The sequence below is a fragment of the Pseudomonas canadensis genome, from assembly GCF_030980095.1.
In the GTDB taxonomy this organism is placed as follows: Bacteria; Pseudomonadota; Gammaproteobacteria; order Pseudomonadales; family Pseudomonadaceae; genus Aquipseudomonas; species Aquipseudomonas canadensis.
Map to the genome: position 1 here is coordinate 5,712,672 of NZ_CP133298.1, position 57,671 is coordinate 5,770,342.

Annotated in this window: 53 protein-coding genes (2 of these 53 cut by a window edge); 28 read left to right on the forward strand and 25 right to left on the reverse strand. The window is 61.0% G+C overall.

Features of this window, described 5'->3' with window-relative positions; genetic code table 11:
* From RB216_RS26660 to pqqE, 8 genes are all read left to right on the forward strand, one after another.
* On the forward strand, positions 1-1,654 hold the 3' portion of the coding sequence (locus RB216_RS26660) for a flavin monoamine oxidase family protein (protein WP_308908064.1). It extends 50 nt beyond the left edge of the window; 1,654 of the gene's 1,704 nt are visible here — the last part of the coding sequence; its start codon lies off the left edge, out of view; its stop codon occupies positions 1,652-1,654.
* 10 nt (positions 1,655-1,664) lie between these two features.
* Positions 1,665-2,459 carry a carbon-nitrogen hydrolase family protein gene (locus tag RB216_RS26665; RefSeq protein ID WP_099493048.1) on the forward strand — a complete coding sequence of 265 codons (795 nt, stop codon included), beginning with the start codon at positions 1,665-1,667 and terminating at the stop codon, positions 2,457-2,459.
* Positions 2,460-2,507: 48 nt separating this feature from the next.
* On the forward strand, positions 2,508-4,850 hold the full coding sequence (pqqF, locus tag RB216_RS26670) for a pyrroloquinoline quinone biosynthesis protein PqqF (RefSeq protein ID WP_308908065.1): 2,343 nt from the start codon (positions 2,508-2,510) through the stop codon (positions 4,848-4,850).
* A 159-nt stretch (positions 4,851-5,009) separates the two neighbouring features.
* A complete protein-coding gene (gene pqqA / locus RB216_RS26675) occupies positions 5,010-5,084 on the forward strand; it encodes a pyrroloquinoline quinone precursor peptide PqqA (RefSeq protein WP_003194766.1) in 75 nt (24 codons plus the stop codon).
* Positions 5,085-5,150: 66 nt separating this feature from the next.
* Positions 5,151-6,062: a pyrroloquinoline quinone biosynthesis protein PqqB gene (gene pqqB / locus RB216_RS26680; RefSeq protein ID WP_308908066.1), complete on the forward strand. Its 912-nt coding sequence runs from the start codon at positions 5,151-5,153 to the stop codon at positions 6,060-6,062.
* Positions 6,063-6,073: 11 nt separating this feature from the next.
* The gene (pqqC, locus tag RB216_RS26685) at positions 6,074-6,826 is read left to right on the forward strand and encodes a pyrroloquinoline-quinone synthase PqqC (protein ID WP_308908067.1); all 753 of its coding nucleotides are present in this window, start codon (positions 6,074-6,076) and stop codon (positions 6,824-6,826) included.
* On the forward strand, positions 6,823-7,098 hold the full coding sequence (gene pqqD, locus RB216_RS26690; protein ID WP_068936301.1) for a pyrroloquinoline quinone biosynthesis peptide chaperone PqqD: 276 nt from the start codon (positions 6,823-6,825) through the stop codon (positions 7,096-7,098). Before pqqC ends, pqqD begins: the two co-directional genes overlap by 4 nt.
* The gene (pqqE, locus tag RB216_RS26695) at positions 7,091-8,221 is read left to right on the forward strand and encodes a pyrroloquinoline quinone biosynthesis protein PqqE (RefSeq protein ID WP_050587907.1); all 1,131 of its coding nucleotides are present in this window, start codon (positions 7,091-7,093) and stop codon (positions 8,219-8,221) included. The genes pqqD and pqqE overlap by 8 nt, the downstream gene beginning before the upstream one ends.
* 5 nt (positions 8,222-8,226) lie before the next feature.
* On the opposite strand, the gene RB216_RS26700 is transcribed toward pqqE, so the two are convergent.
* The 4 genes from RB216_RS26700 to RB216_RS26715 form a co-directional block, all read right to left on the reverse strand.
* Positions 8,227-8,385 carry a YqaE/Pmp3 family membrane protein gene (locus tag RB216_RS26700; protein ID WP_010207008.1) on the reverse strand — a complete coding sequence of 53 codons (159 nt, stop codon included), beginning with the start codon at positions 8,383-8,385 and terminating at the stop codon, positions 8,227-8,229.
* A gap of 94 nt (positions 8,386-8,479) precedes the next feature.
* Entirely contained in the window at positions 8,480-8,800 is a 321-nt protein-coding gene (locus RB216_RS26705; RefSeq protein ID WP_028618183.1) for a helix-turn-helix domain-containing protein, read from the reverse strand.
* A complete protein-coding gene (locus RB216_RS26710; protein WP_028618184.1) occupies positions 8,784-9,149 on the reverse strand; it encodes a type II toxin-antitoxin system RelE/ParE family toxin in 366 nt (121 codons plus the stop codon). The genes RB216_RS26705 and RB216_RS26710 overlap by 17 nt, the downstream gene beginning before the upstream one ends.
* 226 nt (positions 9,150-9,375) lie before the next feature.
* Positions 9,376-10,638 (reverse strand): aspartate aminotransferase family protein, encoded by a 1,263-nt coding sequence (locus RB216_RS26715; RefSeq protein ID WP_308908068.1) that lies wholly within the window; start codon positions 10,636-10,638, stop codon positions 9,376-9,378.
* Between the two features lie 209 nt (positions 10,639-10,847).
* Between RB216_RS26715 and RB216_RS26720 the strand changes: the two genes are divergently transcribed.
* A complete protein-coding gene (locus RB216_RS26720) occupies positions 10,848-11,747 on the forward strand; it encodes a LysR family transcriptional regulator (protein ID WP_028618186.1) in 900 nt (299 codons plus the stop codon).
* A 241-nt stretch (positions 11,748-11,988) separates the two neighbouring features.
* Here the strand turns inward: RB216_RS26720 and RB216_RS26725 are convergent, their stop codons facing one another.
* The 10 genes from RB216_RS26725 to bioB form a co-directional block, all read right to left on the reverse strand.
* On the reverse strand, positions 11,989-13,767 hold the full coding sequence (locus RB216_RS26725; RefSeq protein ID WP_028618187.1) for an acyl-CoA dehydrogenase C-terminal domain-containing protein: 1,779 nt from the start codon (positions 13,765-13,767) through the stop codon (positions 11,989-11,991).
* A 123-nt stretch (positions 13,768-13,890) separates the two neighbouring features.
* Positions 13,891-15,660: an acyl-CoA dehydrogenase C-terminal domain-containing protein gene (locus RB216_RS26730; protein WP_308908069.1), complete on the reverse strand. Its 1,770-nt coding sequence runs from the start codon at positions 15,658-15,660 to the stop codon at positions 13,891-13,893.
* Positions 15,661-15,750: 90 nt separating this feature from the next.
* On the reverse strand, positions 15,751-17,040 hold the full coding sequence (locus RB216_RS26735) for a GGDEF domain-containing protein (RefSeq protein WP_068936293.1): 1,290 nt from the start codon (positions 17,038-17,040) through the stop codon (positions 15,751-15,753).
* A 308-nt stretch (positions 17,041-17,348) separates the two neighbouring features.
* Positions 17,349-19,154, reverse strand: a complete 1,806-nt coding sequence (locus tag RB216_RS26740; protein WP_016977848.1) for a phenylacyl-CoA dehydrogenase — start codon at positions 19,152-19,154, stop codon at positions 17,349-17,351.
* 343 nt (positions 19,155-19,497) lie between these two features.
* Positions 19,498-19,779: a hypothetical protein gene (locus RB216_RS26745; RefSeq protein ID WP_016977847.1), complete on the reverse strand. Its 282-nt coding sequence runs from the start codon at positions 19,777-19,779 to the stop codon at positions 19,498-19,500.
* A 106-nt stretch (positions 19,780-19,885) separates the two neighbouring features.
* Entirely contained in the window at positions 19,886-20,566 is a 681-nt protein-coding gene (gene bioD / locus RB216_RS26750; RefSeq protein WP_068936292.1) for a dethiobiotin synthase, read from the reverse strand.
* Positions 20,563-21,375, reverse strand: coding sequence for a malonyl-ACP O-methyltransferase BioC (bioC, locus tag RB216_RS26755; protein WP_028618191.1), 813 nt, complete (start codon positions 21,373-21,375; stop codon positions 20,563-20,565). Before bioC ends, bioD begins: the two co-directional genes overlap by 4 nt.
* Positions 21,368-22,099, reverse strand: a complete 732-nt coding sequence (locus RB216_RS26760) for an alpha/beta fold hydrolase (protein ID WP_028618192.1) — start codon at positions 22,097-22,099, stop codon at positions 21,368-21,370. The genes bioC and RB216_RS26760 overlap by 8 nt, the downstream gene beginning before the upstream one ends.
* Positions 22,092-23,273: an 8-amino-7-oxononanoate synthase gene (gene bioF, locus RB216_RS26765; RefSeq protein WP_308908070.1), complete on the reverse strand. Its 1,182-nt coding sequence runs from the start codon at positions 23,271-23,273 to the stop codon at positions 22,092-22,094. The genes RB216_RS26760 and bioF overlap by 8 nt, the downstream gene beginning before the upstream one ends.
* A 3-nt stretch (positions 23,274-23,276) precedes the next feature.
* Entirely contained in the window at positions 23,277-24,332 is a 1,056-nt protein-coding gene (gene bioB, locus RB216_RS26770; protein ID WP_308908071.1) for a biotin synthase BioB, read from the reverse strand.
* 92 nt (positions 24,333-24,424) lie between these two features.
* Here bioB and RB216_RS26775 point away from each other — a divergent pair, with 92 nt between their 5' ends.
* The 5 genes from RB216_RS26775 (at position 24,425) to rarD (ending at position 30,158) form a co-directional block, all read left to right on the forward strand.
* A complete protein-coding gene (locus RB216_RS26775) occupies positions 24,425-25,162 on the forward strand; it encodes a ComFC family protein (RefSeq protein ID WP_308908072.1) in 738 nt (245 codons plus the stop codon).
* Between the two features lie 58 nt (positions 25,163-25,220).
* Positions 25,221-25,985 (forward strand): TOBE domain-containing protein, encoded by a 765-nt coding sequence (locus tag RB216_RS26780; protein ID WP_308908073.1) that lies wholly within the window; start codon positions 25,221-25,223, stop codon positions 25,983-25,985.
* Between the two features lie 78 nt (positions 25,986-26,063).
* Positions 26,064-27,962 carry a PhoX family protein gene (locus RB216_RS26785; protein WP_028618197.1) on the forward strand — a complete coding sequence of 633 codons (1,899 nt, stop codon included), beginning with the start codon at positions 26,064-26,066 and terminating at the stop codon, positions 27,960-27,962.
* Positions 27,963-28,127: 165 nt separating this feature from the next.
* Positions 28,128-29,102 carry a serine/threonine protein kinase gene (locus RB216_RS26795; protein WP_010207031.1) on the forward strand — a complete coding sequence of 325 codons (975 nt, stop codon included), beginning with the start codon at positions 28,128-28,130 and terminating at the stop codon, positions 29,100-29,102.
* A gap of 171 nt (positions 29,103-29,273) precedes the next feature.
* Positions 29,274-30,158 carry an EamA family transporter RarD gene (gene rarD / locus RB216_RS26800; protein ID WP_016977837.1) on the forward strand — a complete coding sequence of 295 codons (885 nt, stop codon included), beginning with the start codon at positions 29,274-29,276 and terminating at the stop codon, positions 30,156-30,158.
* A 223-nt stretch (positions 30,159-30,381) separates the two neighbouring features.
* Here the strand turns inward: rarD and RB216_RS26805 are convergent, their stop codons facing one another.
* Positions 30,382-30,894: a glycine cleavage system transcriptional repressor gene (locus RB216_RS26805; RefSeq protein WP_028618199.1), complete on the reverse strand. Its 513-nt coding sequence runs from the start codon at positions 30,892-30,894 to the stop codon at positions 30,382-30,384.
* Between the two features lie 266 nt (positions 30,895-31,160).
* Here RB216_RS26805 and RB216_RS26810 point away from each other — a divergent pair, with 266 nt between their 5' ends.
* On the forward strand, positions 31,161-33,338 hold the full coding sequence (locus RB216_RS26810) for a malate synthase G (protein ID WP_305383167.1): 2,178 nt from the start codon (positions 31,161-31,163) through the stop codon (positions 33,336-33,338).
* Between the two features lie 50 nt (positions 33,339-33,388).
* On the opposite strand, the gene RB216_RS26815 is transcribed toward RB216_RS26810, so the two are convergent.
* Positions 33,389-33,835: a response regulator gene (locus tag RB216_RS26815; protein WP_068936282.1), complete on the reverse strand. Its 447-nt coding sequence runs from the start codon at positions 33,833-33,835 to the stop codon at positions 33,389-33,391.
* A 246-nt stretch (positions 33,836-34,081) separates the two neighbouring features.
* Here RB216_RS26815 and RB216_RS26820 point away from each other — a divergent pair, with 246 nt between their 5' ends.
* The 9 genes from RB216_RS26820 to RB216_RS26860 all read left to right on the forward strand — a co-directional run bounded on the left by RB216_RS26820 (position 34,082) and on the right by RB216_RS26860 (position 46,065).
* On the forward strand, positions 34,082-36,004 hold the full coding sequence (locus tag RB216_RS26820; protein ID WP_032864437.1) for a putative nucleotidyltransferase substrate binding domain-containing protein: 1,923 nt from the start codon (positions 34,082-34,084) through the stop codon (positions 36,002-36,004).
* Positions 36,001-36,708, forward strand: a complete 708-nt coding sequence (locus tag RB216_RS26825; protein WP_028618203.1) for a 3'-5' exonuclease — start codon at positions 36,001-36,003, stop codon at positions 36,706-36,708. Before RB216_RS26820 ends, RB216_RS26825 begins: the two co-directional genes overlap by 4 nt.
* A gap of 275 nt (positions 36,709-36,983) precedes the next feature.
* On the forward strand, positions 36,984-37,502 hold the full coding sequence (locus RB216_RS26830; protein WP_068936278.1) for an RNA polymerase sigma factor: 519 nt from the start codon (positions 36,984-36,986) through the stop codon (positions 37,500-37,502).
* On the forward strand, positions 37,499-38,491 hold the full coding sequence (locus tag RB216_RS26835) for a FecR domain-containing protein (protein ID WP_308908075.1): 993 nt from the start codon (positions 37,499-37,501) through the stop codon (positions 38,489-38,491). The genes RB216_RS26830 and RB216_RS26835 overlap by 4 nt, the downstream gene beginning before the upstream one ends.
* 180 nt (positions 38,492-38,671) lie before the next feature.
* Positions 38,672-41,485 (forward strand): acyltransferase domain-containing protein, encoded by a 2,814-nt coding sequence (locus tag RB216_RS26840; protein WP_308908076.1) that lies wholly within the window; start codon positions 38,672-38,674, stop codon positions 41,483-41,485.
* A gap of 146 nt (positions 41,486-41,631) precedes the next feature.
* Positions 41,632-44,061: a TonB-dependent siderophore receptor gene (locus RB216_RS26845; protein WP_236318472.1), complete on the forward strand. Its 2,430-nt coding sequence runs from the start codon at positions 41,632-41,634 to the stop codon at positions 44,059-44,061.
* Positions 44,062-44,123: 62 nt separating this feature from the next.
* A complete protein-coding gene (locus RB216_RS26850; RefSeq protein ID WP_028618208.1) occupies positions 44,124-45,227 on the forward strand; it encodes a PepSY-associated TM helix domain-containing protein in 1,104 nt (367 codons plus the stop codon).
* Positions 45,224-45,400: a hypothetical protein gene (locus RB216_RS26855; protein WP_162834926.1), complete on the forward strand. Its 177-nt coding sequence runs from the start codon at positions 45,224-45,226 to the stop codon at positions 45,398-45,400. Before RB216_RS26850 ends, RB216_RS26855 begins: the two co-directional genes overlap by 4 nt.
* Before the next feature lie 35 nt (positions 45,401-45,435).
* Positions 45,436-46,065, forward strand: coding sequence for a glutathione S-transferase N-terminal domain-containing protein (locus tag RB216_RS26860; protein ID WP_028618209.1), 630 nt, complete (start codon positions 45,436-45,438; stop codon positions 46,063-46,065).
* Positions 46,066-46,239: 174 nt separating this feature from the next.
* Here the strand turns inward: RB216_RS26860 and creD are convergent, their stop codons facing one another.
* Genes creD through rloA2 form a run of 4 tightly spaced genes read right to left on the reverse strand, consistent with a single transcriptional unit; the run spans position 46,240 to position 50,282 of the window.
* On the reverse strand, positions 46,240-47,613 hold the full coding sequence (gene creD, locus RB216_RS26865) for a cell envelope integrity protein CreD (protein ID WP_308908077.1): 1,374 nt from the start codon (positions 47,611-47,613) through the stop codon (positions 46,240-46,242).
* 51 nt (positions 47,614-47,664) lie between these two features.
* Positions 47,665-49,104 (reverse strand): two-component system sensor histidine kinase CreC, encoded by a 1,440-nt coding sequence (creC, locus tag RB216_RS26870; RefSeq protein ID WP_028618211.1) that lies wholly within the window; start codon positions 49,102-49,104, stop codon positions 47,665-47,667.
* On the reverse strand, positions 49,104-49,772 hold the full coding sequence (gene creB / locus RB216_RS26875) for a two-component system response regulator CreB (protein WP_028618212.1): 669 nt from the start codon (positions 49,770-49,772) through the stop codon (positions 49,104-49,106). The genes creC and creB overlap by 1 nt, the downstream gene beginning before the upstream one ends.
* Before the next feature lie 9 nt (positions 49,773-49,781).
* On the reverse strand, positions 49,782-50,282 hold the full coding sequence (gene rloA2 / locus RB216_RS26880) for a retropepsin-like aspartic peptidase RloA2 (RefSeq protein WP_068936265.1): 501 nt from the start codon (positions 50,280-50,282) through the stop codon (positions 49,782-49,784).
* Positions 50,283-50,455: 173 nt separating this feature from the next.
* Between rloA2 and yihG the strand changes: the two genes are divergently transcribed.
* Positions 50,456-51,340, forward strand: a complete 885-nt coding sequence (gene yihG, locus RB216_RS26885) for a 1-acylglycerol-3-phosphate O-acyltransferase, YihG family (RefSeq protein ID WP_028618214.1) — start codon at positions 50,456-50,458, stop codon at positions 51,338-51,340.
* Here yihG and RB216_RS26890 read toward each other — a convergent pair whose 3' ends face one another.
* Positions 51,341-51,913 carry a DUF2780 domain-containing protein gene (locus RB216_RS26890; protein ID WP_122686841.1) on the reverse strand — a complete coding sequence of 191 codons (573 nt, stop codon included), beginning with the start codon at positions 51,911-51,913 and terminating at the stop codon, positions 51,341-51,343.
* Positions 51,914-52,050: 137 nt separating this feature from the next.
* Between RB216_RS26890 and RB216_RS26895 the strand changes: the two genes are divergently transcribed.
* The 3 genes from RB216_RS26895 to RB216_RS26905 all read left to right on the forward strand — a co-directional run bounded on the left by RB216_RS26895 (position 52,051) and on the right by RB216_RS26905 (position 53,594).
* Entirely contained in the window at positions 52,051-52,509 is a 459-nt protein-coding gene (locus RB216_RS26895; RefSeq protein WP_028618216.1) for an anti-sigma factor, read from the forward strand.
* 136 nt (positions 52,510-52,645) lie between these two features.
* Positions 52,646-53,047 (forward strand): DUF3757 domain-containing protein, encoded by a 402-nt coding sequence (locus RB216_RS26900; protein ID WP_050587908.1) that lies wholly within the window; start codon positions 52,646-52,648, stop codon positions 53,045-53,047.
* Positions 53,048-53,207: 160 nt separating this feature from the next.
* Complete coding sequence (locus tag RB216_RS26905; protein WP_308908078.1) at positions 53,208-53,594, forward strand: hypothetical protein; 387 nt, start codon at positions 53,208-53,210, stop codon at positions 53,592-53,594.
* 50 nt (positions 53,595-53,644) lie between these two features.
* On the opposite strand, the gene fdhA is transcribed toward RB216_RS26905, so the two are convergent.
* From fdhA to RB216_RS26925, 4 genes are all read right to left on the reverse strand, one after another.
* A complete protein-coding gene (gene fdhA / locus RB216_RS26910) occupies positions 53,645-54,844 on the reverse strand; it encodes a formaldehyde dehydrogenase, glutathione-independent (RefSeq protein WP_016977809.1) in 1,200 nt (399 codons plus the stop codon).
* A gap of 188 nt (positions 54,845-55,032) precedes the next feature.
* Positions 55,033-55,890, reverse strand: a complete 858-nt coding sequence (gene purU, locus RB216_RS26915; protein WP_016977808.1) for a formyltetrahydrofolate deformylase — start codon at positions 55,888-55,890, stop codon at positions 55,033-55,035.
* A gap of 10 nt (positions 55,891-55,900) precedes the next feature.
* Complete coding sequence (locus tag RB216_RS26920; protein ID WP_028618218.1) at positions 55,901-56,533, reverse strand: sarcosine oxidase subunit gamma; 633 nt, start codon at positions 56,531-56,533, stop codon at positions 55,901-55,903.
* Positions 56,534-56,654: 121 nt separating this feature from the next.
* Positions 56,655-57,671 carry the 3' portion of a sarcosine oxidase subunit alpha gene (locus tag RB216_RS26925; protein WP_308908079.1) on the reverse strand. It continues 2,001 nt past the right edge of the window, so the window shows 1,017 of its 3,018 coding nt (coding positions 2,002-3,018); the start codon falls outside the window, past its right edge — the gene reads right to left on this strand; it ends in the stop codon at positions 56,655-56,657.

Genomic DNA, 57,671 nt, shown 5'->3' on the forward strand with positions numbered 1-57,671 from the left:
CGGTAAGAAGCCCATCACCATCTTTGGCCCGGACTTCCCGTTCGCCTTCGATGACTGGATTGAACACCCGGCCGGCCTGGGTAGTATTCCTGCGGCCAACCACGGTGCCGAAGTGGCGATCGTCGGCGCCGGGATCGCGGGCCTGGTGGCCGCCTACGAGCTGATGAAGCTCGGCCTCAAGCCGGTGGTGTACGAAGCCTCGAAAATGGGCGGACGCCTGCGTTCCCAAGCCTTCGAAGGTGCCGAAGGCATCATTGCCGAGCTGGGTGGCATGCGCTTTCCAGTGTCGTCCACCGCGTTCTACCACTACGTGGACAAGCTCGGACTGGAAACCAAACCCTTCCCCAACCCACTGACCCCGGCGTCCGGCAGCACGGTCATCGACCTTGAAGGCCAGACCCACTACGCGCAAAAACTCTCTGACTTGCCGGTGCTGTTCCAGGAAGTGGCCGACGCCTGGGCCGATGCTCTGGAAGCCGGCTCGCAGTTCGGTGATATCCAGCAAGCCATCCGCGACCGTGACGTGCCGCGCCTCAAGGCGCTGTGGAACAAGCTCGTGCCGCTGTGGGATGACCGCACCTTCTACGATTTCGTCGCCACCTCCAAGGCATTTGCCAAATTGTCCTTCCATCACCGCGAAGTGTTTGGCCAGGTCGGTTTCGGCACTGGCGGCTGGGACTCGGACTTCCCCAACTCCATGCTGGAAATCTTCCGTGTGGTGATGACCAACTGCGATGACCACCAACATCTGGTGGTCGGCGGCGTGGCTCAGGTGCCAATGGGTATCTGGCGTCATGTGCCGGAGCGCTGCGCCCACTGGCCGGCCGGCACCAGCCTGAGTTCGCTGCATCGCGGTGCGCCAAGAGCCGGGGTGAAGCGCATCGCCCATGCCGCCGATGGCCGTTTCGCCGTCACCGACAACTATGGCGACACACGCGAATACGCCGCGGTACTGACCACCTGCCAAAGCTGGCTGCTGACCACCCAGATCGAATGCGACGAAACCCTGTTCTCGCAAAAAATGTGGATGGCCCTGGACCGCACGCGCTACATGCAATCGTCGAAAACCTTCGTGATGGTCGACCGGCCGTTCTGGAAAGACAAAGACCCGGAGACCGGTCGCGACCTGATGAGCATGACCCTCACCGACCGCCTGACCCGTGGCACCTACCTGTTCGATAACGGCGACGACAAGCCGGGGGTGATCTGCTTGTCGTACTCGTGGATGAGCGACGCGCTGAAAATGCTGCCGCAGCCCATCGATAAGCGTGTGAAGCTGGCCCTCGACGCCCTCAAAAAGATCTACCCGAAAGTCGATATCAAGGCGCGCATCATCGGCGACCCGATCACCGTGTCATGGGAAGCCGACCCGCATTTCCTCGGGGCCTTCAAGGGCGCGCTGCCCGGCCACTATCGCTACAACCAGCGCATGTATGCGCACTTTATGCAGAAGGACATGCCCGCCGAACAACGTGGGATTTTCATTGCCGGTGATGATGTGTCCTGGACCCCAGCCTGGGTCGAAGGCGCCGTGCAGACCTCGCTGAACGCGGTGTGGGGCATCATGACCCACTTCGGTGGCAGCACTCACCCGGAGAACCCAGGGCCGGGTGACGTATTCGATGAAATCGGGCCGATCGCCCTGGCCGATTAAGGAGTTGAACATGCGTGTCGCCCTGTACCAATGCCCACCGCTGCCTTTAGATGTGGCCGGCAACCTCAAGCGCCTGCATCAACTGGCGCATGAGGCGTCCGGCGCCGATGTGCTGGTGCTGCCGGAGATGTTCCTGAGCGGCTACAACATCGGCGCCGAAGCCGTTGGCGCCTTGGCCGAGGCACAGGACGGGCCGTCAGCGCAGGCGATTGGCGAACTGGCCAAAAGCGCCGGGCTGGCGATTCTCTACGGCTACCCGGAACGGGCCGAGGATGGCCAGATCTACAACGCCGTGCAGTTGATCGACGCCCACGGCCAGCGTGTGTGCAACTACCGTAAGACGCACCTGTTTGGTGATCTGGACCATTCGATGTTCAGCGCCGGCGACGATGATTTCCCACTGGTGGAGCTCAACGGCTGGAAGCTGGGTTTCCTGATCTGTTACGACCTGGAGTTCCCGGAAAACACCCGGCGCCTGGCCCTGGCCGGTGCCGAGCTGATCCTGGTGCCCACCGCCAACATGGTGCCATTTGACTTTGTCGCCGACGTCACCGTGCGGGCACGGGCCTTTGAAAACCAATGTTATGTGGCCTACGCCAACTATTGCGGGCACGAAGGCGAGATCCAGTACTGCGGGCAAAGCAGCATCGCCGCGCCGAATGGCCAGCGCATTGCCCAGGCGGGCCTGGATGAAGCCTTGATCGTCGGGGAGCTGGATCGTCAGTCGATCCTGGATGCCCGTGCCGCCAATCACTACTTGCAGGACCGTCGCCCCGAGCTGTATGGCGCGCTGCACAAGCCCTGATCCAGCCGGTTTGTTAGCATAGGCACATTCTACGTTTCGGAAGTGCCCATGCTTGCGCCGGCCCACCCTCATTCTCTTCACCTGACCCTGGCTAACGGCTTGCGGGTTTCCTTGCAGCATGCGCCGCGTTTGAAGCGGTGCGCAGCAGTGCTAAGGGTGGCGGCCGGCAGCCATGACGTGCCGATGGAGTGGCCAGGGCTGGCGCATTTCCTCGAGCATCTGTTGTTCCTCGGCACCGAACGTTTTCCCACGGACGAAGGGTTGATGGCCTACGTGCAACGCCATGGGGGCCAGGTCAATGCCAGCACCCGTGAGCGCACTACGGATTTCTTCTTTGAACTGCCGGTCGCAACGTTTGCCGGTGGACTGGAGCGGTTGGTGGACATGCTGACCCACCCACGCCTGGCCCTGGAGGATCAGCTGCGCGAGCGCGAAGTGCTGCACGCCGAGTATGTCGCCTGGGCCCAGGATGCCAAGGCACAGCAGCAGGTCGCGTTGCTGGAGGGGCTTGCGGCTGACCACCCGCTGCGGGGTTTTCATGCGGGCAACCGCGATAGCCTGCCGGTGGAGCGTGAGGCATTTCAGCAGGCGTTGAGTGAATTCCACGCGCAGTTCTATCAGAGCGGGCAGATGACATTGAGCCTGGCGGGCCCGCAATCACTGGAAGAACTGGAAACCTTGGCGCAACGATTCAGTGAACAGCTGAGTTCTGGACCTCTGCGCCCACAATCCGCCCCGCCAGCGTTGATGCAGGGTGATGCGCAGAGCTATCAGCACATCACCCTGCATCACCTGCACCACGTCATGACCTGTGATGCGCCACGCAAAGCACTGGAGTTTCTCTGCACCTGGCTCAACGCCTCGGGACCCGGCGGGTTGCTGGCTGAACTGAAAGCGCGGCAACTGGCGAGTGCACTGCAGGCGTCAGTGCTTTATCAGTTCGCCGGGCAAGCCGTGTTGGATATCGACTTCACCATCCAAGCTGAATCAGCCACGCAGATCGAGGCGTTGCTGCACGACTGGCTGAGCTTTTTCGCACACAGCGACTGGACTTCATTGCGTGAAGAGTTCGCGCTGCTGGCCGCTCGTCAACAGCAGGTCCAAGGCGCCCTTGCGTTGGCCCGGAACGACAGCCAAGACCTATCGGAACAGGACGTTGTCGCCCTCAAGGCCATGCTTGATTCGCTGCACCTGCCAGAATCCACACACACTTGGCAGTTGCCGCCAAACAACCCGTTCCTGCGCCCACCGGCCAAGGAAGAACGCGCCGGCCTGATTCGCGGCCAGACCAGCGCTCACCGTGGCTTGCGCACCTTTGCCCAGGATCGCTCCCGTGGACGTAGGGAAGTGTCGGCGCTGACCTTCAGTCAGGCATTGGCAGGCGATGGCGATGAAGGCGCGCTGTATCTGCAATGGCGATCAGCCCCTTCCGGCCTGGAAAACGCTTTGCAGCCGTTGCGCGAGCATGCCGGTCAGGCAGGCGTCGAATTGTCGTTCGAAAGCCTGGGCCAAGACTGGCGGGTGAAAATGATTGGGCTATTGGAGCCCATGCCAGCCGTGTTGGACGTGTTGGCCAAAGGCCTGAATGAACCGCAAGAGGCTCAGCCCGACTCACCGCAGATGATTGCCATCCGAGAATTGCTCAAGGCCCTGCCCGCTTGCTGCAACGGCCACAATCCCGAATCGGCATCCTGGTCCACTGCGCACTGGCAAGGCCTGGGACTGGGTTTCTCCGCAGCGCATGAAGCCGCGATCAAGTCCGCAGCGGCCCGTCTGCCCGGGCAACCCGCAAATCTTAATCACCGCGCGCCGTCCCTCAGCGGTCAACGTATCTGGCACGCGATAAAAACCGACTCTGACGAAGCCGCATTGCTGCTGTTTTGCCCAACGCCGAGTCAATCCCTGGCGGACGAAGCCGCTTGGCGACTGCTTGGCCATCTGATCCAAGGCCCGTTCTACCAGCGCCTGCGCGTTGAGCTGCAAATCGGCTACGCCGTGTTCAGCGGTATCCGACAGATCAATGGCCAGACCGGCCTGCTATTCGGCGTGCAATCCCCCAGCGTGTCGCTGGAAGTCATCGTTGATCACCTGCAAGTATTCCTGAACCAACTGCCGGCACTGATCGATAGCAACGACGACTTGGGCAACACGGCTTTGGCGCAGCAATTCTCAGCACAGACACTGCCCAATGCCCAAGCCGCCGAATTGTTATGGCACGCCCATCTGGCGGGCCACTCGTCGGGTTACCTGGCTGACCTTCAATCCCACATCCAAGCCTGCACCCGCGACGCAGTGCAGCTTGCCGCCCAACAACTGAACGACGCCGCAGGCGGCTGGCGTTGCGTGGCCAACGGCCCGCGCATCTCGGAAATCTGGCATGCGGCAGACTGATCATTGCCGCCCCTGCAAAAGGCTTTTTCCACCAAGACAGCGCTAACTTGAAAAGAATTGCGTAACATTCATACGCACACATCTGAACATCTCCGATTGGAGGTGGACTATATGTATTCCTTGGTAGTAAACGTCCCATCCCTTCGTAGGAGTAAGAATATGACCTGGTCCAAACCTGCTTACACTGATCTGCGCATCGGCTTCGAAGTCACCATGTACTTCGCCAGCCGTTAATCCGCTGGGAAATACAACGCCTCGGTTCGCCCGGGGCGTTTTTGTTTTGAGCTTGATGGAGCTGCCATGTTTGTCCAGATTCTAGGTTCCGCCGCCGGCGGTGGTTTCCCGCAGTGGAACTGCAACTGCCTGAACTGCGCCGGTTTTCGTGATGGCAGCCTGCGGGCCCAGGCGCGCACCCAGTCGTCCATCGCGATCTCCGACGATGGCGTGAACTGGGTGCTGTGCAACGCCTCGCCGGATATCCGCGCGCAACTCCAGGGCTTTGCACCGATGCAGCCCGGCCGCGCCCTGCGGGACACCGGCATCAGCGCGATCATCTTGATGGACAGCCAGATCGACCATACCACCGGCCTGTTGAGCCTGCGCGAAGGCTGCCCGCACCAAGTGTGGTGTACCGACATGGTCCATGAAGACCTGAGCACCGGCTTCCCGCTGTTCACCATGCTCACCCACTGGAACGGCGGCCTGGCTTGGAACCGCATCGAGCTGGACGCCAGCTTCAGCATCCCGGCCTGCCCCAACCTGCGCTTCACCCCACTGCCACTGCGCAGTGCCGCGCCGCCCTACTCGCCGCACCGCTTCGACCCGCACCCCGGCGATAACATCGGCCTGATCGTCGAAGACCTGCGCACCGGCGGCAAACTCTTCTACGCGCCAGGCCTGGGCAAGGTCGACGCGCCGCTGCTGGAGATCATGGCCGGTAGCGACTGTCTGCTGGTGGACGGCACGATGTGGGATGACGATGAAATGCAGCGCCGTGGCGTCGGCACCCGCACTGGCCGCGAGATGGGCCACCTGGCGCAAAACGGCCCCGGCGGCATGCTGGAAGTGCTGGAACAGTTGCCCAAGCAGCGCAAAGTACTTATCCACATCAACAACACCAACCCGATCCTCGATGAAGACTCCGCCGAGCGAGCGGAACTGGTGCGGCGCAATGTCGAAGTGGCTTACGACGGCATGAGCATTGAATTGTAGGAGCGATCGAAATGACTGACACGCCGTGGACCACCGTTGAATTCGAAGCCGCCCTGCGGGCCAAGGGCGCCTTCTACCATATCCATCACCCGTACCATGTGGCGATGTACGAAGGCCGCGCGACCCGCGAGCAGATCCAGGGCTGGGTTGCCAACCGTTTCTACTATCAGGTGAACATCCCCCTGAAAGACGCTGCGATCCTGGCCAATTGCCCGGACCGCGAGATCCGCCGCGAGTGGATCCAGCGCCTGCTTGACCACGACGGCGCTCCCGGTGAAGACGGCGGTATCGAAGCCTGGTTGCGCCTGGGCCAGGCCGTTGGCCTCGACCCGGACCAACTGCGCTCGCAGGAATTGGTACTGCCCGGCGTACGATTTGCGGTAGACGCCTACGTCAACTTCGCCCGTCGCGCCAGTTGGCAGGAAGCCGCCAGCAGTTCGCTGACTGAGCTGTTCGCGCCGCAAATCCACCAGTCGCGCCTCGACAGCTGGCCGCAGCATTACCCGTGGATCGACCCGGCCGGTTATGAATATTTCCGCACCCGCCTGGGCCAGGCCCGTCGCGATGTGGAACATGGTTTGGCGATCACCCTGCAGCACTACACCACCCGTAAAGGCCAGGAGCGCATGCTGGAAATTCTCCAGTTCAAACTGGATATTTTGTGGAGCATGCTGGATGCCATGAGCATGGCCTACGAACTCAAGCGTCCGCCGTATCACAGCGTGACCGAACAGCGGGTTTGGCATAAAGGGATCCCCCTATGAGCTTTGATCGCAGCAAGAAACCCACCTGGCGCCCGGGCTATCGCTACCAGTACGAGCCCGCGCAAAAAGGCCATGTGTTGCTCTACCCCGAAGGCATGATCAAGCTCAACGATAGCGCCGCGCTGATCGGTGGTTTGATCGACGGCGAGCGCGACGTGTCGGCGATCATTGCCGAGCTGGATAAACAGTTCCCCGGCGTGCCAGAACTCGGTAAAGACATCGAGGATTTCATGGAGGTCGCCCGTGCAGAGCACTGGATTACCCTTGCCTGAAAAACCGCCGGTTGGCTTGCCGCTGTGGTTACTGGCCGAGCTGACCTACCGCTGCCCGTTGCAGTGCCCGTACTGTTCCAACCCGCTGGACTTTGCCGAGCAGGGCAAGGAACTGAGTACCGAGCAATGGTTCAAGGTGTTTCGCGAAGCCCGCGAGATGGGCGCGGCACAACTGGGGTTTTCCGGCGGTGAGCCATTGGTGCGTCAGGATCTGGCCGAGCTGATCGCCGAGGCGCGCAGGCTGGGGTTCTACACCAACCTGATCACCTCCGGCATCGGCTTGACCGAACAGAAGATCAGCGACTTCAAGAAAGCCGGTCTGGACCATATCCAGATCAGCTTCCAGGCCAGCGACGAACAGGTGAACAACCTGCTGGCCGGCTCGAAAAAAGCCTTCGCGCAAAAGCTGGAAATGGCCCGTGCCGTGAAGGCCCACGGCTACCCGATGGTGCTGAACTTCGTCACCCATCGGCACAATATCGACAAGATCGACCGCATCATCGAGCTGTGTATTGCGCTGGAAGCGGACTTCGTCGAGCTCGCCACCTGCCAGTTCTACGGCTGGGCCCAGCTCAATCGTGTAGGGCTGTTGCCGACCCAGGCACAACTGGTGCGCGCCGAGCGCATCACCAACGAATACCGCGCCAAGCTGGAAGCCGAAGGTCACCCGTGCAAGCTGATCTTCGTCACACCGGATTACTACGAAGAACGCCCGAAAGCCTGCATGAACGGTTGGGGCAGTATCTTTCTGACCGTGACACCGGACGGCACCGCCCTGCCCTGTCACGGCGCCCGACAGATGCCGGTGCAATTTCCCAATGTGCGCGACCACAGCATGCAGCACATCTGGTACGACTCGTTCGGCTTCAACCGCTTTCGCGGCTATGACTGGATGCCCGAGCCATGCCGGTCATGCGATGAAAAGGAAAAGGATTTCGGCGGCTGCCGATGCCAGGCCTTCATGCTCACGGGGGACGCGAGCAATGCCGACCCGGTGTGCAGCAAGTCCGAGCAGCACGGCATCATCCTGCAAGCGCGGGAAGAAGCCGAACACGCCACCCAGACCATCGAGCAGTTGGCCTTTCGCAACGAGCGCAACTCACGGCTCATCGCAAAAGGCTGACGGCCTTAGCGCTTGGCGATGATGTACACGGCGTGGATGATGCCCGGGAAGTACCCGCACAAGGTCAGCAGGATGTTCAGCCAGAATGCACCGGCGAAACCCACTTGCAGGAACACACCCAGTGGCGGCAGCAGAATGGCGATGATGATACGAATGATGTCCATGGGTAAGCTCCAGAAAATCGGCTCGTGTGAGCCGTGTAGCTAATCGACCTTGGGCGTTCGTGAGGGTTCAGTGGGATCTGGCGTTGGGCCACTGTCAGGCGAGAATCTCCAAGCCGTGTTTCTTCACGATGCTCAGTAACTTGAGCGCCATGCCGCTGGGTTGCTTCTCACCGGACTCCCACTTTTTCACGGTGGACGCGCTTGTGTTCAGGTAGCGGGCGAACACAGGTTGGCTCACATGGCTGCTTTCACGAAGCTGCTTGATTTGGTCGGCCGGGATTTGCTCAGGGACGGCAGATAAGCAGGCCTCGTCATATTCGCGAAGCGTGGTTTTGCTGATGGCGCCAATTGCGTACAGTGCTAGGGCTGACTGGTGAACAGACTCAAGTACTTCGCTTTCATATTTTTTGGTCATGATGTATCTCCACAAAATCCTTGGCATCCAGCAGGTATCGGAGCTGTACTTCGCTTAAGTTTTCATAGACCTTAGCCAGCGCTCGAAGCCTACCCAATTCCTTAGGGCTGATATTGCTCTGTCTCTGCTTATCAAAAAGAGATTGATAAACCCAGTAATGCCGGCCCTTTGCCAACACAATGGAGCGGTGCCGGTTTTCCTTGAGGCGCTTCTTCCAAACACCACCACCCAGATTATCCGCTTGGCCCTTGAGCAATTCGCCAAACGCTTCTCTTAGCTCAGAATCACAGATCCAGGCTCTGCTCGCTGCATCAGCGAAATTACGGGTTTTAAACAACCTGAGTTTCATGGATATCCCTTCCCATAAACATACCACCCAGTGGTATAGATTAGAAGTAGAGCACGCTGTGCCCCATCGGCAGTCCTTGCCGACGCCCGCTAAAAAGCCATTGTTTTCACAAACGCTCAATCAACATTTTCAATCCAAAAATGACACGCCCAAAAAAACGCCCCCAGCCAAAAAAATCAGGCCGGAGGCGCCGCGTAGACCGCGAGACGGTTCAGGAATAAGGGGGCTAAACGGCGATGCCCTTGCGGCACTGCAGTTGGGCGGTACGCACGCGGGAGAAGGCGCGGGCCAGGCGCAGGAGCATTTCGTCGACGTTGCTTTTGCTCACGGTCAGGGCCGGGGTGAAGCGTAGGCAGTTGGGTTGCGGGGCTTGGAGGATCAGGCCTTCGTGCAGCGCCGCTTTTACAACAGCATCCGCAGAATCATCCGACAACGTCAGGCCCCACATCAGGCCATGGCCACGCAATTGACCATGGTCGTAGCGGTAGGTCAGGCGCGCAAGACCTTCGCCCAGGTACAAGCCGGTCTCACGCACGTGATCCATAAAGCCGTGCTCCAGCACGGAGTCGAGTACTGCCAGCCCGGCCGAAGCCATCAGCGCATTACCGTGGTGAGTGCCTTCCAACTCGCCCACGTCGAAGCAACAGGCTTTGCCGCGCGCCAGCAGTGCTGCCAAGGGGACCCCGCCACCCAGGCCTTTGCCGAGGGTGATGATGTCGGCACGTACGCCGTATTGTTGCTCGGCGAGCAAGGTGCCGCAGCGGCCCATGCCGGTTTGTACTTCGTCGAGAATCAGCAGGATCCCCAGTTCACGGCACAAACGCTCAACGCCTTTGAGGTAATGCTCGGTTGCAGGAATGACGCCCGCTTCGCCCTGGATCGGTTCGAGCAGGATGGCGACGGTTTGCGCATCGACTGCCGCATGCAGGGCCGGCAAGTCATTAAAAGGCACATGGCTGAAACCGGGCAATTGCGGTTCAAAACGATTTTCCGGGCCACCCGCCGAAGCCGACATCGCGGCAAAACTGCGGCCATGGCAACCGGCGCTGGCACTAATGATGCGATAGGCCCCCCCGCGATGCAGCTGGCCCCATTTGCGCGCCAACTTGATCGCCGCTTCAACGGCTTCCGCGCCGGTGTTGAGCAGGTACGCCTGATCGCTGCCGGTGCGATGGCACAGGCGCTCAGCCAGGTTGAGTTGAACGCGGTTATGCAGGCCGTTGCCGGGGTTGATCAGCGCCTGGGTCTGGTCAGCCAGCGCCTTGATCAACACCTGAGGGCTGTGGCCGAGGCTGTTGGCCGCGTTGCCCTGACTGAAATCCAGGTAGGCACGGTCGTCGCTGTCCCACAGCCAGGAACCCTGGCCGCGTACGAAAACTTGCGGCGGACGAGCGACGGAGGGCATCAGGGATTCGCTGGTAGACGTATCGCCGGGCGCCTCGAGAATCAAATCGTCCAGGCTCGGCGCGGGGCGACGGAACAGATTCATAGCTCACCCCCAATAGCAATCGGACCTTGGTCGGTGCGACACGCCAATACTGCCTCGAGGTTTTTTGCCTTGCCTATGTAAACGCCACCAACATAAACGCTGTTCATTGCCTGATCCGGCCCTGTAAGCCCTGCGAATAGGCGCTAGACTAGGCTCCTCAGGGGCCAACAGCCATTTCGTTTTTCCAGCTTTTTCGATAAGTAAGTCTTATGGATTTCAAGCAACTGCGTTATTTCGTCGCGGTGTATGAGGAAGGCCACGTAGGTCGTGCCGCCGAGCGCCTGTCGATCTCCCAACCAGCGCTGTCCCAGCAGATCCGCCAGTTGGAACAGAACCTGGATGTGAGTCTGTTCGAGCGCAGCAGCAAGCGCCTGTTGCCAACACTGGCGGCGCACACGTTGTACAACCACGCGTTGCCGCTGATCGATGGCATGCAGCAAGCCGTTGAAGCCCTGCGCAACTTCAAGGGCCAGGCGATGCGCACCTTGGCCATCGGCGTGTTGCAAACCGTGCACACCAGCCTGGTGCCGCAGATGCTCGAGCGCGTGCGCAAGGCCCAGCCACATCTGGTGGTGCAGATCTACGAATTGACCGGACTTGAAATCGAGCGACGACTGCTCAACGGCTCGCTGGATATCGGCATAAGCTACTTGCCGCCACGCCAGCCGGGGCTGCACGGCGTGTTGCTGTACGAAGATGAGCTGAAAGTCGTCATCCCCGAAGACCATCCCCTGCGGGAATTCAAGAAAGTCTCGCTGAAGCAGGCGGCGGAGCTGCCGATGTTGCTGCTGGGGGAGGAGTTCCAGGTCCGGCAGATCTGGCAAGGACAGCTGTCCAACCTCGGAAGACGCCCGCAAGTACAGGCGGAGCTGAACACCATGGTGGGGATTCTCGACAGTCTGCCGCACACAAAACTGGCGACGGTGCTGCCGGGGCGCTCGCAGGACGAACACAACAGTCAGTCGCTGCTATGGAAACCCTTGAGTGAACCCAGAGTGCCGCTGAAAGTCGGCCTGGTGTGCCGCGATGTGCAACGCCAGCAAGCGACAGTGGCGTTGCTGCGCACTCTGCTGGAAGACGTGATGAATGCCCCGCAGGCACAGTCCTGAACTCAAGCGGGCTGACTTTTTCGCGGGCAAAAGAAAACCCCGCCGAAGCGGGGCTTTGCAGACTGTTTCCCTGACATCCATTTCACTCCGCCGTCCTGGCAGAATCCTACGTGTCCGTGTTGTTGCTTTGCGCTTCCTGCGCGACGTCCATGTGAAGTAGATTATCCGTGGATCCAATATGGCGATAGAGGACGATTAGCAGCACGTCATGTAAGAGAATGCTTACACGCCCTCAAAACCCTTAGAACAGGGCCTCATCCAGCAAGAACAGCGATTCGCTACCGGATTTTACCGACGCACTCAGCGAGTGAATACGTGGCAACAAGCGCGCAAAGTAGAAGCGTGCAGTGCCTAGCTTGCTTGCGTAGAAGTCTTCTTCAGATTCCTTGCCCAACGCGGCCTTGGCCATGCGTGCCCACATATACGCGTAGGCCATGTAGCCGAAGGCGTGCAAGTACTCCACCGACGCCGCGCCGATTTCATTCGGGTTAGTCTTGGCGCGATCCAGTACCCAGGCGGTCAGCTCATCCAGGCTATCCACCGCCGCGCCCAGCGGTTTGGTGAACTCACTCAGCTCGGCACCCGCCGAGGCAATGAACGCGCGGATTTCATCGGCAAACAAGGTGTAGAACGCCCCACCACTGCCGACGATCTTGCGCCCCATCAAGTCCAGCGCCTGGATGCCGTTGGTGCCTTCGTAGATCTGGGTGATGCGCACATCCCGCACCAGTTGCTCCTGGCCCCACTCGCGAATATAGCCATGGCCGCCGAACACTTGTTGGCCGAGCACGGTGGTTTCCAGGCCCAGGTCGCTCAAGAACGCCTTGGCTACCGGGGTCAATAACGCAACCAGGTTATCGGCGCGCTCACGGGCTGCGGCATCATCGCTGAACTTGGCGATGTCCAGTTGCGTCGCCACATAGGTGGAGAACGCACGGCCACCTTCGTTCGCGGCCTTCATGGTCAGCAACATGCGGCGCACGTCGGGGTGCACGATGATCGGGTCGGCCACTTTGTCTTTATGCTGTGCGCCGGTCGGTGCGCGGCTTTGCACGCGGTCGCGCGCATATTCAATGGCGTTCTGGTAGGAACGCTCGCCGGACGCCAGGCCCTGAATGCCCACACCCAGGCGCTCGTAGTTCATCATGGTGAACATCGCGGCCAAGCCACGGTTCGGCTCACCCACCAGGTAGCCCACGGCTTCGTCGAAGTTCATCACGCAGGTCGCCGACGCCTGGATCCCCATCTTGTGCTCAATGGAACCGCAGCTCACGGTGTTGCGAGCGCCCAGGCTGCCGTCGGCATTGACCATGAATTTCGGCACCAGGAACAGCGAGATACCCTTTGGACCGGCCGGTGCGTCCGGCAGCTTGGCCAGCACCAGGTGGATGATGTTCTCGGTGAGGTCGTGTTCACCCCCGGTGATAAAGATCTTGGTACCGCTGACTGTGTAGGAACCGTCCGCCTGCGGCTCAGCCTTGGTGCGGATAATCCCCAAGTCAGTACCGGCGTGGGCTTCGGTCAGGCACATGGAGCCGGCCCATTCACCGGAATACATCTTCGGCAGATAAGCGGCTTTCAGTTCTTCGCTGGCGTGGGTGTTGATCGACACGCAGGCGCCGGAGGTCAGCATCGGGTACAACCCGAACGCCAGGCTCGACGAGTTGATCATCTCTTCAACCTGGGCCGACACCGCCTTAGGCATACCCATGCCGCCGAACATCGGATCACCACCTACCCCAACCCAGCCGCCTTCGGCATAGGTTTTGTAGGCCTGTGGAAAACCGTCCGGCGTGAATACCGCGGTGTTGTCCCAGCGGCAACCCTGCTCATCGCCACCGCGGCTGAGCGGGGCGATGGATTTGGCGGTGACCTTGCCGGCTTCTTCGAGGATGGCCTCTACGGTTTCGGCGTCAACGGTGTCTGCCAATGCCGGCAATTGGGCCCAAGTGGTGGCGACCTCAAAGACTTCGTTGAGGACGAAGCGCATATCACGCAGCGGCGCTTTGTAATCAGCCATGGCAAACCTCGTGAGAACGTGAAAAGTAATTCGGTAAGAGTCGGTTTTACAGGCTCAGAGTGTACCCGAACAACTTTTCAGACACATAGGGTCCACTTGTGACTGATCGGTATTTTTAAGTCACTACAGCGCAAATGCCTCCGCAGGCAGACTCATCAGGCATTCGCTGCCCGCTTCCACCGCAGCACGGTGGGTGGCGGTACGCGGTAGCAGGCGCTTGAAATAGAAGTCGCAGGTCGCGAGCTTGGCCTTGGAGAAATCCGAGTCCGGTTGCTCAAGGGCAGCCATCGCCATACGCAGCCACAGGTAGGCAAGGATCACGTAGCCGCTGTACATCAAGTAATCCACGGCCGCCGCACCGACTTCATCGGGGTTCTTCATCGCGGCCATGCCGACTTTAGTGGTCAGTTCGCCCCACTCTCCGTTCAGCTGGCTGAGCTGCGCCACATAGGCCTTGAGCTGCGGGTGCTCGGCATTAGCCGCGCAGAACTTATGCACGATCTTGGTAAACCCACGCAGCAACTTGCCCTGGCTGCCCAGCACCTTGCGCCCCAGCAGGTCGAGGGCCTGAATGCCGTTGGTGCCTTCATAGATCGGCGCAATCCGTGCGTCGCGGGCCAGTTGTTCCATGCCCCATTCGCGGATGTAGCCGTGGCCGCCGAAGATCTGCATGCCGTGGTTGGTCACCTCAAGGCCGGTGTCGGTCATGAAGGCTTTGCAGATGGGGGTGAGGAACGCCAGCAGGTCTTCGGCGTCCTGACGTTGGGTGGCGTCGCCGCTCAGGTGCGCGGTGTCGAGCAACTGTGCGGTGAAGTAGGTCAGTGCGCGGTTGCCTTCGTTGAAGGCCTTCATGGTCAGCAGCATGCGGCGCACGTCGGGGTGCACGATGATCGGGTCGGCGGCTTTATCTGGAGCCTTGGCACCGGTCAACGAGCGCATCTGCAGGCGGTCGTTGGCGTATTTGATGGCGCCCTGGAAGCTCGCTTCGCCATTGCACAAGCCCTGCATACCGGTGCCCAGGCGCGCGTGATTCATCATGGTGAACATGCAGTTGAGGCCTTTGTTCGCCTCACCGATCAGAAAACCCTTGGCGCCATCGAAGTTCAACACGCAGGTGGCAGAGCCCTTGATGCCCATCTTGTGTTCGATGGAGCCGCAGTGCACCGCGTTACGCTCGCCCGAATCCGCATGGAACTTGGGCACGATAAACAGCGAGATACCCTTGGTGCCCGCCGGTGCGTCCGGCAGTTTGGCCAGCACCAGGTGGATAATGTTGGCGCTCATGTCGTGTTCGCCGGCCGAGATGAAGATCTTGCTGCCGGTGACCGCATAGCTGCCATCCGCCTGGGGCACGGCGCGGGTCTTGATCAGGCCCAGGTCGGTGCCGCAATGGGCTTCGGTGAGGCACATGGTGCCGGTCCATTCGCCGGTGGTGAGTTTGGTGAGGAACGTGTCTTTCTGCTCGGCGGTGCCGTGGGCGTGGATCGCCGACATCGCGCCGTGGGTCAGCCCTGGGTACATGCCCCAGGACGTGTTGCTGGAGCCGATCATCTCGCTGAGCACCAGGCCCAGCGACGACGGCAGGCCCTGGCCGCCGTAGGCCGGGTCTGCCGCCACGCCGTGCCAGCCGCCTTCCACGTACTGGGCGAAGGCTTCCTTGAAACCCTTGGGCGTAGTGACCACGCCGTTGTCAAAATGACAGCCTTCTTCGTCGCCGCTACGGTTGAGCGGTGCGAGGACGTTTTCGCAGAATTTGGCGCCTTCCTCGAGAATCGCGCTGACCATGTCCGGGCTGGCATCGGTGGCGCCCAAGGCGGCGTAATGGCCGTGGAAATCAAATACGTTGTCGATCAGAAAACGCATGTCGCGAAGGGGAGCTTTGTAGTCAGGCATGGCAATGTCTCCGTCAGCAGATGGCTTCAACCTACTGCCGGGCATTGCCTCGGACAATCACTGTATCGCTGCTGAATACAGCGCCATTACTCAACCGGCAGCGCTCTCCATGCGCACCGCGCCACGTCGGGTTTGCCCGGCCGCGACCACGCAGTTACGCCCGGCGCCTTTGGCGGCATACAGCGCCTGATCGGCGGATTTGAGCACTTCTTCCGGCGTGCGCTGCTCAGCCTGGCGCTCGGCCACGCCGATGCTGATCGTCACCGAGACACTCGAAGCGCCGCTGCCCGCTCGGCGCTGACGGCCCTGATGATCGTCCTGAGGACGGTCCGAATTGCGCAGCTTGATATCGTAATCCGCAATGATCTCGCGGATTTCCTCCAGGTGCGGCAAGCACTCTTCGACCGTCTTGCCGGCAAACACCACGGCGAATTCTTCACCACCGTAGCGATAAGCCCGCCCGCCGCCGTTGACCTTGGACAGCTTGCTCGCCACCAGTCGCAGCACCTGGTCACCGACATCATGACCGTGGGTGTCGTTGAAGCGCTTGAAGTGGTCAACGTCGCTCATCGCCAGCACGTAATTGCGCCCCAGCCGCTGCATGCGCTCGTTCAGTGCGCGGCGCCCAGGCAAGCCGGTGAGTTCATCGCGGAAGGCCATTTGATAAGCCTCGTGGGCCACGCCGGCAGCAATCATCAGCATCACCTGGCTGCACATGATGTTCAGGGTGAACGGCAAGATGAAGGTCTGCGGCAACATCCAGAATAGGCCCAGCAGGCCCACCAGTTGCGCCGCGTGCAGCGGGCGCGGCTGGTACCAGTATTGTGCCGCCAGGGTCAGGAAACCGATCAGGAACATCGGATACGACAACTGGATCAGGCTCATCCAACTGCCATGCAGCGCCGGCCAGCGAATCTCCGCCAACCAGTTCAGCACGGCTTGGGGATAACTCTGCTCCAGCGCCAGCGCCACGCTGCCCACCGCTAACAGTACCGCGCCACGGGCGACGAAATCGCGGAACAGGTGGGTCTTCTCTTGCCACAGGGCATAGATGCTGAACAACAACGGCAACAGCAAGCAGCACAGGTGAAACACCACGGCCGCGTCTTCGCGCACGCGGCCGTTGTCGCGATAGAAATCGGTCTGGGTATCCAGCAGGAAGTAGGCGATGTACACCGTGATCATCAGGAACAGTTCGCGCTGACGGCGATACACCGCGCAATACGAACCGCCGAGCAACAGCACCAGGGTCGGCAACACATTGAACAGCGACGTGAAGAAGACGTTGAGGTCCTTGACGTACGCAGCCGAGAGCCCGGCCAGCAAGAGCAGCAACGAGGGTAAAAAGTGACTGAAACGTACAGCGGACACGCGCGACAAGGGTAAAACTCCGACCCGCAAAAAAAATGATGGCACTGTGCCCTTATGCCAACAGTTAAGCACAACCTGGCACGCATGTATCACATTGCCATCACTGTAACGGCAGCCAGCGGTAATCCCTGAGTTTTTTGTTGCAACGCTTTCTATAGGAGCGGGCTTGCCCGCGAAGGTCGTCAACGATGACGGGGGTCGCCTAAATAAACGCGGTGCCTGTGGTTTCTTCGCGAGCAAGCTCGCTCCTACAAAGAAACGAAAAAGCCGCCGCTCCCGTGAAGGAGCGACGGCTCTTGAAGTGAACCCGGTAAGGCTTAGTAAGCCAGGCCGAAGTCTTCTTCTTTCATGTCCATCAGGTTGTTTGCGCCCGACAGCATGGTGGCTTTATGGGCCAGGGTACGCGGCAGGATGCGCTGGAAGTAGAAGCGCGCAGTCTGCAGCTTGGCGGTGTAGAACGCCTCTTCGGTGGTGCCGGCAGCCAGTTTTTCGGCAGCCAGGCGCGCCATGTCGGCCCAGAAGTAAGCCAGGCACGCGTAACCGGAGTACATCAGGTAGTCCACCGAGGCGGCACCCACTTCTTCGCGGTCTTTCATCGCGGCCATGCCGACCTTCATGGTCAACTCGCCCCACTCTTTGTTCAGCGCAGCCAGCGGAGCAACGAACTCTTTGACGGCTTCGTTACCTTCGTTGGCCTGGCAGAACTTGTGCACGATCTTGGTGAAGCCCTTGAGCGCTTCGCCTTGGGTCATCAGCACTTTACGGCCCAGCAGGTCGAGGGCCTGGATACCGGTGGTGCCTTCGTACAGCATCGAAATGCGGCTGTCGCGAACGTTCTGCTCCATGCCCCACTCGGCGATGAAGCCGTGGCCGCCGTAGATCTGCACACCGTGGTTGGCAGACTCGAAGCCGACTTCGGTCATGAACGCCTTGGCGATCGGAGTCATGAAGGCCAGCAGGCCGTCGGCCTGTTTCTTGGCTTCGTCGTCGGTGCCGTATTTGACGATGTCCACTTGCTTGGCGGTGAAGTACACCATCGCACGGTTGCCTTCGGCGAAGGCTTTCATGGTCAGCAGCATGCGGCGCACGTCAGGGTGCACGATGATCGGGTCGGCGGCTTTGTCAGGTGCTTTCGGGCCGGTCAGGGAGCGCATTTGCAGGCGATCGCGAGCGTACTTCAGGCCGCCCTGGAAGCCGATCTCGGCGTGGGACAGACCTTGCAGCGCGGTGCCCAGGCGAGCGGTGTTCATAAAGGTGAACATGCAGTTCAGGCCTTTGTTCGCCGGGCCGATCAGGAAACCGGTCGCCGCGTCGAAGTTCATCACGCAGGTGGCGTTGCCGTGGATGCCCATCTTGTGTTCCAGGGAACCACAGGTCACGGCGTTGCGCGCGCCGATCGAACCGTCGGCGTTCGGCAGGAACTTCGGCACGATGAACAGCGAGATACCTTTGGTGCCAGCCGGTGCGTCCGGCAGGCGGGCCAATACGATGTGGACGATATTGTCGGCCATGTCGTGTTCACCGGCCGAGATGAAGATCTTGGTGCCGGAGACTTTGTAGGAACCGTCAGCCTGAGGCTCGGCCTTGGTGCGCAGCATGCCCAGGTCGGTGCCGCAGTGTGGCTCGGTCAGGCACATGGTGCCGGTCCATTCGCCCGACACCAGTTTGGTCAGGTAAGCCTCTTGCTGCTCAGGAGTACCGTGCTCGGAGATGGTGTTCATCGCACCGTGGGACAGGCCCGGGTACATGCCCCACGACCAGTTGGCGGCGCCGACCATTTCACTGACTGCCAGACCCAGGGATTCCGGCAGGCCTTGGCCGCCGTGCTCCACGTCGTGGGCCAGGCTTGGCCAGCCGCCTTCGACGAATTGTTTGTAGGCTTCTTTGAAACCGGTTGGGGTTTTAACGCCCGACTCACTCCAGGTGCAGCCTTCGATGTCACCCACGCGGTTCAGCGGTGCCAGCACTTGCTCACAAAACTTGGCGCCCTCTTCAAGGATGGCGTCAACCATGTCCGGGGTAGCGTCCTGGCAAGCCGGCAGGCTCTGATAGTGCGCTTCATAGCCAAGCAGTTCGTCACGAACGAAGCGAATATCACGCAAGGGGGCCTTGTAGTCAGGCATAGCGATAAACCTCTGCTGATGTATCTGGAATGAACAACCGCGTGGAATTGTTGTGGCGGTCAAACAGGTGTTTGAAACATACGTTTACCACTTGGGGATGTCAAGCGTCGTCCGGATGCCGTTTGTCATGACGTGAATCAAAGGTGCGCATAGAGAAGCCTGTGGCGAGATGCCACAAGGCGTTCAGAAAATAATAGAAGTTCAGAGGGATGATGCAGAACAAATGTGGGAGCGGGCTTGCTCGCGAAAGCGGTGGATCAGTCAACTGATGTATTGGCTGAAAGACCGCTTTCGCGAGCAAGCCCACTCCCACAGAAAAGCCAAGGTGCAGACAGAGAGAGGATTACGCGTAGGTGTCGATCAGGGTGCCGAGCATTTCATCCGAAGCTTTGGCGACTTTGGCGCCGAGCTCCACCTGGAACTTGCCTTGGGCCATTTCGACCATGTTGCTGGCCGAGTTGGACGGCTGGGCGCGGTCGTTGGCTTGCAGTCGGTCGCTTTGCGCATCCGAGGGCTGGGTCGTCGCGGCGCTGGCAATTTTACCGGCGGCCTGGTCGACACGGTTCTGCCCGGTCTGAATGCTGCTCAGGCCCGAGTAAAACGCGCTGCTTCCAGAGATTTCCATGGCGTAAGCCTGCCTTTAGAGAATCGTGAACCGTGATTGAAGCAGAGTCGCTCGCAAAATGCCCGTCAAAAACACTAATGGCATAATGCCTTAGCGATAGCCAAAATCAGTCAAGCAGGTCCAGTTGCAAGTACTCCGCGACGGCGCCAGCCCCCGCCTGCTTGAGTTTCGGCACGCGGCCCAGGCACGGTGCAGGCAGCCGCTCGGCCAGGGTTGCGAGGTTTTCTTCCAGACGAGAGGTCTTGGGATCGATGATATTCGCCACCCACCCGGCCAGCTGCAAACCGTCACGGGCGATGGCTTCGGCGGTGAGCAAGGCATGGCTGATGCACCCCAGGCGCACGCCCACCACCAGGATCACCGGCAGCTTGAGCGCCATGGCCAAATCCGACAGGTTCGCCTGATCAGCCAGTGGCACCCGCCACCCGCCCGCGCCCTCGATCAAGGTGAAATCCGCTTCTCGCGCCAGAATCTGCTGCATGGGTTTGAGCAAGGCTTGCACAGTCAGCGATACGCCCGCCTCCCGCGCCGCCAGATGCGGCGCGATGGCCGGCTCGAACGCCACCGGATTGACCTCGGCGTACGTCAGGGGCAACGAGCATTCGGCCAGCAACGCCAGTGCATCAGCGTTGCGCAAGCCTTTGGGCGTGACTTGGCAGCCGGAAGCCACGGGTTTGCCGGCGGCGGTGCTTCTGCCAGCTTGCCGGGCTGCGTGCAACAGACCGGCGGCGACGGTGGTCTTGCCGACATCGGTGTCGGTGCCGGTGATGAAGTAGGCGGCGGTCATAGAGGTTTCTCCAGTACGGCATACACCACTTGGTAAGTCGCCGGCAGACCTTGGGCCTGACGGAACCGCTCATACGCCTGCACCAGTGCAACAATCCGCGCACGCCCCGTCAACCCTCCCGGCCGGCCGGGGTTGAGGTTGTGTGCGCCCAAGGCCTTCAATTCATGGGTGAGGCTGCGCACGTCCGGGTAATGCAGCACATGGGGGCGGCGCTCCAGGCTCACCACCCGCAGGCCGCTGGCCGCGCACAGTTGTTGATAAGCCTCGAACGTACGGAAGCGGTTGACGTGAACCAGGCCATCCGCCGCGCGCCAGCTTTCGCGCAGTTCTTCCAGGGTGCCCACGCACAGGCTGGCGAAAGCCAGCACGCCGCCTGGTTGCAACACGCGAGAGGCCTCGCTGAGCACGGCTTCGAAGTTCGCGCACCACTGCACCGCGAGGGAGGAGAAAATCAGCTCCAAGCTGTCAGTTTTAAGCGGCAAGCGTTCGGCGTCGCCGGCGATGAAGTGCTGGGCACCACCCAGCGGGCGGGCGTGGTTGAGCATGCCTTCGGCAATATCCAGCGCGATACCCTGGCTGGCTGGCAGCCGCTCGCTCAGCACGCGGCTGAAATAACCGGTGCCGCAGCCCAGGTCCAGCCAGCGTTGCGGCGCAATGTCGGCCGGCATGCGCGCGAGCAATTGGCTGCCCACCGACCGCTGCAACTCGGCAACGCTGTCGTAACTGGCGGCTGCACGCGAAAACGATGCCGCTACTTGGCGTTTATCGGGCAACGCGCCTGGCAGCGGGGCGTGGGATAAATCATTCATCGACGCACTCATGCAAAAAGGCCTGGATGGCCCCCGCGACGCCGTGGGGGTCTTCCAGGAGAAAAGCGTGGCCGGCCTGTTCAATCAGGCCGATTTCAACATCGGGCAGCAACGCCAGCAAGTCGCTGGCGGCTTCGGCGGGCACCAATCCGTCCAGCCCGGCGAACAGGTGTAACTGCGGGCCGCGATACGCCAGCAAGGCTTCGCGGGTGTCGAGTTGAGCGAGCAGTTCGAGACCAGGCATCAGCACACTGGAAGGCGTATTCGGCGCGCCACTGACCAGCAAGCGCGACAATCCGCGTGGGTCTTCGGCGCCTTTGGCGCACAGCAGACCGAAGCGCTTGAGGGTAACTTGGGAGTCGGCGTGGCAACCGGCGAGAAACGCATCGAAGGTCTCGGCGGGCATCGCACTCGGCCAACCATCATGGGCGACAAAGCACGGATTGCTCGCCAGGGTCAGCAGGCCGCAGCAGCGCTCACCACGCCGCGCCGCCAATTCCGAAGCGAGCATGCCGCCCAAGGACCAGCCACCCAGCCAGGCGTTGTCCGGCAGCGTGGCGTCGAGTTCGTCGAGCCATTCCTCCAGATCGCTGGAATCCATCGCGGGCAAGGGCTCGATCTGCACCTGCAGGTGTTCGTCCAAACCTTGCAATGCAGCGGCCAACGGCTCCAGCGGCGATACACCAAGGCCCCAGCCGGGCAGCAATATCAGTCGATCACGCATGGTCGGGCTCCGTGGCACCTAACAAGCGGAAACACTCTTCCAATGCGTTTAACAATAGCTGTACCTGCGCCGCGCTGTGGGCCGCCGTCAAGGTCACGCGCAAACGGGCGCTGCCGGCCGGCACGGTGGGTGGGCGGATCGCCGTCACCATCAAGCCGCGCTCGCGCAGCATCTGCGACAGGCGCATGGCCTTGGCGCTGTCGCCGATCAGGATCGGCTGGATCGGCGTGAAGCTGTCCATCAGGTCCAGCCCAAGCTGCTCGGCGCCGTGGCGGAACTGGCGGATCAAAAGGTTGAGGTGCTCGCGCCGCCAATGCTCGGTGCGCAGCAGCTCCAGGCTTTTCAAGGTGGCGCAGGCCAGGGCCGGCGGTTGGCTGGTGGTGTAGATGTAAGGGCGCGCGAACTGGATCAGGCTTTCGATCAGCTCTTCACTGCCCGCCACAAAAGCGCCGGCTGTGCCGAACGCCTTGCCAAGGGTGCCAACCAGTACCGGCACGTCCTCCTGGCTCAGGCCGAAGTGCTCGACGATACCGCCGCCGTTGGCACCCAATGGGCCGAAGCCATGGGCATCATCCACCATCAACCACGCGCCCTTGGCCTTGGTTTCACGGGCCAGCGCGGGTAGGTCGGCCAGGTCACCGTCCATGCTGAACACGCCATCGGTGACCACCAGGGTATTGCCGGTGGCTTTCTCCAGGCGCTTGGCCAGGCTTGCGGCGTCGTTATGCAAGTAGCGATTGAAACGCGCCCCCGACAGCAGGCCCGCATCCAGCAACGAGGCATGGTTGAGTCGGTCTTCCAGCACCGTATCGCCCTGCCCCACCAACGCCGTGACCGCACCGAGGTTGGCCATGTAGCCGGTGGTAAACAGCAACGCACGCGGACGACCGGTGAGGTCGGCCAACGCTTCTTCCAACTCATGGTGCGGCGTCGCATGCCCGACCACCAGGTGCGAAGCACCGCCGCCCACGCCCCAGCGGGACGCACCGGCGCGCCAGGCTTCGATCACTTGCGAGTGATTGGCCAGGCCCAGGTAATCGTTATTGCAGAACGCCAGCAACGGCTGGCCGTCCACCACCACTTCCGGGCCTTGGGGGCTGTCGAGCAGCGGGCGCTGGCGATAAAGGTGTTCGGCACGGCGGGCAGCGAGGCGCGCGGCGAGATCGAAAGACATCCCTCACACCACAGCGTTATAAAACTGCTCGCTGCTCTTCTGCTCCACCAGCGCCTGCTCGATCGCCGCCTGATGCACTTCATCCGCGTGTTCTTCACGGGCTTCCGGCAGGATGCCCAGGCGTGAGAACAGTTGCATGTCCTTGTCAGCCTGTGGGTTGGCGGTGGTCAGCAGTTTGTCGCCGTAGAAGATCGAGTTGGCGCCGGCGAAGAACGCCAGGGCCTGCATCTGCTCGTTCATCGCTTCACGACCGGCCGACAGCCGCACATGGGACTTCGGCATCAGGATGCGCGCCACGGCGAGCATGCGGATGAAGTCAAACGGATCAATGTCTTCGGCGTTTTCCAGCGGCGTACCGGCCACCTTCACCAGCATGTTGATCGGCACCGACTCCGGATGCTCCGGCAGGTTGGCCAGTTGGATCAGCAAGTTGGCGCGGTCATCGAGGGACTCGCCCATGCCGAGGATGCCACCGGAGCAGATCTTCATCCCCGAATCCCGCACGTAGGCCAGGGTTTGCAGGCGTTCGCTGTAGGTACGGGTGGTGATGATGCTGCCGTAGAACTCCGGCGAGGTATCGAGGTTGTGGTTGTAGTAGTCCAGGCCGGCCTGGGCCAGGGCTTCGGTCTGGTCCTGATCGAGGCGGCCGAGGGTCATGCAGGTTTCCAGGCCCATGGCCTTCACGCCTTTGACCATCTGCAGCACATAGGGCATGTCTTTGGCCGACGGGTGCTTCCAGGCGGCGCCCATGCAGAAGCGGGTCGAGCCGATGGCTTTGGCACGGGCAGCCTCTTCGAGGACCTTCTGCACTTCCATCAGCTTCTCTTTATCCAGGCCAGTGTTGTAGTGGCCAGACTGCGGACAATATTTGCAATCTTCCGGGCAGGCGCCGGTCTTGATCGAGAGCAGCGTCGACACTTGTACACGGTTGGCGTCGAAATGCGCGCGGTGCACGGTCTGCGCCTGGAACAGCAGGTCATTGAACGGCTGCAAGAACAGCGCTTTGACTTCGGCGAGAGACCAATCGTGACGCAAGGTGGCGGTGGTGCTGGCGCTCATGGGCGATTCCTTGATTATGCTTTGGCAAGCGCTGCGGGAAGGGCAATACCCACAGGCACGACACGGATGCTCGGCATATTTAAGGAAGATTCATGCACTGTCAACCAGACCACAAACACCAGGTTTACATCTGGTCAAAAAACACTCAAATCTGTTTACTCTGCGATGAGGCAACGGAATCAGCCGACTCTGTATGCAACGTCTGCGAAACCGAGCTGCCGTGGCTGATAGAACACTGCAACCTGTGCGCCCTGCCCCTGCCGATGGAGGGCTTGATCTGCGGCCAATGCCAGAAACATCCGCCGGCCTTTAAACAGGTGATCGCGCCCTGGACCTACAGCTTTCCGATCGACAGCCTGATCAGCCGCTTCAAGCACCAAGCGCGCTGGCCTCTGGGGCAGATGCTGGCGCGGCTGTTGACCCAGCACCTGCAACATCGCTTCGACAACACCGGACTCACTCGCCCCGACTGCCTGCTGCCGGTGCCAATGGCCCGCAAGCGCCTGCGGGAACGCGGCTATAACCAGGCGTTGATGCTGGCGCGATGGCTCAGCAGCGATTTGAACATCCCCTACGATGAACACCTGTTGTTACGCCCTCATGAAACCGTCGCCCAACAGGCCCTCGATGCCAAGACCCGCCAACGCAACCTGCTCGGCGCCTTCGCCCTGGCGCCCGACGCCAAGGTGCAAGGCCGACACTTCGCACTGGTGGATGACGTGCTCACCACCGGCGCCACCGCCCACAGCCTGGCGCGGTTGTTGATAAACGCCGGGGCACGACAGGTCGATGTGTACTGCCTGGCCCGAACGCCCAAACCAGGCGGCTGACTTGACTCCGTCCCACCTTGGCCGCAACGTTCGGTCCATCACATCGAAGCGTATCCGCATGTCTCTGCCAACGTCCCTCAGCCAACACATCATCCGCCGACCCCAGCGCATTGCCTTGCTGGCGCATATCGCCGAGCAGGGTTCCATCACCCGCGCGGCAAAAAGTGCCGGCTTGAGTTACAAGGCGGCGTGGGATGCCATCGACGAGTTGAACAACCTGGCGCAAAAACCGCTGGTGGAACGCAGCGTCGGCGGCAAGGGCGGCGGCGGCGCCAAGTTGACGGCGGAAGGTGAGCGCGTGCTGCGTCTTTACCAACGCCTGCAAGTACTGCAGGCCGAAGTTCTGGGCTCAGACGAAGCCGCCAGCGATTTCAACCTGCTCGGCCGCCTGATGCTGCGCACCAGCGCGCGTAATCAACTGCATGGTCAGGTCGTTGCCATCGAGCAGCATGGCCGCAATGATCTGATCCGCCTGCAACTGGCCGGCGGACTGACTCTGTCTGCACAGATTACCCATGACAGCACGCAGCGACTGGAGCTGGAAACTGGCGTGGAAGTAGTCGCACTGATCAAGGCCGGCTGGCTTGAATTGCTGGCACCCGAGGCGCCCGTAACAACTGGACACAATTGTATGGGCGGCATCGTCGACGCCATTCTCGATGCTGAGGACGGGCCCAGCGAAGTGCGCGTCACCCTGCCCAACGGCCATGTTTTGTGCGCCCTGGCGCAGCCCGCCACGCTCAAGGCGCTGCGCGTGACGGAAGGCAAAGCGATCCAGGTGCAATTTGCGCCGAGCAATGTGCTGCTCGGCACACCGGTGTAAACGGCCCGCCATTTAAACTGCAACAATTTCGTCACGCCCGCTCCTTATGGTGTCTGCAAAAACCGCAGGGAGCCTGAGATGAGCCTATTAGAAGAAAACCAAGCCACCGACCTTGAACAGATGGTCGGCCTCACCCGCCGCCGTTTCATCGGCGCCGGTGCCCTGTGTGGCGCCGCGATGTTCCTGGGTGGCAACCTGCTGACCCGCAGCGCCCTCGCCGTCAACGCCGCCAGCGCCAGCCCGTTGCTGGGGTTCACCAGCATCGCCGCCGCCACCAGCGACGCCATTACTTTGCCGCCGGGCTATAGCGCTTCGGTGCTGATCAGCTGGGGCCAGCCGTTGAGCAAGAGCGCGCCGGCCTTCGACCCGTCCGGTAACGGCACGGCCAAGGCCCAGGAACAGCAGTTTGGCGACAACAATGACGGCATGAGCCTGTTTGCCTTCCCCGGCGACGAGAATCGCGCGCTGATGGCGATCAACAACGAATACACCAACTACCGCTACCTCTTCGCCCACGGCGGCGCGCCGCAATCGGCCGAAGACGTGCACAAGGCCCAGGCCAGCGAAGGCGTGTCGGTCATCGAAGTGCGGCGCAAGGGCGACACCTGGCAGTTCGTGCAGGACTCGCGCTACAACCGCCGCATCCACGGCAACTCGCCGATCCGCCTCAGCGGCCCTGCCGCCGGCCACGACTGGCTCAAAACCAGCGCCGACAAATCCGGCAAAAAAGCCCTGGGCACCTTCCAGAACTGCGCCAACGGCAAGACGCCGTGGGGCACTTATCTGACGTGTGAAGAGAATTTCACCGACTGCTTCGGCAGCAGCAACCCACAACAAACCTTCGACGCCGGGCAGAAACGCTATGGCGTGGTCGCCGCCAGCAAAGATATCAACTGGCACCAGCACGACCCGCGCTTCGACATCGCCAAGAACCCCAACGAACTCAACCGCCACGGCTGGGTCGTGGAAATCGACCCGTTCGACCCGCAATCCACCCCGGCCAAGCGTACCGCCCTGGGTCGCTTCAAGCATGAAAACGCTGCCCTGGCGGAAACCCGCGACGGCCGCGCCGTGGTGTACATGGGCGACGATGAGCGCGGCGAGTTCATCTACAAGTTCGTCAGCCGCGACAAGATCAACCACAAGAATCCCAAGGCCAACAAAGACCTGCTCGACCACGGCACCTTGTATGTGGCGATCTTCGACGCGGGCGACGGCAACGCCGACCACCCCAAGGGCAAGGGCCAATGGGTCGAGCTGACCCACGGCAAAAATGGCATCGACGCCAGCACCGGCTTCGCCAACCAGGCCGAAGTGCTGATCCACGCGCGCCTGGCGGCCAGCGTGGTGAAAGCCACGCGCATGGACCGCCCGGAATGGATCGTCGTCAGCCCCACCGACGGCCAGGTCTATTGCACCCTGACCAACAACGCCAAGCGCGGTGAAGACGGCCAACCAGTCGGGGGCCCGAACCCTCGTGAGAAAAACGTCTACGGTCAGATCCTGCGCTGGAAGGCAGATGCCGATAACCACGGCAGTATGGAATTCACTTGGGACCTGTTTGTGGTGGCCGGCAACCCAGGCGTTCACGCCGGAACACCGAAGGGCGGGTCGTCGAATATCAACCCGCAGAACATGTTCAACAGCCCCGATGGCCTGGGGTTCGACAAGGCCGGGCGCTTGTGGATCCTCACCGACGGGGACTACAGCAACGCGGGGGATTTCGCGGGAATGGGTAACAACCAGATGCTCTGCGCCGACCCTTCCACCGGAGAAATCCGCCGCTTCATGGTAGGACCGGTGGCCTGTGAAGTGACGGGTATCAGCTTCTCGCCGGATCAGAAGACGCTGTTTGTGGGGATCCAGCACCCAGGCGAAACCGGTGGGTCGACCTGGCCGGAGCATCTGCCGAATGGCAAGCCGCGGTCGTCGGTGATGGCGATTCGGCGGGATGATGGCGGTATCGTCGGCGCCTGATAGACCACAGTCCCTGTAGGAGCGGGCTTGCCCGCGAAAAACGTCAACGATAACGCGCAAAGCCTGACGCCCCGAGCCTCGCTCAGGTTTTTCGCGAGCAAGCTCGCTCCTACAGGGTTACCATACCCGGCCGGACGCGGCGCCCTGCTGCGCGCAGGAGTTCGCATGGCCCACCCGTTTGAAACACTCACGCCCGACCTGGTGCTCGACGCTGTCGAAAGCATCGGTTTCCTCAGCGATGCTCGCGTTCTGGCGCTCAACAGCTACGAAAACCGCGTTTATCAAGTGGGCATCGAAGACTCCGAGCCACTGATTGCCAAGTTCTACCGCCCGCAGCGCTGGACCAACGAGGCGATCCTCGAAGAACACCGCTTCACCTTCGAACTGGCCGAATGCGAAGTGCCGGTGGTCGCGCCCCTGATCCACAACGGCGAAAGCCTGTTCGAACATGCCGGGTTCCGCTTCACCTTGTTCCCCCGCCGTGGCGGCCGTGCGCCGGAGCCGGGCAATCTCGACCAACTGTATCGCCTTGGGCAATTGCTCGGCCGTTTGCATGCGGTGGGCTCCACCCGCCCGTTCGAACACCGCGAAGCCTTGGGCGTGAAGAACTTCGGCCACGACTCCCTCACCACGTTGCTGGAAGGCAATTTCATCCCCAAGAGTCTGCTGCCGGCCTACGAGTCCGTGGCACGCGACCTGCTCAAGCGTGTGGAAGAGGTGTACAAAGCCACGCCGCACAAAAACATCCGCATGCACGGCGATTGCCACCCCGGCAACATGATGTGCCGTGACGAGATGTTCCACATCGTCGACCTGGATGACTGCCGCATGGGCCCGGCGGTGCAGGACCTTTGGATGATGCTCGCCGGCGATCGTCAGGAATGCCTGGGGCAACTGTCAGAATTGATGGACGGCTACCAGGAATTCCATGACTTCGACCCGCGTGAACTGGCACTGATCGAACCCCTGCGCGCCTTGCGCCTGATGCACTACAGCGCCTGGCTGGCACGGCGCTGGGACGACCCGGCGTTCCCCCACAGCTTCCCGTGGTTTGGCAGCGAGCGTTATTGGGGCGATCAGGTGTTGGCGTTGCGTGAGCAACTCTCGGCCCTGAACGAAGAACCCCTGAAACTCTTCTGACAGCTTCTCTGTGGGAGCCGGGCTTGCCCGCGATGCATGCGCCTCGGTTTTGCAGGAGTGCCGAGGTGATGCTATCGCGGGCAAGCCCGGCTCCCACAGAAAGCAGATCCCATTGCCTGAGAAATATCCTTACAATCGCGCTTTGTTAGCTGCCTAAGCAAGGATTCTGCAATGCAAGCCGCCAACCCTCGCAAGGGGTACATCCTGGGCCTGAGCGCCTACGTCATCTGGGGTCTGTTCCCGCTCTACTTCAAAGCCATCGCCAGCGTACCCGCCGCCGAGATCATCGTGCACCGCGTGTTGTGGTCGGCGCTGTTCGGCGGTTTGCTGTTGATGGTATGGAAGCATCCCGGCTGGTTCCGCGAGTTGCGCGACAACCCCAAGCGCCTTGCGATCCTGGCCCTCAGCGGGTCGTTGATTGCGGGTAACTGGCTGACGTATGTGTGGTCGGTGAACACCGGGCGCATGCTGGAGGCGAGCCTGGGTTACTACATCAACCCGTTGGTGAACGTGGTGCTGGGCATGCTGATCCTGGGTGAGCGCCTGCGCCGCTTGCAGTGGGTCGCCGTCGGGCTGGCAGCGGTGGGTGTGGCGCAACAGGTCTGGCAGGTCGGCAGCTTGCCGTGGGTGTCGCTGGTGCTGGCGTTGACCTTTGGTTTCTACGGGCTGATCCGCAAGCAGGCGCCGGTCAAGGCGCTGCCGGGGCTGGTGGTGGAAACCTGGATGCTGGTGCCGATTGCAATTGCCTGGCTGCTGTTCAACCCAACCGCCCATAGCGCGCAAATGGCGTTCTGGAGTACGTCCGAAGCCTGGTGGCTGGTGGCGGCCGGCCCGGTGACGCTGATCCCGCTGGTGTGTTTCAACGCCGCCGCACGGCATTTGCCCTACACCGCATTGGGCTTTTTGCAGTACGTCGCACCGACCCTGGTGTTGCTGGAAGCCGTGCTGCTGTTCGGCGAACACCTGGCACCGAGCACCCTGACCGCCTTCGCCTTCATCTGGGCGGGCCTGGTGGTGTACAGCGTGGATATCTGGCTCAGCGCGCGCAAACGCTGATCAAATAACGTACAAACCTCTGCAAGCCACAGCGGGCGTGGCTTGCAGGCATCCACCCAAAGGTTATCCACAACCTGATCCCCGCCATTTGTGCACAAGCTTTTGAAATTGCTCGTTTTTTGCTCAATCAGCGAAGAACCCCGGCCCGCGTGGCCTGGCGAGGGGTCTCTACAGGTTATCCACAGGCCCATGCAAGATTTCCATGCATAACCCTGTGGGCAGATCATTCCTCGTGGTGCAGTTCCACCATCAAGTCATCGGCCAGGGTTTCCAGGGACAACTGCAAGGTATCCAGGGATAACGCGGCCGGCACCTGCAACAGTGCCTCGGCGGTAAACAACGGATCACCGCTCATAGGGGCCGGGCGCACATCGGTGCTCAGACTCTCCAGGTTCACGCCCTGCTTGCTCAGCAGCGCGGTGATCTCGCGCACAATGCCTGCACGGTCATTGCCCACCAGCGTCATCATGATCGATTTGGAGGCCGAGGCCTGCCCGCTGCTGCCCTCGCCCACCAGCACGCGAATGCCATGGGTGGATAAATCCTCCAACGCCCCGACCAATGCCTGACGGTGCTCTGTAGGAACACTGACCCGCAGGATCCCGGCAAATTGCCCGGCCATGTGCGCCATGCGGCTTTCCAGCCAGTTGCCACCGTGGGCGGCGATGTTCTGCGCGATGCGTTCAACCAGGCCGGGTTTGTCGGCAGCGATAATTGTGAGTACAAGATGGTCCATGGCAACGCCCTCTGGAATTCAATCTACAAGGTGGACCCGAAGGCCCTCGATAACAAATCGTGTACCGTTTTTATATTTATCTGGAACAATCCAATAGTTTTTTGAGAACATCCGGTTCTCCGCTGTGACCGTACGACCAAAGTGGGTCGCTAAACGACGTATTTAGTCTAATTTTCACAACCGCAAGTCATCATGTAGTATGCGCAACCTGGCACTACATAATGAAAATCTAAAAAGCGCTTAAGCTGTGCAGAGTGAGGCAAGCAATGACTGAACACGTTCAAGTCGGTGGCCTGCAGGTCGCCAAAGTCCTGTTCGACTTCGTGAACAACGAAGCCATTCCCGGCACCGGCATCACTGCCGACCAGTTCTGGGCCGGTGCCGACAAGGTCATCCACGACCTGGCACCGAAGAACAAAGCCCTACTCGCCAAACGCGACGATTTCCAAGCGCGGATCGATACCTGGCACCAGACCCACGCAGGCCAGGCACACGACCCGGTGGCTTACAAAGCCTTCCTACAAGACATCGGATACCTGCTGCCAGAAGCCGCAGACTTCCAGGCCACGACCCAAAACGTCGATGACGAAATCGCCCGCATGGCAGGCCCGCAGTTGGTGGTGCCGGTGATGAACGCCCGCTTCGCCCTCAACGCCTCGAACGCGCGGTGGGGCTCGCTGTACGACGCGCTGTATGGCACCGACGCCATCAGCGAGGCCGACGGCGCCGAGAAGGGCCAGGGCTACAACAAGGTGCGTGGCGACAAGGTGATTGCCTTTGCCCGTGCCTTCCTCGATGAAGCCGCACCGCTCAGCGCCGGCAGCCACGTCGATTCGACCGGCTACAAGATCGTCGATGGCACGCTGATCGTCAGCCTCAAGGGCGGCAGCAACAGCGGCCTGCGCGACGACGCACAGTTGATCGGTTTCCAGGGCCCTGCGGCTGAGCCGATTGCGATCCTGCTGAAACACAATGGCCTGCACTTCGAAATCCAGATCGACGCCAGCACCCCGGTCGGCCAGACCGACGCCGCCGGCGTCAAAGACGTGCTGATGGAAGCCGCGCTGACCACCATCATGGACTGCGAAGACTCCGTCGCCGCCGTCGATGCCGACGACAAAGTGGTGATCTACCGCAACTGGCTCGGCCTGATGAAGGGCGACCTGGCCGAAGAAGTGTCTAAGGGCGGCAAGACCTTCACCCGCACCATGAACGCCGACCGCGTTTATACCGGTGTGGATGGCCAGGACGTGACGCTGCACGGTCGTTCGCTGCTGTTCGTGCGCAACGTGGGTCACCTGATGACCATCGATGCGATCCTCGACAAAGACGGCAACGAAGTGCCGGAAGGCATCCTCGACGGCCTGGTCACCAGCCTCGCCGCCACACACAGCCTCAACGGCAATAACAGCCGCAAGAACAGTCGCACCGGTTCCGTGTACATCGTTAAGCCGAAGATGCACGGCCCGGAAGAAGCCGCGTTCACCAACGAGCTGTTCGGCCGCATCGAAGACGTGCTGAACCTGCCGCGCAACACACTGAAAGTCGGGATCATGGACGAGGAACGCCGCACCACGGTCAACCTCAAGGCATGCATCAAGGCCGCCAGCGAGCGCGTGGTGTTTATCAACACCGGCTTCCTTGACCGTACCGGCGACGAGATCCACACCTCCATGGAAGCCGGCGCGATGGTGCGCAAGGCGGCGATGAAGGCAGAAAAATGGATCGGCGCCTACGAAAACTGGAACGTCGATATCGGTTTGAGCACTGGCCTGCAAGGTCGTGCGCAGATCGGTAAAGGCATGTGGGCCATGCCCGACCTGATGGCGGCGATGCTCGAACAGAAAATCGCCCACCCACTGGCCGGCGCCAACACCGCCTGGGTGCCGTCGCCAACCGCCGCCGCGCTGCACGCGTTGCATTACCACAAGGTCGACGTATTCGCCCGCCAGGCCGAACTGGCCAAGCGTGAGCGTGCGTCGGTGGACGACATCCTGACCATTCCTCTGGCCAGCAATACCGATTGGTCCGACGAAGAGATCCGCAACGAGCTGGACAACAACGCTCAGGGCATCCTGGGTTATGTGGTCCGTTGGATCGACCAAGGCGTCGGTTGTTCGAAAGTGCCGGACATCAATGACGTCGGCCTGATGGAAGACCGCGCCACCCTGCGTATCTCCAGCCAGCACATCGCCAACTGGCTGCGCCACGGCGTTGTCACTCAGGATCAGGTGATGGAAAGCCTCAAGCGCATGGCCCCGGTGGTGGACCGCCAGAACGCCGGGGACAAGCTGTACCGCCCGCTGGCCCCGGATTTCGACAGCAACATCGCGTTCCAGGCAGCGGTGGAGTTGGTGATTGAAGGGACCAAGCAACCTAACGGGTATACCGAGCCGGTGTTGCATCGTCGGCGTCGGGAGTTCAAGGCTAAGAACGGCCTGTAAATAAAAAAGCCCTGATCACACGATCAGGGCTTTTTTTATGCACCGGAGTTTTACTGCGCCATCCCCAACTCCCGCTTCACCAGCTTCGCCAACTTCACGCTATCAATGGGCTTGAGCAAGAAGTCCACCACACTCAAATGCATGGCATCAATCACGTCCGGCGCCTCGGCATCCCCCGACATGATGATGATCGGCAGCGCCGCACGCGTAGATTCACGCACTTGTCGGATCAGCTCCAGGCCGTTGCTGGGCGCCATGCGCAGGTCGGTGATCAGCAAACCGATGGAGCTGCTCGACTCCAACAAATCCCACGCCGCCTCACCACTGTCGGCGGTCATGCAGCGAATACCGTCCAGCCCCAGGATTTCCGCCAGCAGTTCGCGCGCATCCTTGTCGTCGTCAACAATCAACACGCGTTGTGGCGGTAAATCAGGCTCCAGCATCACGGCGCTCAGCGCCTCGCGCTCGGCATCACTCAAAATATCGTGGTCGGACATACGGTTCTCAGCAGTTCTCATCAATCTCCCAGCACACTCGTCAGACATCTGCGGAAGGGCGTTCAATGTGCACTTCGTCGGAAAGTTTGCCTAGTGGGCGTTCTACGGGTTTTGGACGATATTCATGTAAGGTTTTTCCCTAGGTTTGTACCCTTTGTATCGACCTAGACTTACGTCCAATGGGCACCCGCTGCACAGGAGTCGACCATGGGGGACGATAACGACAAAAAATCTGCGGTCATTGTTATGAGTAAAGCTGATGCCTTCGCCCAGGCGGGGAAAACTGCTGTATTGCAAAATATCCACGGCACCCTGCAATTCCTGCAACGCTTCCCGCCGTTCAACCAGATGGAAAACGCCCACTTGGCGTTTTTGGTGGAGCAGTGCCAGTTACGCTTCTATGGCCCCGGCGACAGCATCCTCAAACCCTCGGGCGGGCCGGTCGAGCACTTTTATATCGTCAAGCAGGGCCGGGTCGTCGGTGAGCGGCCGGACAGCGCCGAAACCACCTTCGAAATCACCACCGGCGAGTGCTTTCCCCTGGCCGCGTTGCTGGGCGAACGGGCGACCCGCACCGAGCACAAGGCCGCCGAAGACACCTTCTGCCTGCAACTGAACAAACCGGCGTTCATCAAGCTGTTCGCACTCTCCAGCCCGTTTCGCGATTTTGCCCTGCGAGGCGTCAGCAGCCTGTTGGACCAGGTGAATCAGCAGGTGCAGCAAAAAGCGGTGGAAACCCTCGGCACTCAATACTCCCTGAACACGCGGCTCGGCGAGTTGGCCATGCGCCATCCTGTCACGTGCAGCCCCGCCACGCCGCTGCGCGAAGCCGTCACGTTGATGCATGAGCAGCAGGTTGGCAGCATCGTGATCGTGGATGAACACAAGGCGCCCCTTGGGATTTTCACCCTGCGCGACCTGCGCCAAGTGGTGGCCGATGGCACCAGCGATTTCAACCAGGGCATCGAAGGGCATATGACCCAGGCGCCCTTCTTCCTGACGCCGGACCACAGCGCTTTCGACGCGGCAATCGCCATGACCGAGCGGCATATCGCCCACGTCTGCCTGGTCAAGGACCAGCGTCTGTGCGGCGTGGTGTCCGAGCGCGATCTGTTTTCCCTGCAACGCGTGGACCTGGTGCACCTGGCGCGCACCATCCGCAATGCGCCGAGGGTGGACAACTTGGTGGCGATTCGCGGCGAGATCGGCCAGTTGGTGGAGCGCATGCTGGCCCATGGTGCCTCGTCCACCCAGATCACCCACATCATTACGCTGCTCAACGATCACACCGTGTGCCGGGTGATCGAACTGACCCTGGCCGAAAAAGGCGACCCCGGCGTGCCGTTCAGTTGGTTGTGCTTTGGCAGCGAAGGCCGCCGCGAGCAGACGCTGTATACCGACCAGGACAACGGCATCCTGTTTGACGCCAAGGACGCGGCCGAAGCGGCGGCGATCCGAGGCCGGTTGTTGCCGCTGGCGCAACAGATCAATCAAAGTCTGGCGCTATGTGGGTTCAGCCTGTGCAAAGGCAACATCATGGCCGGCAACCCAGAGTTGTGCCTATCGCGGGCGGAATGGGCGCGGCGGTTTGCAGCGTTTATCCGCGAGGCGACGCCAGAGAATCTGCTCGGCTCCAGCATCTATTTCGATCTGCGTGTGGTGTGGGGCGATGAACGTGGCTGCGAGCAATTGCGCCAAGGCATTCTCGACCAAGTGGCGGACAACCGGTTGTTCCAGCGCATGCTGGCCGAAAACGCGTTGCGCCAGCGGCCACCCGTAGGACGCTTCCGCGAATTTGTACTCACGCGTAAAGGTGGCGAAAAAGCCACGCTCGACCTCAAGGTGCAGGGCCTGACCCCCTTTGTCGACGGCGCGCGCCTGTTGGCCCTGGCCAATGGTATTCACGCCAACAACACCTTGGAGCGCCTGCGCCAGTTGGTGGTCAAGGAGGTGATTGAACCGCTGGACGGCGCTGCGTATGAAGAGGCCTACCACTTTATCCAGCAGACCCGTATGCAACAGCACCAACTGCAAACCCGCGAGAACCAGCCGTACTCCAACCGTGTCGATCCTGACAGCCTCAACCACCTGGACCGGCGCATCCTGCGTGAATCCCTGCGCCAGGCCCAACGCCTGCAAAGCAGCCTGACATTGCGGTACCAGCTGTGAGCTTGTTCAACTGGCTGCGCAAGAAAAAGCCGGGGCTCGACAGCGCGCAACAACAGCGCCTGGCGCAGCTGCGCAAACCCACGCCGCTGGGCGAAGACACCCTGCGCAGCCAGCGCTGGGTGGTGGTGGACCTGGAAACCAGCGGCCTCAACCTCAACCGTGACCAGGTGCTGTCCATCGGCGCGGTGGTGATCGAGGATGGCGCGGTGGATTTCTCGCAACTGTTCGAACGCACCTTGCAACGGGCTGAAACCAAACTCAGCCCCAGTGTGTTGATCCACGGCCTCGGCCCCAGTGCGATTGCCGCCGGCAGCGATCCGGTCGACGCGTTACTGGACTTCATGGACTTTGTAGGCGACAGCCCATTGCTCGCCTTCCATGCGCCATTCGATCAACACATGCTGTGTCGGGCGCTCAAGGACAGCCTGGGTTATCGCCTGGCCCATCCGTTTCTTGATGTTGCAGACATCGCCCCTCTGCTGTGCCCGGATGCGCATATCCGTGAAGCCGGGTTGGACGATTGGATCAACCACTTCCATCTGCACGTAGGCGAGCGCCATCACGCCAGCGCCGATGCCCTGGCCACGGCGGAGCTGATGCTGATCCTGTTCAGCCGCGCGCGCCAGCAACACATCGACACGCCACAGGCGCTGCAAGAGCGTTTGAGCCAATGGAAACGGCGTCTGCGCGCGCCCTCTTTCTAACGCCTCAGAACCCTGTGGTGACCGGGCTTGTTGTGGTGAGCGGGCTTGCCCCGCGCCGGGCTGCGAAGCGGCCCCTATAAGACCACCGCATTTTTCCAGAGAGAACGCGGCGTCTGGTTTCAGGGCCGCTTCGCAGCCCAGCGCGGGGCAAGCCCGCTCACCACAAAAGCGCCCCCCGCTCAAACCGACAGACGCCAATTGCGCCCACTCCACGGCTCTGACACAATCGCGAATAATTCTCGTTAGTTTAAACATCCCGTTTACTAGGTGATGCCTTGTCGTCGATCCAGAACCCACACAGTGAGCTTGTTGGCGCGTTGTATCGCGACCATCGTGGCTGGCTGTTGGCCTGGCTTCGACGCAACGTGGCTTGCCCGAGCCGCGCCGAAGACCTGAGCCAGGACACCTTCATGCGCCTGCTCGGCCGTGATGAGTTGCGTGAACCCCGCGAACCCCGGGCGTTCCTGGTGGCAATCGCCAAGGGCTTGTTGTTCGACTACTTCCGTCGCGCCGCCCTGGAACAGGCCTACCTCACCGAACTGATGCTGATCCCGGAAAGCGAACACCCTTCGCCGGAAGAACAGCAACTGATCCTCGACGACCTCAAGGCCATCGACCGCCTGCTCGGCAAGCTGTCGACCAAGGCCCGCGCCGCCTTCCTCTTTAACCGCCTCGACGGCATGGGCCACGCCGAAATCGCCCAGCGCCTCGGCGTGTCGGTGCCCCGCGTGCGCCAGTACCTGGCCCAGGGCATTCGCCAGTGCTACATCGCGTTGTATGGCCAGCCGCTGTGACGGTGATCAGTTCCAAACCGGTCTCGGCCCGCGTGCTCGATGCCGCGATTGCCTGGCAATTGTCCCTCGACTCGGGCGACGGCAGCCTGGTGGAGCGCGAAGAGTTCGACAAATGGCTGGCCAGCGATGAAGAGCACGCCCGCGCCTGGCGCCAGTTGGGCATGCTCGACCAGCGTTTCAGCGTGGCCTCGGGCCCCGCACGGGCGGCACTGTTGCAATCGCGTGAAGGCATTCGCCAACGTGTGCGCAAGCTGGGCAGTGGTCTGGCGAGCATCGCGCTGGTCATTGGCCTGGCGCTGTTTGCCGGTGAGCGCTATGTGCCGATCCACTATTGGCTGGCCGACCAACGTACCGCCACCGGCGAGCAGCGCACGCTGAAACTGGCGGATGGCACGTTGATCAACCTCAACACCCACAGCGCCATCGACGTGCGTTTTGATGAACAACGCCGGCTGATCGTGTTGCAGGAAGGCGAAATCCTGATCGAGACCGGCCACAACGATGCGCGCCCGTTCTATGTGCAAACCCGCGACGGCAGCCTGCGGGCGCTGGGCACGCGGTTTATCGTCAAGCGCGAAGACGACGCCACGCGCTTGAGCGTGCTGCAATCGGCCGTGGCCGCCCAGCCCGAGGCGCTGCAGCAGGAACAGATCTTCAAGGAAGGCCAGCAAGTGCTGATGCGCAGCGATGGCCTCGGCCCTGCGCTTGCCGTCACCCCCGCCACCGACGCCTGGACCCGCGGCATGCTGGTGGTCGACAACGCGCGCCTGGGCGATGTGGTTGCGGAACTCAGCCGTTACCGCACCGGTTACCTGGGTGTGGATAAAAACGTGGCTGACCTGCGCATTACCGGCAGCTTCCCGTTGCGCGACACCACGCTGGCGCTCAATGCGCTGCTGCCGACCCTGCCGGTGCAGATCGAGCAGCATACGCCGTGGTGGGTCACGGTCGCCGCTGCTCGGGCACACGCTGACGCGATTAAAAAATGAGTTCAAGTATTTCGTATTGCTAGTAAAAACTGTCAACTCTGACAGTTACCTCTACCCTTTTTTTACCCTCAAATGACCACTGACAGGACCTGTCCTTCAGAGGGCGCATCTCGCTTTACGCCCGGTCTCACATTGCAAGGAAGCAAACACTTCTTTCGGTAGCAATATGAGGGCTGCACTATGTCTACACTCCCCCAAATCAATCGACATACGTTCGTTTTTGCCTTCCCAGGCCAAGGCAATGACCCCTGCGCCGCCTTGGCTGAGTTATACCGGCAAGCCGAGGAGCTTCGCCCGCGCATCGACGCCACCCTGTCAATTATCGAACGCGAAGCAACGCAGTCTGAAGCCAAACTGCAACCCGGGCTGATCAGCGACGTACTGCTGACACACGAATATGCGTTGCCGCTGCCCTCTGGAGTCACGCAACTGGCCCTGTATGGTGCGGCCGTGGTGCTCAACCAACTGCTCCACGACGCAGGCGTGCGGCCGGCACTGATTGTCGCGCAGAGTTTTGGTGAGATTGCTGCGCGAGTGTGCGCCGGTGTACTGAGCATTGAGCAGGGCGCGCGTGCGGTCTGCGCCCTCAATGCGGCCTACCGCAGTGAAGAAGGCCGCGGCGGCATGTTGCTGGTCAACTTGTCGCCGGAGATGACGCAAGCGTTGCTCGACAGGTGGCCTGAACTGAAGCTGGAATTGGGGTCGGTCAATGCCCCTGAGCAATGCATCATCAGCGGAGAAATGGACGCATTGCACGCTCTGCTTGACCGTTACGGCGACAGCACCCCGCCGTTGCGCTGGGTGTCGATCGCCTACGCATCCCATTACTCGGCGCATCGGCGTGTCGCAGAACTCATGAACGCATTGCTGCAACCCCTGGAGCAACAGCCGTTCAGGACCCCCATCTATTCGACCGTGTTGGGGGGCTGTTACCAGCACGGGGATGACCTGCACGAGCTGTTCACCTTGGGCGTGACCGACCCCACCAACCTGCCCAAGACACTGGCCGCGTTGCCACTCGACAAATGCTGCGTGTTTATCGACATGGGTGTAAACCGAGGCATGTCGATGTGCATCCTCAAAAGCCTGCGCGATGCCAAGACCTACACGCCCCTCGCCGCACCACCTAATGAACTTCGCCAACTACTGGCCGACTCACATACCCTGGACACTCTGCGCCAACTGGTCAACGGGCCCGTCACCGCCCAGGCCCATGCGCACATGGCTCACACGTTCAACGACCCTGAGTTGCATCCGCAAACCAACCTGACCTTCCACGACGGCCACTGTCAGACCTATCGGCGCTTGCAGCATCTGCTCAAACAACTGCCCGACGGCATCCACGGGTTCAAACAACCGGAGTGGTTGATGGCCCTGGCCACCCACGCGGCGGTCAATGATCCGTCGCTGTTCATGGGGTGTGTGATTCAGCAGGGTTTGTGCATCGGTACACTCCTGGCGTTCGAACAGGACCACCCGTACGCCGCCAAATGGCGATGCGAACTGGAGAAGGGCCAATGCCTGGGGGTCTACGCGCTGACTGAAATCGGCCGTAGCAACTCACACATGGGCCCCTGCCTGGAGGCGGTATTCGACACCGACACGCGCACATTTGTGTTGAACACACCCAACAACGCTGCGCTGAAATTTGCCAATGTCGGTATCAATGACCTCAACAAGTTGGGCGTGGTGTTTGCCGAGTTGAAGGTTCAGGACCAACGCTGTGGTGTCTTCGCCTTTGTCTTGCCATTAAGCGACACACAGGGTCCATGCCCTGGCATTGATATGTCTTCACCAGCAGAAATTCGCGCCGTACCGTTGGATTACGGCTTGTTGCGTTTTAATCAGGTCCGCGTCTCTTTTGACGCTTGGCTGTGTGACGGAGCGAACATTGATCAGTCCAACCGCTTTCAAGACCCACTGGGCAGCACTGACCGCCGTCTGATCCGCTCACTGTTCGCCCCCAAAAACGTGTGGGCGATGGTCGGCACCGGCTTGAGCTCCGTCATGCTGGCCTGTGCAACCCTGGCCCTGACTCACGCCAACCGGCGCACCACCCAGGCGAGAATCGGCAACGGCACTGGCTTGCTGGACTTTCGCACCCAGCGCCGGGCGTTATTCGGTTGCCTGGCGACAGCGTACGTCATGAAATGCTTTGCCAATGACTCCGCCCGCCTATGGATCGAAGGCACGGCCAGCCAGGCCTCCCTGCAAACAACCGGCACGGGCGATGTGACATGGACACCCTGGGCCGCCATCAGCCAGACCCTGGCGCTGACCAAAGCCCTGTGTGCGCCCGCCGCTGAGGCCGTGGCCACCGAATGCCGATTGCGCTGCGGCGTGGCCGGGGCGCTCAACCTCAATCGTTTCGCCGACTATGAAGGCATGGCCAAGATCTACCAGGACGCCGGTGGCAACAACCGCATGATCCTGCTGGATGCCGCCAAGGTCCTGATTGGCCAACCCTTGACCGAGCCCGCCCATCCGGACCCGCACGCTAACCTGGACGACGTTGATTACGGGCTGAGCATGGTCCGCACCCTGGAATACCGTTTGCTCACGGAGGTGGCCCACCATGTCGCCGCACACCGGGCTCAGGGAGAGGACGACATGCAGGTCTGGAACTCAAAACTGATGGCGGTTGCACGCGCTGGCGAGGCGCATGCCCAGCGCCTTGCCATCGAGAGTGCGGTAAAGGCCGGCAACTCACTGCCGCCTGGGCTTGCAAAAGATCTGGTGAGCGCGTTGTACGACCTGTACGTACTCGACTATCTGAACAAACACGCGGCCTGGTTTCTCAGCGAAGGGTTCATGGACGGCAAGCGCTACCGGGCACTGGAGGAACACCTCAATCAACGCAGCGACTTCCTGGCCACCCACGTCACGCTGTTGATCGAGGCCTTCGGCCAGGGTGATGCGACGCGTGCGGCAATCGCCAGTGCAGAAACTTACCCGGACGCCTTGGCCGCTAAACTGCAATGGACGCAGGGCTGAACCTCACAACACACCTGAACCTTCAGGGCCATGCAGTGCGAAGAGTTGTGACCACTCACAGATTTATTTTCATTTGGCCCTATCACTTTTCGATTCTCGTTCGGCACCTAGGCAATTGAGAAATATTTCCATTCAGGAGCCGCCCCATGTCCCGCACGCTAGACACCTTGTTGCGCCCCAGCCTGTTAGCCGTGGCCATTGCCCTCAGTGCCCCGCTGGCCAGCACTACGCTGATCGCCGCGGAGCAGGCATCCAGCGTGCGCACCTACAACCTGCCGGCGGCACCACTGGCGACAACCCTGAACCAGATCGCCAGCCAGGGCGGCCTGGCGCTGACCCTCAGCCCGGCGTTGGCGTCGGGCAAGACCTCGGCGCCGGTCCAAGGCCAGTTCGATGCGCCGGGTGCGCTGCGTGAGGCGTTGCGCGGGACGGGGTTGCAGCTTGAGCAGAGCACCGCGGGGACTTACACCCTGGTAGCGACTCCGGATGGGGTCGTAGCGTTGCCGACCACCAATATCACCGGGCAGGACAGCTATGAAAGCGCCTGGGGCCCGATCGACGGTTACCTGGCCAAACGCACCGCCGCCGGCACCAAGACCGATACCGCGCTGGTCGAGGCCCCGCGTTCGATCTCTGTCGCCACGCGCGAGCAGATGCAAGACCGCAACGTGCAGAACCTGGATGACGCCGTGAAATACATGCCGGGCATTGTGTCCGCCAGCTACGGCAGCGACACCCGCTACGACTGGATGCGTGTACGTGGCTTCGAACCCACCCAGTTCCTCGATGGCCTGCCGCTGCCGCGTGGCGTGTACGCCAACCCGAAGGCCGAGACCTGGAACCTCGACCGCCTCGCCCTGCTGCGCGGCCCGGCCTCCTCGGTCTATGGTCAAACCCCGCCGGGCGGCCTGTTGGATATGGTCAGCCGTCGTCCCAACGAAGAGTCGAGCAACGCCATTCAGGTGCAGTATGGCAGCGACAACTACCGCCAGATCAACTTCGCCAGCACCGGCAAGATCGACGATGACGGCCAGTTCCTCTACGGCCTCAGCGGCGTGGTGCGCGATGCCGGCACCCAGGTCGATCACATCGACAACAAGCGCTACAACCTTGCGCCGAGCTTGACGTGGAACATTGATCCGGACACCAAGCTGACCTTCCTGTCGCAGTTCACGCGGGACGATACGGGTACTACCAGCCAGTTCATGCCGATCCAAGGCACCAAGATTAAATCGCCGCTGGGTGACATTTCCCACCACAAGAACCTGGGCGATCCGGACTACGAGTTCTACGATCGCACCTACTACGCGCTGGGCTATGCGTTCGAACACCGTTTCAACGACACCTGGCAGTTCAAGCAGAACCTGCGCTACACCAAGTCGGAACTGGACTTCCGGCAGTTGACCGTGGGCTCTTATGCATTTTCCCCGGCAAATGCGGCGGGCGATATCAGCCGCTCGACCACCAACGTAAACGAAAACATTGGCCAGTTCGCGGTGGATAACAATTTCCAGGCGGATTTCGCCACAGGCGACGTTATCCACACCCTGTTGCTGGGCCTGGATCACCAACGCACCGACACGTCCTACCGTGCGATTTACGGGACCGCGTCAAACATCAACATCTTCAACCCGGTCAACACCACGCCGACGCTGCGCCCAACCGGCGTGCGACCTTTCTACGACTACAACCAGAAAACCGTGCAGACCGGCCTCTACGTGCAGGACCAGATGGCCTTGGACAAATGGCGCCTGACCCTGGGCGGGCGTGAAGACTGGGTACATCAAGGCACCACGTACTTCAACGATAACGACGCGACCAACACTGACCGCATCAAGCATTTCAGCGGCAACGCGGCACTGAGCTATGTGTTCGATTCGGGCTTCGTACCGTACTTGTCCTACGCCGAGTCCTTCCAGCCGGCGAGCAACGCCGATACCAATGCCACCAAAACCTTCAAACCGACGGAAGGCAAGCAGTGGGAAATGGGCGTCAAGTATCAGCCGCCCGGCTCCAATACCTTGCTGAGCGCAGCGGTGTACGACCTGACGCAGAAAAACGTGCAGGTCACGACGCTCGGCGCAGGAGGCCAGCAAATCAACAGCCAGACCGGCGAAGTGAAGGTCAAGGGCCTGGAGCTGGAAGCCGTGTCTGACGTGACCGAGAACCTCAAGGTGATCGCCGCCTACACCTTGGCCAAATCCGAGGTGCAAAAAGGCATCTACAAAGGCAACCGCCTGACGTTGATGCCTAACCAGCAAGCCTCGCTGTGGACTGACTACACTTGGCACACCGGCCCGCTCGACGGCTTCGGCATCGGCTTTGGCGCGCGCTACACCGGCAACACCTACGGCGACCAGGCCAACACTTGGCTGGGCAAGGCCAACGCCTACACCGTGTTCGACGGCTCGGTGCATTATGACCTGGGCCGCCTGGATAACAGCCTCAAAGGTGCTTCGGTCAAGTTGAATGCCACCAACTTGTTCAACAAGGACTACCTGTCGACCTGTGATGGCAACTACTGCTACTTCGGTGACCAACGCAGCGTCGTCGCCAGCGCCACCTACCAGTGGTAATCGGCTGAGTTAACAACCGGGCCGCCCCTGTGGGCGGCCTTGGCATGTCTGAAGGCTGGAAAATGAAAAGCAAAACCATCCGCCGCTGGTCCTTCATCCACACCTGGACCAGCCTGATCTGCACGGTATTCCTGCTGCTGCTCGCCCTCACTGGCTTGCCGTTGGTGTTTCACCATGAGATCGACCACTTGCTGGGCAACGAGCCGGAATTGGCGCAAATGCCTGCCGACACACCGCAGCTCAACCTGGAGCAGCTGGTGGCCAAGGCGCAGGCCCATCGCCCCGGCGAAGCCATGCAGTACCTGGCCTGGGACGAAGATGACAAGAACGGCGTGATCGCGATCATGGCCGCGACCGCCGGCACCGAGCCCAACGCGTCCCACACCTTCATGCTCGACGCGCGCACCGGTGAAGCGGTGGAAACTCCGGCGGCCAATGGCGGGTTGACCCTGTTCCTGCTGCGCCTGCATGTGGACATGTTCGCCGGCCTGCCGGGCAAGTTGCTGCTGGCGTTCATGGGCATTCTGTTTGTACTGGCGATCATCTCGGGCACGGTGCTGTACCTGCCGTTCATGCGTCGCTTGAAGTTCGCCACCGTGCGCCAGGACAAATCCACGCGCCTGCGCTGGCTCGACCTGCATAACCTGATCGGCGTGGTCACCCTGACCTGGGCCTTGGTGGTGGGCGTGACCGGCGTGATCAGCGCCTGCGCCGACCTGATCATCGCCGCCTGGCGCCAGGACAGCCTCAGCGCCATGATCGAACCCTACAAAAACGCCCCTCCGCTGACCCAGCGCGCACCGGCCACCGAGCTGCTAACGATCGCCGCCAAGGCCGCGCCGGACATGGAGCCGGACTTCATCGCCTTCCCCGGCACGCGCTTTTCCAGCGAGCACCATTACGCCGTGTTCATGAAGGGCAGCACCCACCTCACCTCGCACCTGCTCACACCCGTGCTGATCGACGCCAGCACCCTGGCCGTCACCGCCATCGCCGAACGGCCCTGGTACATGGACGCCATGGGCATGTCCCAGCCGCTGCATTTCGGTGACTACGGCGGCATGCCGATGAAAATCCTCTGGGCGGCACTGGATGTGCTGACCATCATCGTGCTGGTCAGCGGGATTTACTTGTGGATCGTGCGGCGCAAGGCGGGCAAGGCATGAAGCCGCGTCAGTCGAACTTCTGGAAAGTGTTTGGGATTCCGTTGGGGATCGGCCTGCTAAGCGCCACCGGGTTGTTTGCGGCGTTGCTCGGGGACGGGTTGTGGGATTCGCTCAGTTGGGTGGGATTAGGCATACCGGCCGTAATTGGCACTTGGGCCTTGCTCAAGCGGTGAGATAGATTAGCCTAGCCCTTTCTTGAGGAATGCCCATGTCCACACCCAGCATGACCTTGTTCCACAACCCCGCGTCACCCTTCGTGCGTAAGGTTCGCGTGTTGCTGGCTGAAACCGGCCAGCAGGACCGCGTCGCATTGCACGGCTGCATGCCGACCCCGGTCAACCCGGATGCGCAGGTGGTGCAAGGCAACCCCGTGGGCAAGATCCCGGCCCTGCGGCTGGCCGATGGCACGGTATTGCACGACAGCCGGGTGATCCTCGATTACTTCGATCACCAGCACGTCGGCAACCCACTGATTCCCCGCGACGGCGCGGCCCGCTGGCGCCGCCTGACCCTGGCCTCAATGGCCGACGGCATCATGGATGCCGCCGTGTTGGTGCGCTACGAAACCGCCCTGCGTCCGACCGAAAAGCACTGGGACCAGTGGCTGGATGAGCAGCGCAGCAAAATCCGCCGCAGCCTCTCTGAGTTGGAAGCGGATGCGATTGCCGAACTGACCAGCCACTTCGACATCGCCGCGATCAGCGTGGCCTGCGCCTTGGGTTACCTCGACTTCCGTCATCCGGATATGCAATGGCGCCTGGATAACCCGAAGCTTGCCGCCTGGTATGCCGAGGTCAGCCAGCGGGCTTCGATGCAAGAGACCCAACCACCGGTTTAAAACCCACCGCCGTCCCTTGTAGGCGCTGGCTTGCCAGCGATAGCGCAGTGTCAGTTTGCGGCTCGTTGACTGGACCACCGTCATCGCTGGCAAGCCAGCTCATACAGGAGGCGGTGGCGTTGTTGAGGTAGTCGATAATCCGCGCCTTCATTTGCTGATCCTCCCGCAACCCGATCATTGCACAGCCTCCAAATCAAACTCCAAAGGCTGTGCCGCTTTACGCTTGCCCACGCCATACCAATCCAACTTACGCGTCAGCACCATCACCGTGCCCAGCAGGCCGAACAGCAGCAACGAGCCCATCAGCAACGCGTAATCCTCGGCACTCAACAGCCCGTACAACAAGCCATACAACGCGGCCAACCCCGCTGAAAACCCCAGGCCGTGAGCGACGCTGCGCAGCACATTGCACACATAGAAGCCAATCAACAACACGCAGGCGCTGGCAGAGATGAGATAAGCCAGCGCGAACCCAATGTGCTCGGACAACGACAGCAACAGCAGGTAGAAAAACGCCAGCGCAAACCCCACCAACGCGTACTGCACCGGATGCACTGCCAGGCTCTTGAGTACTTCGAACAGGAAGAAGCCGGCGAAGGTCAGGGCGATGAACAGTAGCGCGTATTTGATCGCACGGTCGCTCTTGAGGTACTGGTCCACCGGATCGATGAAGTTCACGCCGAAGCTGCGGTTGTTGAAGTCTTCACAGCCCTGCTTGTCCAGGCAGGTTTGCAGCGCTTGCTCAAGGTTGGTGGAGAAGAACGAGGTCTGCCAGTTGGCGCTGAAGCCCTTGTCGGTAATCTCGCGTTGTGCCGGCAGGAAATTGCCGATGAAGCTGGGATGTGGCCAGTTGGAAGCGAGTGACACCTGGCTGGTCTTGCCCACCGGCACCACTTGCAGTTGCTCGGTGCCTTGCAGGCGCAGGTCGAAAGCAAAGTTCACGACGTTGGGCTTTTTGCTGTCGTGCTCCGGCAGTGTCACGTGCACGCCTTCGCCCAGCCAGTCCACCTGGGAGCCGGGTTCGAACTCCAATTGCTGGCTGCCCAGCTCCAGCTTCAGCGCGTTTTCGATGCCGCGAATATCGCTGATGCCCACCGCGAGAAATGCCGGCTCAAAGCGGTAATCGGCGAAGTCTTCGGTGATACCCAACTGCGCAGGCAATTCGAAATGCCCGCTGATGCGGTTGTCGGCATGGAACAGCCGCGCCTGGTAGATGCCCCGTGCGCGCAATTCGGTCTGCACCTTGCCGTCGAGTTCAAATCGGTCCGGCAGGAAATACAGACGACCGCGCTCTTCACGGGTGACTTCGTAGCGTTTGTTGAGCTTTTCATTGAGCGTCCACTCGCGGACGGTCTTGCGATACGGCACTACCATCACCGGGCCGGTGAGGCGCTGGGCGTAGCTGGAGCTGCGGGCGATGTCCATCAATACGCCATCGCGCAGTTGCTGGCGGTCGCTGATAATGCCGTTGATCATCAGCAACGGAATCAGCAACAGCAGGATCAGCAGCGCAATCGCGCCAAGTTTGAAAAGCAGGCTGCGGTTCATGGGTCTCTCCCTGTTTTGATGGAGAGAGTCTGGGCAGACCGTGTGGGGGATTTATGTGGGCAATGTGGAGACTGTGTGGAGATGCAGCACCACCTGCACGCCGCCGTCGACATTGCCGATCTGCAACGCGCCGCCGTGCAGCTTCATCACTTCCTCGACAAAGTTGAGGCCCAGGCCCGTGCTTTTGCGACCGCTGGCCGGGCGCGGCAGCGAGTAGAAACGCTCGCTCAGGCGTGGCAGGGCGTAGTCGGGAATCGGTGCGGCCTGGTTGAACAGGCTGACGTGCACATCGTCGTGTCGCGTCTGTGCGCTGAACTTCAACAAGCCGCCGGGCGGCGTGAAATCCAGGGCGTTGTCCAGCAAATTGCCCAAGGCCTGACGCAACAAGAACGGTTCGCCGTACACCCTCACATCCGTCGCAATAGTCTGCTCGACCTGCAATCCGGCGCCTTCAATCCGTGCGCATTGGGCCTTGAGTACCTCATCGACCATCGTCGCCAACGGGATACTCGCCTGCTCTTCCAGGCCCTGGCGCTGCTCGACCTGTGCCAGGTTCAGCAGGCGTTCGATCAACTGCTGCAGACGCGCGCTTTCGCTGTCGATATTGCCGACGAAGCGCTGCTGTTGATCGCGGGTCATATCACCCTGCAACAACTCCGCCGCGCCGCGAATCGCGGCCAAGGGGCTTTTCAATTCGTGGGTCAGAGTGTGTACGTAATGCTCGACGTAGGCCTTGCCTTCCAACTGCGTGCGCATGTGCTCCACAGCGGTGGACAGTTGCTTGAGTTCACCGCCACGGTAATGGGGCAACTCGGCACGCCGCCCCTCGCTGACAGCCTCGGCATAGGCGGTCAAACGGCGCAGTGCAACGCTCAGCCACCATGACAGCAATGCACCCAACAGCAGGCCCAGAATCACCAGGCCCGCGCCGTACCACAGCAGGCGGCGTTCGGTGCGATCGACATAAGGCTGCAATGAACTGTTGGGTTTGGCCACAGTGACCACGCCGATGATCTGGCCGTTGTCGCGGATCGGCGCGCCCACATGCATAACCGACGAGGCAGGGTCATCCAGTTCGCTGCGGGTGGAGCGCGCGCCGTACTCGCCACGCAAGGTCAGGTACACGTCGTTCCACTTCGAATAGTCTTGTCCCACCGCTTCGCCCGTGGAGTCGAGCAACACCGTGCCCTTGGCATCGGTCACGTAGATGCGATGATTGACCTGGTTCTTCGGCAAACCCCAGATGGTCGCTCCCGGCTGGCGGTTGCCATACGCCTTGAGCAGCTCCGGCCAGTGGCTTTGGCCGAGGGTGCCGTTCTTCACGTCATTGCGCACGATCTCGGCTAGCAGGTTGGCGGTGTCCACCAGGGTTTCTTCGGTGGACTGGCGCACGCCGGGGCGGATTTCCTTCATCACGGTGCTGAGCACGAAGTAGCCGGTCAGGCCGATAAACAGCGCATACACCAGGAAAATCCGCAGCCCCAGGCGCATCAGCTATTGCTCGGGCTGTAGCTGTAGCCGAGGCCGCGATGGGTCTGGATCGGCTCGGCATCGGCGGCCACGCTGCGCAACTTGCTGCGCAGGCTTTTGATATGGCTGTCGATATTGCGCTCGTAGCCGGCATCCGCCGCCACGCCCACCGCGTCCAACAGTTGCTCGCGGCTGAACACGCGCTCGGGTTGTTCCAGCAGGCTTTGCAGCAAGCGGAACTCGTGTCGTGTAAGGCTCAACGGTTGGCCGCGATAGCTGATCTGCATACGCTCCAGATCAACCTGGAACACCGCGGGCGCAGCACCTGGGCCAATCCGTTTCAGGATCGCCCGGACCCGCGCCGTCACTTCCCGTGGGCTGAAGGGCTTGACCACATAATCGTCGGCGCCGATCTCCAGGCCCACCACGCGGTCGATCTCGCCATCTCGCGCGCTGAGAAACATCACCGGCACTTCACTGAACCGGCGCAGTTGCTTGCAGGTTTCAAAACCCGTGATATCCGGCAGCCCGATGTCGAGGATGATCAGGTCGGCAGGCGTCTGGCGCTGATGCTCCAGCGCCGCCTGGCCGAGGGTCAGCCAGGTGGTGGTGAAGCCCTCGCCTTGTAGGGCGAAAATCAGTGTGTCGGCAATTGCCGCTTCGTCTTCGACAATCAGGATATGCGCCATGGTGGTCCGTCAGCAGTCCGGTTTGTCGGCAGTGTAACGACGGGCCGGGTTCACCGCCGCGCCAAATTCACGCAGGGCCTTGGCGCCGATCAACAGCGGGTAGTTGAAGCTGCTGCGGTCGGTGAGGTTGACCTCGACGGTGCGCTTGACGTCGCCCAGGCACATTTCCAGGTCGATCACCGGGCGCTTGGCCACGGTGGCTTCGTCCTTGTCGTCGTCTTCATCGGCGCGGCTCTTGATCTTGCTGATGCGCGAGACTTTGTGTTCGTAGACTTTGTTGGAGGCATCCTTGCCGCCGAGGCGGAAGCGCACCCAATCGTCGCCGTCACGGGTGAAGGTCTGGATGTCGCGGGCCGACAGCGAGGCGGTCAGCGCGCCAGTGTCCATCTTGGCCTTGAAGGTTTCGCCGATCTCCGGCAATTGGATGTATTCGTAGCGACCGTAGAGGGTCGGTTCGGCGGCCATGACCGGCAGGGCAACCAGGGCGAGAGAGGCAAGGAGCAGTTTCACGAAGTGATTTCCTCGGAAAGAAGTAGGCGGATTCTAGACCGCAAAGGCAGTACTTAGTTAGCTCGCCCCAGCATAACCGGCACATTGTGAAACATTCGTCCGGCGAATTGGGATTTGGCCTCTAGACTCAAGCTGCTTATCATGGCCCGCCCACAGGATTTCAAGAGTTACTTATGCGCCGCCTGCTCACCGGCTGTTTTGTCTCATTGCTACTGCTGCTCAACACCCTGATCCTGATCGGGCCGTTGATGGTGTTTGCCCTGCTCAAGCTGGTGGCTCCCGGCCGCTATCGTGACTACATGTCGTGGGCGGTAATGTGGATCGCCGAGACCTGGGCCGAGATCGACAAGTTGATCTTCGCGCTGTGTATCCCAACCCAATGGGATATTCGCGGCGGTGAAGACCTGAGGGGCGATACGTCCTACCTGGTGATCAGCAACCATCAGTCCTGGGTGGATATCCCGGCGCTGATCCAGGCCCTCAACCGCCGCACGCCGTTCTTCAAGTTCTTCCTGAAAAAAGAGCTGATCTGGGTGCCCTTCCTCGGCCTGGCTTGGTGGGCGCTGGATTACCCGTTCATGAAGCGCTACACCAAGGCCTTCCTGGCCAAGCACCCGGAACTCGCGGGGCAGGATTTGAAGATCACCAAAGAGGCCTGCGAGCTGTTCAAGCGCCAGCCGGTGACGGTGGTCAATTACCTGGAAGGCACGCGCTTCAACGAAACCAAGCGCAAGCAGCAGGATTCGCCCTTCACTCGCTTGCTCAAGCCCAAGGCGGGCGGTGTGGCGTTCGTGCTGGCAGCGATGGGTGAACAGCTGGATGCCGTGCTCGACGTGACCGTGGTCTATCCACAGCAAAAGATTCCGGGGTTCTGGGATTTGATCAGCGGCGCGGTGCCAAAGGTGATCATTGATATCCGCACCCGCGAACTGGACCCGGCGTTGTGGCAAGGGGATTACGAGAATGATCCGGCGTTTCGCCAGACCGTCCAGAACTGGGTGAATCAGCTCTGGACGGAAAAGGACGCGCGCATCGAGCAACTGCGCGCGGAGCGTTAGTCAGCCGCCAGTGCCCCAGGCCGAGGCCAGCTTGCCCAGCACCGAGCTGCTGGCGCCCTGGCCGCCCAGGTATTGCAGGATCACCGGGGCAAACTGGCCAACCATGCCGCTGTCCATGCCCAAGGCGCTGAAGGCGGTGTTCAGGTCGTTGGTGTTCTTCACGTTACCCAGCAGACCGTCCAGGCCGCTGGTCTTGCTGCCGCCGGTCTGGCCGAGCATCCCGCTCAAGGCGCCGAGGCTGCCCAAGGCGTTGTTGCCCGACAACTGTTCGAGGCCCGGCACGCTGTTGCCCAGTTGCGAATAATCGTTGCCGCTCAGTTTGTTCTTGGCCAGGCCCAGCATGGCGCCCGTACCGCCGACCGCTTGTTCGGGGGTGATGTTCAGTTGCGAGGTGAGTGCGCTCAACAGGCCGGCCGTCTCGGACGACGGTGCCGCAGCGGCTGCCTTGTTGTTGCCGCCCTGCATGCCGGAAATCGCATTGGCTGCATCGCCAAGGCTGAAGCCCGCAGCGAACACCGGAGCGGCTGCCAGGGTCATCAGGCAGGAAAGGGCGAAACCGCGTGAAATCTTCATCGAAACAACCTCTGGGTGTAAGAGCTGAAAGCAGGCGTTTGACTGGGTATCCGGCGCATTGTTCCGGGCCATTCCAGGAACCCGATGGCAAGATCAGAGTCCATGCAGTGACTTTAAAACTTGCCAGGAACAGCCCTATGAGTGCCACCCGTCCCCAAGTGATTGAGCCAAATCCCCCATTCTGGAGCCGTCCACGTGTGTTTATCGGTGTCTGCGTGGCCATTGTCGCCGGCCTCGGCGGCGCGCTCTACACCCAAGACAACGTCAAGTCCGCCGCCACCCTGGTGACCACCGCCCAGCAGCCGGCCGCGCAGATCATGGCGCACAAGGACTACCTCGAAATCGAACCCATCGCCACGGCGGCACCAGAGCCGGATCACAGCCTGGAACTCTGGGCCATGCCTGAGGGAGGCCGGCCGATTTCGCTGGGACTTTTGCCGGAAGATGGCAAAGGCATTATCAGCCTCAACCCGCGCCAGCAGAAAAGCATCCGCAAGCCGGTGGAGTTGATGGTGAGTTCAGAGACCAAGGGTGGGTCGTTGAGCAAGCAGCCTACGGGGCCGACGGTTTATCAAGGAGCGTTGGCCGCTCGCTGAATCGATGCGCTGCATCTGGGAATGAAAACCCGGTTACTGATCACGAATCGCTCTAACTAACTGTCACGTTTAACAGTAGCCAGCATCGAACAATCACCTGCAGCATGATCCCTCCCACGTCCCGCAGGAGGCTGCCATGAAAAGCGCAATGCTTGCAGGTGCATTCGCCGCCCTGACACTGGTGAGCACGTCATATGCAGCGACTTCCACCTGTCCGACACCCCAGCAGATCAAACAGAACCCCATGGACAACGGCGGTTATCGCTATGAGATGCTCCAGCCTGATGGCCGCAATTGGTCAGGTGAGAGCCCGCAGGCTACAGCGTCCTACCTGACTGACTCAACATTCCACGATGCCCGTTACACAGCAGAGGACCACTCCGTCACCTGCACCTACAAAGGACCGATGAATAACGACGCGAGCTTTTCGGTCACGCTCAAACCGGTCTTGGATTGGAACCTTATCCCTATAGGCGATTGGAGAGGCACCTATTGCGAAGCCCTGGAGATTGCCAGGTGCTCATTTACGCATCAGTAAAAAAAGCCATCGAATAATTCCTACAGTGTCCTTCCATACATCCACGACCCGTAGTCCAGGCTCTGGCGGAACTCATCCATCGACACAGCCCACCCAAGCTAGCCTTCCCACTCACATTCAACGGGGAGGCTCAGCCACACTATAAGGAGCTGTAATAATCATGATCGGATTGATTCCCAATTTCTATGTTGCCTTCAGCGCAATCATCCATTTGCCATCTCGCAGCCAGGCCCAGGCTTCACGGCCCCAGGCCACCGGCATCGACCAATGCCCCACCCCCCGCGACATCCAATCCAAACCCTACACAGACCCTGACGTTCCCGCGCCCTATGGCGAGGGTTATCAATACACGGCTACAGCCAACGGCAAGGCATGGACAGGGCAGACGGCAGCCACCAAGGATGACTATCTGGCCCCGGAGTACGAACTCAAGGCAGAGGCCATCAATGAACGCAACGACAAAATCCATTGCGACTACGACGGCAAGCGCCTGATCAAGAACGGTGAAGTGGCCGATCCCTATCTGCGACTCACCACCATCAAGTAACCCATAAAAAATGGCGACCTCCGGGGTCGCCATTTATTCAGCCTTGAACCTTACGCCGCACTGAACAGCTTGTGCGGATCAATCACAAACTTCTTCGGCACGCCCGCATCGAACTCGCCGTAGCCACGTGGCGCATCATCCAGGCTGATCACCTGTACACCCACGATCTCGGCAATGTTGATACGGTCCCACATGATCGCCTGCATGAGCGCGCGGTTGTACTTCATCACGGGGGTCTGGCCGGTGTGGAAGCTGTGGGACTTGGCCCAGCCGAGGCCGAAGCGAATGCTCAGGCTGCCCATCTTGGCGGCGGCATCCACAGCACCTGGATCCTCGGTGACGTACAGGCCAGGAATACCGATCTTGCCGGCCACGCGCACCACGCCCATCAGCGAGTTGAGCACAGTGGCCGGGGCTTCGGCTTTCACGCCTTCATGGCCGTGGCCACGGGCTTCGAAGCCAACGGCGTCGACAGCGCAATCCACTTCCGGCTCGCCCAGCAGCGCAGCGATCTGTTCGTGCAGCGGGGTGTCGGTGGACAGGTCGGCCACTTCAAAACCCTGGGCCTTGGCGTGAGCCAGGCGGATCGGGTTGACGTCGCCGATGATCACCACCGCGGCGCCCAACAGGCGTGCAGAGGCGGCAGCGGCCAGACCGACCGGGCCGGCGCCGGCGATGTAGACGGTGCTGCCTGGGCCAACGCCGGCAGTGACGGCGCCGTGGTAGCCCGTCGGGAGGATGTCGGACAGGCAAGTCAGGTCGCGGATTTTTTCCATGGCCTTGTCGCGGTCCGGCAGTTTCAGCAGGTTGAAGTCGGCATACGGCACCAGCACGTATTCAGCCTGGCCGCCGGTCCAATCGCCCATGTCGACATAACCATAGGCACCCCCGGCACGGGCCGGGTTGACGGTCAGGCATACGCCGGTGTGTTGCTCTTTGCAGGAACGGCAGCGGCCGCAGGCCACGTTGAACGGCACGGAAACCAGGTCGCCGATCTTCAGGTTCTCGACGTCGCTGCCCTTCTCGATCACTTCACCGGTAATTTCATGACCGAGCACCAGGCCGGTCTGGGCAGTGGTGCGGCCGCGCACCATGTGTTGGTCGGAGCCGCAGATGTTGGTGGAGACCACGCGCAGGATGACGCCGTGCTCAATCTTCCTGCCACGGGGGTCCTGCATTTTGGGATAGTCGATTTTCTGTACTTCGACCTTGCCGTTGCCGAGATACACGACACCACGATTACCAGACATGCTTTCACCTCGCTGTTGTTTTTATGGAACTGCGTTGCCAGTTGGGTGGGCAGCGCGTTTAAGTGCTCGGGTACAGATGCTGTTTTTGCGTTGTTTGTAAGGGCCTCATCGCGGGCAAGCCCGGCTCCCACATTTTGATTTATGAACACATTCAAAAATGTGGGAGCTGGCTTGCCTGCGATAGCGATCTAAAGAACGACCGTGCGATTGGCGTTCAAAAACACCCGCCGCTCAATGTGATACCCCACCGCCCGGGCCAATGTCAGCCCTTCAATATCCCGCCCCTTGGCAATCAAATCCTCGGGATAGTGGCTGTGATCCACCACCTCCACGCCCTGGGCAATGATCGGGCCTTCGTCCAGATCGTTGTTGATGTAATGCGCCGTGGCGCCCACCAACTTCACGCCCTTGTTGTACGCCTGGTGGTACGGCTTGGCGCCCTTGAACCCCGGCAACAACGAGTGGTGAATGTTGATGGCCTTGCCATCCAACTTGCGGCACAGCTCCGGCGACAGCACTTGCATGTAGCGCGCAAGGATCACCAATTCCGCGCCGGTGTCTTCCACCACCTGCCACACCTGCCGCTCCTGGGACGGTTTGTCGTTGGGGTCGAGGGGGAAATGGTAGTAGGGAATCTGGTGCCAGTCGGCCAAAGGCTTGAGATCGGGGTGGTTGGACACCACCGCGACCACGTCCATCGACAATTGGCCGATGCGTTGGCGATACAGCAGATCATTCAGGCAGTGATCGGCCTTGGAGACCATGATCACCACTTTTGGCCGATAGTTCGGCGCCGTCAGTTCGAAGATCATGCCGAAGGCTTCACCACGGGTGGCCAGGCCATCGCGGAAGCCTTGTTCGTCAAAACCGTCGGGCTGGCGGAACTCCACGCGAATAAAGAACCGGCCCGAAAGCCGGTCATCGAACGAGTGGTGCTCAGTAACGTAGCAACCCTGCTCGAACAGGTAGCGGGTGACCGCGTCCACCGTGCCGAGCACGCTGGGGCAGTCGGCGGTCAAAATCCATGTATCAGGTGCGCGGCTCATGGGGTATTCCTCAGGCTTGGACGCTCAGGCCGAATTCGGCGGATGCATCCTGTAACCACAACCACCAGTAATCCGAGAAGCTGCGGCGAATCAGCAGTTCCCAAGTGTCTTCAGCCGTGTGACGGATCACCAGCTGCGACTTGGCGAACACCGTGCCCACCGCCTTGCCCACCGGGAAGTTGTTGGGGTGCACGTCGTAGCTGGTGGACTTCATCAGCACATCGCGCACATTCGGGCCGCTGAGTTCAAGGATCTGCTGGCCGCCGCTGACGTTGACGACCTGGATGTGCAACTCACCCAACGCGGCACGCAGGTTTTGCTCGGCGGCGAATTCTTCACCGCTTGGCACGATCAGCAACCACTCATCCGGGCCGAGCCACTGCAGGCTGGTTTCACCCTTGACGATCACTTGCAAGGCGCCGGGCAATTCGATGCCCAGGGCCTTGTGCACGCCGGCAGCGAAGGCTGCGTCATGGCCGTCGCCCCGGATAGTCAGGTGACCCAGGAGTTTCTTTTCACGCACGGTCACGCCGGCGTTCTTGCGACCCTTGCCGACCAGGCTGGCGAGGTCGGCATGGTGCAGCGACGACTCGGCCTTGGCGCCGGTGGTGGGGCGTTGTTGGTAAACATTGGCTGCTGTCATAAAGCACCTGTCTTAATTCTGTTGTGAGGCTACTGGCGTCTTCGCGAGCAAGCCCGCTCCCACATTTGGAATGCGCCCCCTGTGGGAGCGGGCTTGCTCGCGAAGGCCGCGACTCGGTCCATCAGATATTTTGGCGATCGCCCTTAGGATCGAAGAACACCGAGGACACAATCTCCGCCTCGATCACGCTGCCATCCGCTTGCGGTGAGAACACCCGCTCCCCGATGCGCTTCAAGCCACCCTTCACCACCGCCATCGCAAACGAATAACCCAGGGAGTTATGCGCATAGCTCGATGTCACGTGGCCGACCATCTTCATCGGAATCGACTGCTTCGGATCAAACACCAACTGCGCGCCTTCCGGCAGCCAAACGGTCGGGTCGATCGGCTTCAAGCCCACCAGTTGCTTACGCTCTTCGCGCACGCAGTCTTCACGGTTCATGCCGCGCCAGCCGATCCACGAGAACGGTTTGGTGCGACCAACGCACCAGCCCATGTTCAGGTCGTCCGGGGTCATTGAGCCGTCAGTGTCCTGGCCGACGATGATGAAGCCCTTCTCCGCCCGCAGCACGTGCATGGTTTCGGTGCCGTACGGGGTCAGGTTGTATTTCTTGCCGGCCTCGACGATTTTTTCCAGTACGCCCATGGCGTAGTCGGCCTGCACGTTGACTTCGTACGACAGCTCACCGGTAAACGAGATCCGGAACACACGGGCCGGTACGCCACCGACCAAACCTTCCTTCCAGGTCATGAACGGGAAGCCGTCCTTGTCCAGGTCGATATCGGTGACTTCCGCCAGCAGCTTGCGGCTGTTGGGGCCGGACAGGGTCATGGTCGCCCAGTGGTCCGTGACCGAGGTGAAGTACACCTTGAGGTCTGGCCATTCGGTCTGCTGGTAGATCTCCAGCCACTGGAGTACGCGGGCGGCGCCGCCGGTGGTGGTGGTCATCAGGAAGTGGTTGTCGGCGAGACAGGCTGTGACGCCGTCGTCGAAGACCATGCCGTCTTCCTTGCACATCAGGCCGTAGCGCGCCTTGCCCACGTCGAGCTTGGTCCAGGCGTTGGAGTAGATGCGGTTGAGGAATTCGCGCGCGTCCGGGCCCTGGATGTCGATCTTGCCGAGGGTCGACGCATCCAG

Excerpts from the sequence above, each read along its gene's own strand:
- RB216_RS26905 (WP_308908078.1), top strand. The coding sequence starts at position 53,208 with ATGATCGGATTGATTCCCAATTTCTATGTTGCCTTCAGCGCAATCATC.
- RB216_RS26855 (WP_162834926.1), top strand. The coding sequence starts at position 45,224 with ATGAAGCCGCGTCAGTCGAACTTCTGGAAAGTGTTTGGGATTCCGTTG.
- pqqB (WP_308908066.1), top strand. The coding sequence starts at position 5,151 with ATGTTTGTCCAGATTCTAGGTTCCGCCGCCGGCGGTGGTTTCCCGCAG.
- RB216_RS26810 (WP_305383167.1), top strand. The coding sequence starts at position 31,161 with ATGACTGAACACGTTCAAGTCGGTGGCCTGCAGGTCGCCAAAGTCCTG.
- RB216_RS26840 (WP_308908076.1), top strand. The coding sequence starts at position 38,672 with ATGTCTACACTCCCCCAAATCAATCGACATACGTTCGTTTTTGCCTTC.
- RB216_RS26760 (WP_028618192.1), bottom strand. The coding sequence starts at position 22,099 with ATGCGTGATCGACTGATATTGCTGCCCGGCTGGGGCCTTGGTGTATCG.
- RB216_RS26795 (WP_010207031.1), top strand. The coding sequence starts at position 28,128 with ATGGCCCACCCGTTTGAAACACTCACGCCCGACCTGGTGCTCGACGCT.
- RB216_RS26895 (WP_028618216.1), top strand. The coding sequence starts at position 52,051 with ATGAGTGCCACCCGTCCCCAAGTGATTGAGCCAAATCCCCCATTCTGG.
- RB216_RS26920 (WP_028618218.1), bottom strand. The coding sequence starts at position 56,533 with ATGACAGCAGCCAATGTTTACCAACAACGCCCCACCACCGGCGCCAAG.
- RB216_RS26720 (WP_028618186.1), top strand. The coding sequence starts at position 10,848 with ATGGATTTCAAGCAACTGCGTTATTTCGTCGCGGTGTATGAGGAAGGC.
- RB216_RS26725 (WP_028618187.1), bottom strand. The coding sequence starts at position 13,767 with ATGGCTGATTACAAAGCGCCGCTGCGTGATATGCGCTTCGTCCTCAAC.
- rarD (WP_016977837.1), top strand. The coding sequence starts at position 29,274 with ATGCAAGCCGCCAACCCTCGCAAGGGGTACATCCTGGGCCTGAGCGCC.
- RB216_RS26900 (WP_050587908.1), top strand. The coding sequence starts at position 52,646 with ATGAAAAGCGCAATGCTTGCAGGTGCATTCGCCGCCCTGACACTGGTG.
- RB216_RS26890 (WP_122686841.1), bottom strand. The coding sequence starts at position 51,913 with ATGAAGATTTCACGCGGTTTCGCCCTTTCCTGCCTGATGACCCTGGCA.
- RB216_RS26850 (WP_028618208.1), top strand. The coding sequence starts at position 44,124 with ATGAAAAGCAAAACCATCCGCCGCTGGTCCTTCATCCACACCTGGACC.
- RB216_RS26745 (WP_016977847.1), bottom strand. The coding sequence starts at position 19,779 with ATGGAAATCTCTGGAAGCAGCGCGTTTTACTCGGGCCTGAGCAGCATT.
- yihG (WP_028618214.1), top strand. The coding sequence starts at position 50,456 with ATGCGCCGCCTGCTCACCGGCTGTTTTGTCTCATTGCTACTGCTGCTC.
- RB216_RS26845 (WP_236318472.1), top strand. The coding sequence starts at position 41,632 with ATGTCCCGCACGCTAGACACCTTGTTGCGCCCCAGCCTGTTAGCCGTG.
- bioF (WP_308908070.1), bottom strand. The coding sequence starts at position 23,273 with ATGTCTTTCGATCTCGCCGCGCGCCTCGCTGCCCGCCGTGCCGAACAC.
- RB216_RS26710 (WP_028618184.1), bottom strand. The coding sequence starts at position 9,149 with ATGAAACTCAGGTTGTTTAAAACCCGTAATTTCGCTGATGCAGCGAGC.
- RB216_RS26805 (WP_028618199.1), bottom strand. The coding sequence starts at position 30,894 with ATGGACCATCTTGTACTCACAATTATCGCTGCCGACAAACCCGGCCTG.
- RB216_RS26785 (WP_028618197.1), top strand. The coding sequence starts at position 26,064 with ATGAGCCTATTAGAAGAAAACCAAGCCACCGACCTTGAACAGATGGTC.
- RB216_RS26715 (WP_308908068.1), bottom strand. The coding sequence starts at position 10,638 with ATGAATCTGTTCCGTCGCCCCGCGCCGAGCCTGGACGATTTGATTCTC.
- RB216_RS26740 (WP_016977848.1), bottom strand. The coding sequence starts at position 19,154 with ATGCCTGACTACAAGGCCCCCTTGCGTGATATTCGCTTCGTTCGTGAC.
- RB216_RS26815 (WP_068936282.1), bottom strand. The coding sequence starts at position 33,835 with ATGTCCGACCACGATATTTTGAGTGATGCCGAGCGCGAGGCGCTGAGC.
- fdhA (WP_016977809.1), bottom strand. The coding sequence starts at position 54,844 with ATGTCTGGTAATCGTGGTGTCGTGTATCTCGGCAACGGCAAGGTCGAA.
- RB216_RS26665 (WP_099493048.1), top strand. The coding sequence starts at position 1,665 with ATGCGTGTCGCCCTGTACCAATGCCCACCGCTGCCTTTAGATGTGGCC.
- pqqC (WP_308908067.1), top strand. The coding sequence starts at position 6,074 with ATGACTGACACGCCGTGGACCACCGTTGAATTCGAAGCCGCCCTGCGG.
- creD (WP_308908077.1), bottom strand. The coding sequence starts at position 47,613 with ATGAACCGCAGCCTGCTTTTCAAACTTGGCGCGATTGCGCTGCTGATC.
- bioB (WP_308908071.1), bottom strand. The coding sequence starts at position 24,332 with ATGAGCGCCAGCACCACCGCCACCTTGCGTCACGATTGGTCTCTCGCC.
- RB216_RS26700 (WP_010207008.1), bottom strand. The coding sequence starts at position 8,385 with ATGGACATCATTCGTATCATCATCGCCATTCTGCTGCCGCCACTGGGT.
- RB216_RS26860 (WP_028618209.1), top strand. The coding sequence starts at position 45,436 with ATGTCCACACCCAGCATGACCTTGTTCCACAACCCCGCGTCACCCTTC.
- RB216_RS26730 (WP_308908069.1), bottom strand. The coding sequence starts at position 15,660 with ATGCCTGACTACAAAGCTCCCCTTCGCGACATGCGTTTTCTGATCGAC.
- creB (WP_028618212.1), bottom strand. The coding sequence starts at position 49,772 with ATGGCGCATATCCTGATTGTCGAAGACGAAGCGGCAATTGCCGACACA.
- bioC (WP_028618191.1), bottom strand. The coding sequence starts at position 21,375 with ATGAATGATTTATCCCACGCCCCGCTGCCAGGCGCGTTGCCCGATAAA.
- pqqF (WP_308908065.1), top strand. The coding sequence starts at position 2,508 with ATGCTTGCGCCGGCCCACCCTCATTCTCTTCACCTGACCCTGGCTAAC.
- RB216_RS26775 (WP_308908072.1), top strand. The coding sequence starts at position 24,425 with ATGCACTGTCAACCAGACCACAAACACCAGGTTTACATCTGGTCAAAA.
- creC (WP_028618211.1), bottom strand. The coding sequence starts at position 49,104 with ATGCGCCTGGGGCTGCGGATTTTCCTGGTGTATGCGCTGTTTATCGGC.
- bioD (WP_068936292.1), bottom strand. The coding sequence starts at position 20,566 with ATGACCGCCGCCTACTTCATCACCGGCACCGACACCGATGTCGGCAAG.
- RB216_RS26820 (WP_032864437.1), top strand. The coding sequence starts at position 34,082 with ATGAGTAAAGCTGATGCCTTCGCCCAGGCGGGGAAAACTGCTGTATTG.
- pqqD (WP_068936301.1), top strand. The coding sequence starts at position 6,823 with ATGAGCTTTGATCGCAGCAAGAAACCCACCTGGCGCCCGGGCTATCGC.
- purU (WP_016977808.1), bottom strand. The coding sequence starts at position 55,890 with ATGAGCCGCGCACCTGATACATGGATTTTGACCGCCGACTGCCCCAGC.
- RB216_RS26705 (WP_028618183.1), bottom strand. The coding sequence starts at position 8,800 with ATGACCAAAAAATATGAAAGCGAAGTACTTGAGTCTGTTCACCAGTCA.
- RB216_RS26780 (WP_308908073.1), top strand. The coding sequence starts at position 25,221 with ATGTCTCTGCCAACGTCCCTCAGCCAACACATCATCCGCCGACCCCAG.